The sequence below is a fragment of the Nostoc edaphicum CCNP1411 genome (genome assembly GCF_014023275.1).
GTDB classification, from domain to species: Bacteria; Cyanobacteriota; Cyanobacteriia; order Cyanobacteriales; family Nostocaceae; genus Nostoc; species Nostoc edaphicum_A.
Genome location: NZ_CP054698.1, coordinates 1,326,442 through 1,384,112, shown reverse-complemented (window position 1 = coordinate 1,384,112; position 57,671 = coordinate 1,326,442). Strand labels below are relative to the sequence as shown.

The following is a 57,671-nucleotide window of genomic DNA, read 5'->3' as shown; positions in this document are numbered from 1 at the left end:
ACTGGTTTGGGTTTATCTATTAGCTACCAAATTATTGTTGAAAAACACGGTGGTAATATCAAGTGTGTTTCTGAACCTGGTAACGGCTGTGAGTTCTGGATAGAAGTTCCGATGAAACGGACAGTTAGTTAAAAAGAGCGTAGGTATAACCAGCCACAAGTATCGCTTGGTGTAATACATATCTATTGCTGCTGTTGCAACCAAGCACAGAGAACAGTAAAAGAATCATTTGAGTACGGAGAGATAGACACAGCATTAAATTTTCAACCTCTTACTGAAGCCCAAATGGTTCAGCAGTGTCAATCTGCTCTCGAAGCTTACCATTCCACAGGTTTAGGAATAGCCCACGATCGCGTGCGTGAGGAGACAGTTTGGGAACCGATCAAGAACGCTCATGCAAGTTAGACTGCTCCCGTAAGTTCAGAAACCACTACTGTTGCAATAATAGCTAGAGGGTACATAAACACAGGATGTGGAAAATTTAATTTTATAAACGAAAATTTAATTTTATTTATTTATTTGTTAGGTAACTTTCACTATCTCAAATGTATAATCTATTATTTATTTATATTTAATAAATGTATAATCTATCATTGATTTTTATTTATATTCACCTCTATTACTTGTTTGTCGGTTGAGATTGTGGAACTAAAAGTATCGTCTTTGAAAACATAAGACAGTATCACCTAGTAGTCATTTATTGACAGAGTTATAAAAATTGTAATTATCTAAACTTGTGCTTTAAAAATCATGAGCCATTATATGGATAGTTAGCACGTTTACGGCACTATCCAATGTCTGAAGACTTATTAAACTCCTTTCAAGACGCATACAGCAATCTCGAACTGTTTCCGTTAATGGAACGGAACGAAATGGAAAGATTTAGAGTCGAATATGGTGATGATTTGATTGCAGACCTGAACCAATTAGTGGAAGATAGTCCTAATGGAGATGGCAAAATTGTCTTTACAGGACATCGGGGATGTGGTAAGTCTACTTTGTTAGCTGAATTTAGCCGACAAATTCAAGATAAATATTTTGTAGTTCTCTTTTCTATTGCTGACAAAATTGAAATGTCGGCCGTTAATCATATTAATATACTGTTTGCGATCGCAGTTAATTTAATGACAGAGGCAGAAGCACGCAAAGTTGATATTCCGCAATCTACTAAAGAAGCTCTTTATAAGTGGTTTGCTACCCGCACTCGCACTGAAGAATTAAATTTGCAAGCAGAAGCTAGTATTGGTTTTGACCTTTTAAAGTTGATTAGCTCTAAATTAAAAGCTGATGCTAGCGTTCGAGATGAAATTAAGCAAGAATTTGAACGCAAGTTATCAGATTTAGTTGCCAGAATTAATGAAATTGCTGCTCTAATTCAAGCTGCAACTAAACAAAACGTTTTAGTAATTATTGATGATTTAGATAAACTTGACTTAGGCAGAGTTAACGAAATTTATCGAGATAACATTAAAGCTCTTTGTCAACCTAACTTTCAAATTATTTACACCATCCCGATCGCAGTACTTCGAGAAACATTTATTAGCACAATAATTGCCACTGAAACTAACGATCAAGTTGTGGCGATGCCTGTCTTAAAAATATTTGATAAAGGTAAAAATCGCTTCCCAAATGCCCAACCTCGTCCAGAAGCAACAAAGATTCTCGGTGAAGTTTTACAAAAGCGAATTCCCAGTGAATTAATTGCGGCTGAAACGGCTGAAAAAATTGTGATTTACAGTGGTGGCGTATTGCGAGAGTTAATTCGGATTTCTAAGGAATGTTGTCGCATTTGTTTGCGAACGATTCGGCGTAATCCTTCAGCCAAAGTTATCATTGATGATAAAATTCTCCTGCAAGCAATCAATAAAATTCGCAATGATTTTTCCATACGTTTAGGAAAGGTTGATATCGATATTTTGCAGAGCGTTTATGAACAATTTATGCCCAATGATCCCAAACAAGCAGAATTTTTGGATTTGCTACATGGGCTGTATGTTCTAGAATATCGCACCGATGAAACTTGGTATGATGTTCATCCAATTATTATCGAAAGCTTGAGAAGACAGGGAGCCATTAATGTTAAATGAAGATTTATTAGATGATGAGGAAGAAAATCAGGATGCGTATGATGATTTAATTGTTTCTATTGAAGCTCAAAAGCGGGGCTTAAATTTACTGATTGCAGTTTGTGATGATGCTAGCTTTCGTGATCAGATTATTGCTCAATATGAAGCCGAACTACAACCCGCCTTCGCTGCATATCGAGTAACTTTAGCACGTCAAGAACCTAGTCTCAAAGCTGCTCTTAACCAACTGGTACAACAAGAAGAATATCTCCGTCAGCAGAAACCGGCGGTGATTACTGTGACGGGTGCTGAACAACTTTATTTTCTCAGATTGGGAAATGAGCAATCGGAACAGGAGAAATTTTTTGGCTACTTACAGTGGACAAGGGAAGGATTGCGCGAATTTCCTTTTGCGATCGTGCTTTGGGTAACTAACCAAATTTTAGTCAGCCTGATTAAAAAAGCCCCTGATTTTTGGAGTTGGCGCAATGGTGTATTCCGGTTTGAATCTAAAAAGACGAATGCTATTCCTGGTAAAGAACTAGAAAATATCCGCTTTGTTTTTAGAGACACAGAATTAGCCAGCACAGATACTAATGAAAATAACGCTTTTTTCTTACCCATCCAAGATTTACAAAGGCTAATCGAGAAAGTAGAACAGGAACAGGGAACTAAAGATCCTACCTTGGCTACCTTATATTCAAGATTAGGTGATATTTACCGCAGCAGATTAGAGCGGGGTGAATCTCAAAATTATCAAGAAGAACAGGAATTAGCAATTAAATATTGGCGTCAGGCGAGTGAGCTACAAAATGAACTAGGGTTGCAGGTAGATTTAGCTAATAGCCTCAATAATTTAGCGGGAATATATCGTGCAACGGGACACTATAGCGAAGCCGAACCTTTATATAAACAAGCTTTAGAACTGAGGAAACGCCTATTAGGAGACAACCATCCTTCTTTTGCTACTAGCCTGAATAATTTGGCAGGACTCTACAAATCTACTGGACAATATAGTAAAGCGGAACTCTTATATCAAGAAGCTTTGGAACTGAGAAAGCTTCTGTGGGGAGAAAACCATGCCGATGTTGTCGCCAGTCTGAACAATTTGGCACTACTATATGATGAACAAGGACGTTATAACGAAGCAGAACCTTTGTATCTGCAATCATTAGAACTCGAAAAACGTCTGTTGGGCGAAAATCATCCTTCTTTCGCTCTCATACTGAATAATTTAGCGCTACTTTATTATCATCAAGGACGTTTCAGTGAAGCTGAACCGTTGTCGCAACAAGCAATAGAACTAGATAAGCGATTTTTGGGAGAAGAGAATCCTGATGTTGCAACAGATTTGCACAATTTAGGTTTAATATATCGCGCTCAAGGACGCTACAGTGAAGCGGAATCTTTGTTTTTGCAATCATTAGAACTCAAGGAGCGTGTATTACAAAAAGCGCATCCACTTTTAGCAGATACTATCTATGCTTTGGGTTATATGTATAGAGAACAGGGACGTTACAATGAGGCGGAATCTTTATGTATAAAAGCATTAGAACTAGATAAGCTTTTGTTGGGAGAAAATCATCCTAATGTTGCGGAAAGTCTCAACAATTTGGCAGAAATTTATCGTGCAACAGGGCGTTATGGTGAAGCAGAGCCGCTTTATTTGCAAGCTTTAGATATTTGTGAACGAATTTGGGGTGTAAATCATCTTCGTAGTGTTACTGTTCGTCAAAATCTAGAAAAACTTGCCGCAGTAATGGCGAATCATGGAGAGTGCGATCGCATGACATAGAGCTAAATTTATGCTCCTAAACAGGAGGAGATTCGGCAATGGATAAGATAAAGCAATAAACCTATGACGGATGAGAGAAGTCAGTTAAGAACTACTTTTAATCAGGTAGCGCTCCTGTATGATCAGGTACGCCCAGGATATCCAAAGGCACTTTTTGACGATGTGGTGTCTCTATCAGGAATAACTTCACAAGGAAGGATATTAGAGATTGGTTGTGGTACTGGTCAGGCAACTATAACTTTTGCACGTCGAGGTTATCGTATCCTTTGTATTGAGCTAGGTGAAAATCTCGGCTTAGTTGCCCAACAAAAACTGGCTACTTATCCGCAAGTAGAAGTTCGTATTGGAGCTTTTGAGGATTGGCCAGTAGAAAAGAATGCTTTTAACTTAGTGATTGCGGCGACTGCTTTTCATTGGCTCGATCCCACAATTGCCTACGAAAAAACTGTCCAAGCACTCAGTCCTGGAGGAGCGATCGCGCTATTTTGGAATGAACACGTACACAGTGATGCTAGTAATGGCTTCTTTGAGGAAGTGCAGGAGTTATATCGCCGCTTAGTTCCTGAAATATTTAAGGATGACTTGCTTCTTCGTCCTGAGCATGAAGTACCTACTAAAACGGGCGAAATTGAGCAAACAGGCCTCTTTGGTGAAGTTACATATCGCTCTTATCGATGGGATGCAGAATATGATACTGCGACCTATCTCAACCTCTTAAATACCTATTCTGGGCATCTAAGTTTGGATGGCACTAGAAGGGCGCGTTTTTTCGATGCGATCGCTGAGTTAATTGATACTAAATTCAATGGTCACATTACCAAAGGTTACTTAACTACTTTGTACGTAGCCCAGCGATTGTAGTCTGATTACAGACCAAAACATATTTGCAGACATGAGTAAAATGGGAAATCCTGAAACTTGAATAAAATGGCTGTATTGCAAAAGTCTTACAGAAAAATAAATCATCCTTCTGCAACTATTACTTTTTCAAGCTAGTTTTGAGGGTTCATAGTAAGAACTAAAGTCCTTACTACGAAATTCATCACACGATCGCACTCAACAATAACCAACATCGTCAAATCTACTAGCGAACTCCAACGAAACCAGCTTGCTCAATAGCCCTTTGTCCTTGGTCAGTTAATAAAAGATTGGCATAAGCATCTCCAATCTGCTGCTCCTGACCTTTATTCTGCTTAATAATCACAAACAAATTAGCGATCATCGGATAGCTGCCATTTTTGATCGCCTGACTATTTAGCTGGTTGCGCTGACGTGGACACTGTTCAGGCGACACCATCGGTTCGCGGTAGGGGGGAATTAACTGACCAGAAGTGTTACCCAACGGTAAAGCCTTCACACTACATTGAAAGACTACTGAACGGGCAGAAGCATAATACACACCACCAGGGGTTTTACTGAGTTGGCGCACTGCCTCTGTAGTAGAGTAAACATACTGCACATTAGAGCCAAGTGCTTGCCCCTTTAAGTCGCTGTTAGTAGGGAATATTACTGTATCTGCGTCCTCTGGTCGTTGGGAAAAAGCTGTGATGGGTAGATTTGGCCCACCGACTTGATTCCAGTTAGTAATTTTCCCCAAATAAATCTGCTGTAATTGTTCAACAGTTAAACCAGGTACATTGAGTGATGGGTTGACTACCACTGCTATCCCATCCATACCCACCTGACGTTGCTCAAGGGTGAAGCCTTGCTCTTTTGCGATCGCTTTTTCTTCATCTGTGAGAGGACGGGAAGACTGAGCAAAGTCTAGTTTCCCATCAAGCAACATCCGAATACCGGAGCTAGAACCAGGGCTACCATTGACAGGGTTTACATAGCGTAATTGTAGCTCCGGGCGATCGCTCTGGATCTGAGAATCTACTAATTGCCGGATAGATGCCCAAGCTGTACTGCCTCCGTAGTTGAATGACGCAGGGGGAACATCAGCAACTGTCTGAAAATTTGATGTGTAATTAGATAGACGATTAAAATTTTGAGCAGATGAAGAGTTAACGCTGTTGCGGGTCGATAAATTTGGCTTCAATAACCACCAAAGTAATCCGCCAATAACCATAAGTGTCAGAACTTTACCAATAATCAAACCTCTGAGAAAGAGGGCGATTTCGCTGTTAATTAAAGCTTTTCTTTGATTTGTATTGTCCATATCTTTAAATGTTGTTTATTGTATTTATCTTACAGGAATCTCTAAGTATTTATCCTACAGTAATCTTTAAATATTTATATTCAAAATAAACCTTTTATAGCTAGTTAATAGAAAGTTTTATGATTGATACTAGATGATGAACTCTTTCTAATATAATGAGATTAAATTTACTATTTGGTAGTCTTTGCAATGGTGAAATTGTTTTGAAATACTCCTCTGTTAGCTGCTGATTTGACTACCTGACTATTCCTATTAGTTAACGGGAACTCAACAAATTTTTCGAGAAAGCTCTTTAGTGGAGTAGGTTGGTTTGGAAGCGATGTCCCCGTATTAATGAATGTATAGATTAAAACTATTACTATCAAACTAGTGGTAGCACCAAGACCTATGCCCAGCAGTAAAATAAAGTTTCTATAAGTTAACAAATAGGTATCGTCAGCCTTGTGGTTGATGTCAGCAGATTGTGAGTAATGTGACAACGCCACATCAGAGTTAAGTGCTTGTAAAGCTTCTATGGCAGACTGATAACGTTGGTTGTAGCGATCGCGAACCATTGTATCTAAAATATTTGCCAGAGCGTCACTTACCTCTGCCTTGTCGCGCCAGATAACTTCTCCAGTATTGGGATCTTCTGGTAGTTGCTCAGGTATTAAACCTGTCAAAGCTTGAATGCCAATCATCCCGACTGCATAGATATCGCTGCAAAGTTTTGGCTTTCCCTTAGCCTGTTCGCTTGGCATATAGCCAGGAGTCCCAACAGCAATTGTTAAGCCTGCTCCCAAAGCACCAATTTTCTTAATACTGCCAAAGTCAATTAGCACAATCTTCTGATCTGAATACCGCCGCATTAAGTTTTGAGGCTTAATATCTCGATGAATAATATTGTGTTGGTGAACGAAGGCTAACACTTCCAGGATATTTTTTAATAAATTTAAGACTGTATTCTCACTTAGACGTTGACCTGGTATAATTTCTTGAGTCAAGGCATGACCGTCAATAAATTCCTGGACTAAATAAAAATCTCCATCTTCATCAAAATGGGCAAACAGTCTAGGAATTTGATCGTGGTCGTTGCCTAGCTGGTATAAAACTTCCGCTTCCCGATCAAATAGCTTTTTAGCGATGGGTAGAACAGCAGGATTGGAATCTTTGGGGTGGAAGTGTTTAACGACACAATGGGGTTGTCCTGGTAAATCCAAGTCAATGGCTAAGTAGGTGTCACCAGATCCCCCGCTTCCTAAGTGTTTGACAATCTCAAAGCGATTGCGAAGTGTTTTTCTGGCGAGAGAGTATCGATGTCTGTTACGTATACCTCCTCCTAACAAGTAAGTATTACCATATCCTCCGCTTCCCATCAGTTTGACAGTCTCAAAGCGACTTCGGAGTGTTTTTCTGACTAGAGGGTTCTGGCTCATATGGCGTATACTACTTCTTATATTTACTGACCATTCAGAGCTTGGGTGAGGTTATAAATGCCTGCTGCTAGATTTGCTGATATTTGAGGCAGTCACCTTATCAGGCTTTATATTTATGTGCTTTGGAGCCGTTTCATGGTTAGCAGCTTTATTGGTTCATTTAATACCTTTATAGGCATCTTAATACAAAATTAATTTCTGGAATAGTTCAATAATCTTATCACTTAAGTAAATTTAACACTAATTCACAGTATTTAGAACTGCGGGCACAGGAGAACATTCATGGAGTCAGGAGATTTATTTATTTTAACTTTTGGGTCTGATTACTGATAAAATATTGAGAATACGCAGTTAAAAGCACACATAATATTACAGTATCCACCACAATTTGGTTACCAGATTTTAGTCATTGCTAGCGCGATCGTGTTGTAATATCAACATGAGTTCGACAAAAATAAAAAATAGCAAGTAATTCCTGAAGCTAAATATCTAGTGATGGTTTTTGAGGCAAATAGGTATAACTTGTCAATCACTCATGTTTTATTATCTAAATGAGAAAGTATTTAAGAATTTTGCTTATAGAAAACATCAAAAATAGAAAGTAACAAGTATTTTTGCTTATTAAAAATACAATAACTAATATGTGAACTACTCAAATGAGAAAGCAAAATGGCGAATTACAATGCTTGCGCTCTCTGCAAGAAGTTAAAATTTTAACTTTCATTACTAGAAAAAATGTTAGGACTGCCTTCCCTTCAATTAAATCCGCGTAAATTTGCGAACTTTATTTATTAGTTTACTCTGTCCTTAATATCTCAAGCTACAGCATATTAACTGGTTATTCAAGAGTTTCTATAAAACATCCTACTTTTCCGACTTTTCCCACTTTTTACTCGCTTCTGTATCACTTGCAATAACTCAGTTGCATTTAGAAAAAGTAATAGTGTACATTTTATCGAACAGAATTCAGGAGTCAGAATTCAGTTGGGTATTCTGTATGACTGGCGGATAGCGCAGCTTTAGCGAGTATTCGAGCGTCTTGATTCTGACTCCTGAATTCTGACTTCTGAATTCTTCTTCAATTAACTCTTGTAAAACTGTTTTATAGGAAATTCAAGACAGCCATCTGCAACGGCAGCATTTTGTTAATTAAACAAAAAAGCCCCCTAATGGGGGCCTATTAAGTTGTTCGCGTGGAGTGAACAACTAATAATTAATACTCACAATAGATACAGTAATCCGAACAAAATAATCCAAATCACGTCAACGAAGTGCCAGTAGATTTCGGCTGCTTCAATACCAAAGTGCTTTTCGTTACTATAGTGACCCGGAACGCGCGATCGCCATAACACAGCAACAATTGCCAAAACGCCGATGGTAACGTGCAATCCGTGGAAACCAGTCAAAACGTAAAATGCACTAGCAAATAAATTGGTAGTCAAACCAAATTCCAAATGGGTATATTCATATACTTGACCAATCAAGAAAATAGCACCCATTGCAGCGGTAATTGCTAACCAGATTCGCGCACCCTTTGCATCATTCTTTTTAATAGCAGTGTCGGCATTGTGCATGACAAAACTACTAGAAATTAGATTGATAGTGTTGACTCCAGGTAATAATAGTTCTAACTCTGGAGTACCCGCTGGTGGCCATGCAGGTAAGGTAGCACGGAAAGCCAAGTAGGCTCCGAACAGTCCCATAAAAATCATCCCTTCAGCAATCAGGAAGACATATAGTCCAAACAGGCGATGGTCTGGATGTTCTTCATGATGACCGACAGATGCTTCTGCCGCATGATGATGATTAAGTTCGGTTTTAGCTGGGTCAATAGTTTGACTTTGCATGAATTTTGATAAGTGGGGAATTGGGCATTGGGCATTGGGAATGGGGCATTGGGCATTGGGAAGAGAATTAATTAACCAGTCCCCAGTCCCTAGTCCCCAGTCCCCTGTTTATTTCCGATCTTCTGGATTAGCAGCAACCGCTGGGTCGGGTTCTGCTCTTAATACTGAGTTGGCGCCACCAGACAAAATGGGATTGGGATCAGACAAAGGTACACCTTCGTTAGCATGTTCCAAACCGTAATCGTAGGGGCCTGTAGCCAATACTGGGGTTTGATCGAAATTCTCGATCGCAGGTGGTGAGGTAGTCATCCACTCTAAGGTCAATGCTCTCCAAGGATTATTGCCAGCTTTCTCGCCGTACAACCAACTCCAAATTGCATTGATGATGAAGGGGAATGTCGAAATTGCCAGTATATAAGAACCATACGTGCAGATTTCATTCAGTGTGGTGAATTTGGGGTCATATTGGGCGATACGGCGATTCATGCCCATTAAGCCCAGTTTGTGCATAGGTAAGAAGGTCATGTTTAGACCCACAATTGTCAAGGCAAAGTGAACCTTACCCCAAAATTCGTTTACCATCCGTCCCGTCATTTTCGGGAACCAATGGTAAATGGCTGCAAAAATTCCCAGTACACTACCACCAAATAGAACGTAGTGCAAGTGAGCCACCACAAAATAAGTATCGTGAACGTGAATATCAAAAGGCACTGCTGCCAACATCACGCCACTAATCCCGCCAATTACAAAGGTGCCGACAAAGCCGATGGCAAATAGCATGGCGCTGTTAAGCTGGATTTTTCCACCCCACATCGTTGCTAACCAGCTAAATATTTTAATCCCTGTGGGTACGGCAATGATCATGGTGGTGATCATAAAGAACATCCGCAACCAACCGGGGATACCACTGGTAAACATGTGGTGCGCCCAAACAATTAGCCCCAAAAAGCTAATAGCAAGAGACGAATAAGCGATCGCTTTATAGCCAAAAATTGGCTTGCGGGAATGAATGGGGATAATTTCTGAAATTGCGCCAAAGAAGGGCAAAATCATGATATAAACCGCTGGGTGAGAGTAAAACCAGAACATGTGCTGGTACACTACTGGGTCGCCACCGCCAGTTGGGTTAAAAAATGTTGTCCCGGCAATTAAGTCAAATGCAAGCAGAATCAAACCTGCTGCAAGGACTGGGGTTGATACCAAAACTAGCGCCGAAGTGGCAAACATTGCCCAGCAGAACAAGGGCATTTGATGAACGCCCATGCCAGGGATACGCATCTTCAGCAATGTCACCAGGAAATTTATCGACCCCAAAATTGAGGACGTACCTAGCAGCAGGACACTCATAATCCAAATGCCTTCGCCCACTTGTCCTGTCACCAAACTCAGGGGAGGGTAGGAAGTCCAACCGGCATCTGGTGCATCGCCCACCACTAAACTGGCAATGAGCAACACACCCGCAGGGGGAATCATCCAAAAGGCAACAGCATTCAGCCGAGGAAATGCCATATCTTTTGCCCCAATCATCAGGGGAATTAGATAGTTAGCAAACCCTGCCCCGGCTGGCACGATCCACAAGAAAATCATGATCGTGGCGTGCAGTGTGAACAGACTATTGTAGACTTCCGGGGTGACAAAATCTACCTCTGGAGTTCGCAATTCAGTACGAACCAAGTCAGCCATCACGCCGCCAATGCAGTAGAAAATAAACGAAGTGACTAGGTATTGAATCCCAATCACCTTATGGTCGGTTTGAAAGCCAAAGAAGTCTTGCCATTTTCTGACCCCTGGTTCCTCAAGAAGGGCGGGGATATTCGCAGTTTCTTGCAACTGAGCTTGTGTCATAGTCATTAGTCATTGGTCATTAGTCATTAGTCATTAGTCATTGGATTTTGACTAAATAACGTGTTGACTAATGGTGAACTTGATGAAGGATTTCTGGCTTGATTCCCATGTTCTTGGTGTAAGGAGCAAGAAATTCATTTGGGGATAGATCGGTAGGGTTAACAGCGATCGCTTGATTCAGCGTTTCTTTGCTGGCAACTAGCTGTTCTTGCACCCATTTGTCAAAGGCTTCTTGTGGCTCAACAACTACTGGCGCTCTCATTGCACCGTGGTAGGGGCCACAAAGTTCAGCACAGATCAGGACATAATCTCCTGCTTTTTGGGGGGTGAAGCGAATCTCGCTTTGCCTACCGGGGATCGCATCTTGTTTCAGGCGGAACTCTGGCACCCAGAAAGCATGGATGACATCGTTGGCGGTCATACTGATTTCCACTTCTCGCCCAATAGGAACGTGCATTTCACCTGTAGTTATACCAGTTTCAGGATAGGTGAAAATCCAGGCATATTGTAAACCAGTGACGTTGACTTGTAATTGTGCTGGTTTGCCTGCTTTATCAGGAGTTCCCCCAATTGTCGGAGCTACAATACCTACACCTGGGGCATTCCGCAGTTGGGGAATTTGGTCAGCATTGCGGACTTCTGCCGTAGCTGGATCTTGCATTGCCTCATCAGATTTTTCTTGATTGAGGTTCGGTTCAGTGCCAGGAGGTGTATCGCTTAAAGTTGCGGCTATAGCACTCCCATGTCCTGGCATTTTCATTGACTCCTGATTCATCGGTGCTTCATGAATAGAATGGGGATCAAAGCCACCCATTTCGTTGTAGACATCAAAGCTGTAAACAGAAATACCGATAACGATAATTGCTGGGATCGCTGTCCAGAGAATTTCTAGAGGTACATTGCCCTCAACTGGTGGGCCGTCTTCATTGTCACCTGCACGCCGACGATACTTAAATGCAGAGTAAATTAAAATACCTTCAACAAGCAGAAATATCCCTGTGGAAACGATCATCATCGTGTTGAATAGACCATCCACCAAGACGGCTTCATCAGTAGCGGCTGCTGGCAACAGACCGTGATTTTGACCGTACCAAAGGCTGGCTAGCGTTAGCACGATGCCAATGAGTAATGTCCAGATTGAACTTGGAATCTTCACGGCTCACTTAATTGAATTTACTACGTTATCTTAAAGCTGCTCACTTACTAAGGTAGTCTAGGCTGTCAGACATGGGGGACAAAGGTCTGAAATTTTTATTAATTTTTTTGGCTATTTTAGTAATTTTGAGTATGAGTTTACTATCATACAACGCCAAAAATAGATGCAAACCAGTGAAAAAATTTAAGGAAAAATTTAGAATGCTTAAATTAATTATGATTAATCAATTTCTGACATCTTGAAAAATACCTAAAGCTTCAGGCAAAACCTTTCTGGAGTGATTCAAAGTATAAGTGAGTGCTAATCTATAAACCCTTAGCCTATACGCTAGGGTGGAGATAGGACACTAAAAGAAAATTGAAAATTTTAAGAGATCCACCAAGAGCGGGCAGAAGGTATCGTTCATGAGCGAATTTGTCCTACAACAACAAAATGAAGCGGCTCTTGGGCAGCAAAAGCCCAAGGAAATGATTCGGCGCTTGGTGTGGAAAATGTGCATAGCCACCTTAATTTTGATGGCCATAGGCAGTGCCACCCGCGTCATGAATGCTGGGCTTGCTTGCCCAGACTGGCCCTTATGCTATGGCGAACTCGTGCCAGCCAAGCAAATGAATCTCCAAGTATTTTTGGAGTGGTTTCACAGATTGGATGCGGCTTTAATTGGTTTAAGCGCGATCGCACTTTTTGGTTTGTCCTGGTGGCGTCGTCGCTTCTTACCCTCTTGGCTGCCTTGGGCATCCACATTCGCCCTGTTTCTAATCGTCTTCCAAGGTATCTTAGGGGGACTCACCGTTACCGAATTGTTGCGGTTTGATATCGTTACCGCTCATTTAGGAACGGCGCTGTTGTTTTTTACCACCCTGCTGATTATCGGCACAGCACTCACACCCTATCAGGGAAATGGAACCGTTGGTAAGTTGCCTTGGGTTGCTTTAACTGCCGCTGTTCTGGTTTACCTGCAAAGTATTCTAGGTGCTTTGGTAGGCTCTCGCTGGGCGTTACACCAATGCCTCGGCGGTTCTCAACTTTGTACTGTAATGTACAGTCATATTGCTGGTTTGGTGCCGCCAACAGTGGCAACCTTGGCAATGGTATTTATCTGTTGGCGGACACCAGCACTACATCCAGCCTTACGGCGACTGGCAAATATGGCTGGTGGGTTGTTGACCTTACAAATATTGTTGGGATTCGCCACCTTCAAATTACATCTCCAAGTCGAGCCTCTCACCGTCTCTCACCAAGCTATAGGAGCTACTTTGCTAGGTACTTTGGTGGCTTTCACAGTTTTATCACTACGCGACTCGGTGAGTGCCGAGTCACGAGTGCTGTTAGCGGTAGCGGGGCGTTTAGCCCGTGCTGAGTAGGGAGTGGAGGAGATGAGGGAGCAGGAAAAGAATTCCTAACTCTTGTACAGGCGCGATTAATCGCGTCTCTACTCTTAACTCAGCCCTCTGTTTTCATTTGTCTGAAAGAGCCAGCTTGAGCGGGGGCTGCATATACAGCGGATTTCAAGGAAAGTGAAGTACACAATGCTTGCGTCTCAAAGCCAGGTATAAAGCCTGTTTGTTTTACTTCTGAATTCTGACTCCTGAATTCTGAATTCTGCTGTAAGTTGTTGAAAAATAAGGAACCAGAGCCAAAATGATTGAGACTAATGTCTCTCGCCACCACGAAACATTTTTACAGGTAGTTCAAAGCTACTACCAGCTAACCAAGCCTCGGATTATTCCGTTGCTTTTGATTACCACGGCTGGGAGTATGTGGATTGCTGCTAAGGGAGAAGTAGACCCATTGCTGTTGCTAGTAACTCTCACTGGTGGCACTTTGGCTGCTGCAAGCGCCCAGACGATTAACTGTGTCTATGACCGGGATATTGATTATGACATGGAGCGGACGCGCCATCGTCCGATACCTTCGGGTAAAGTGCAGCCGCGCGATGCTCTAATTTTTGCGATCGCACTGGCGACGATTTCCTTTACACTTCTAGCAGTATTTGCCAACCTGTTAGCCGCGCTGCTAGCTTTCTCTGGCATCGTCTTTTATATTTTGGTTTATACCCACTGGCTAAAACGCCACACCCCTCAGAATATCGTTGTTGGTGGTGCGGCTGGGGCAATTCCGGCTTTAGTGGGTTGGGCTGCTGTTACAGGCACATTAAGCTGGTCAGCATGGCTGATTTTTGCCATCGTCTTTTTATGGACACCACCCCATTTCTGGGCGCTAGCTCTGATGATTAAAGATGACTACGCAAAAGTTGGGATACCAATGTTACCTGTGATTGAAGGTACTACGGTAACTGTAAAGCAGATTTGGTATTACACGCTGGTGACAGTATTTGCAACCGTGTTGTTGTTTTATCCTTTGGGCGCAAGTGGAATTCTTTATGCTGCGATCGCTGGAATTCTGGGAGGATTATTTATCCACAAATCTTGGCGTTTGTTGCAGAATCCAGAGGATCGCGCTGTAGCTAAAGAGTTGTTTCTCTTTTCCATCTCCTACATGATGCTGTTGTGTCTGGGGATGGTAGTTGATAGTCTTCCCGTTACCCATAATCTAATTAATGCGGTGAGTAATCATCTGCATTTTATAGCTTAGGGGATGGAAAATTTAGCGATCGCGTTTGGTAAAGTGGCGCGATCGCATTTTCAGAAATTAAAAAATATACTTAATAATTAGAGTTTGGCGGATTTGTGATGTCTACGATGGGCATTAATTACACTTACCTATTTATCCATTTTTAATAGCTATGGAAAAAGCAACGCAAGTAATTCGTCACGACTGAAACCAGCATGAGCAGCAACATCTCTCAGTATGGCGTTAAGTGTGCCAATTTTAATTGGGTCATGGGCGGGAACTGTGATATGATGCTCACCATTCTGTTGAGTAGTTAACCGAATGTGACTGCCCTTTTGATGACTGACCTCGTATCCTAGAAGAGCAAGAGCATTAACTAATTCTGAACCAGATAAGTCTCGTGGGAGCTTCAAGAAGCTATTACCTCATCACGAACTATATGTAACCGAATAATTTTGGGACGGCTTTGTTCATTAGGAAAATGACAGTGAACCGCATCACGAAGCATTTCGCGTAGTGTTTCTATATCGTCAGCCTGAGTAAAAATTGACTCGGTTAAAGCTCTAGCTGTGTAACCACCATCTGGATCATCTTCAACGAGAAATACAATTTCAGTCATAACTCTTCCCTTAACTACTAAATTTTACGATCGCTCATGAGACAATAATCTCTCGTGCGATCGCACCAGGGGCTAACTCAATTGATTCCGGCTGTAAATACAATTGAATTGCTTCTTTAATATTTTCCAAAGCTTCTTCTTCAGTTTCTCCTGCTGAAGTACACCCAGGTAATTCTGGACACCATACAGCCCAATCACCTGTTTCTAGGTCTGATTCAAGAATTACACGCCATTTCATAGCTAATCCTTTGGTTTGTCTTTGAACACTAAAGCCAAAACACCCGTTGCTATACTTTAGCCAAAGTTCATTAATCTTGCTGATATCTTGGCAATGTTGACAAATTACATTCGTACAGCAATGCACAAACCAACTTATGAGTTGCTTGAAGATGGGACTTTCTATGGCGAAATTCCAGAGTGTCAAGGAGTGTGGGCAAATGCTGCAACACTAGAAGCTTGCCGGGAAGATTTGCAAGATGCTCTTGAAGGATGGATTATTTTAGGATTGCGTTTGGGTCAAACTCTACCTTTACTTGATGGCGAAGTTACCTAATCCTTGTAAAGGTATCAAAAATAAATGTCCTCGTTCTCGCAGTGCAACCCAATTTAAACTTAAAAGCTAAAGTTTTCAAGGAATCTGTCTTCCTCGCTGCTCAAAGATTGATACAATTTACCATCAGGCATGGTTGCTCCGTTCAAGCTAGCACCGTCCAAATTAGCATTGGTTAGATCAGCAATCCGTAAACTGACACCAGTCAAGTTAGCACCAGTCAAGTTAGCACCAGTCAAGTTAGCACCAGTCAAGTTAGCACCAGTCAAGTCAGCATCAGTCAAGTCAGCATCAGTCAAGTCAGCATCAGTCAAGTCAGCATCAGTCAAGTTGATACATCTCAGGTTACTAGTACTCAGATCAGCTTTTCTTAGTCTGGCTTTACTGAAGTTAGCATTACTCAGATCAGCCCTAACTAAACAAGCTGCTTCTAAGTTGGCGTCAGCGATATCGGTATCAATCAGTTTTGTCTCACGCAGGTCTGCAAACTTGAGATTCGCTTTTCTGACTTTGGCATTTGTCAAGTTTGCTCCTCTCAAGTTGACTCTAACCATTTCTGCATGATCTAAATTTGCTTCTTTTAAAACAGTCCTACTTAGGTTTGCCCACCCAAGCTCTGCATTTTGGAGAGAAGCTTGGCTGAGGTCTGCTTCAGTCAGTTCCGCACAAAATAGATTCGCAGACACTAGTTTTGCAAAAAGGAGCTTTGCCTCTCTGAGTGTTGCTTTTTTTAAGTTTACTCCTTCAAGATCAGCTCTTCTTAGGTCAGTCTGATCTAAGTTGGTTTTGCTCAAGTCTGACTGACACAAGTATGCTCCTGTCAGGTTTGCTCCTGTTAGATTTACTCCTGTCAAGTTTACCTGACTTAGAATAGCCCCGCCTAAGTCTACACCAGAAAAATCCCTTTTTCCTGCATCATATTGCTTTATAAGCTCATCCTCTTTCATTCCTTCAGCTTGCATAATAAACAAATCACCCAAGTCACAGCCAAAGTAATTACACAAAACTTCGGCAGTGTTGCAGTCAATTCGATCAAACTCTTCTTTGTAAAGTCTCCCAATAGCATTGACGCTAATACCAGTATTTTTAGCTAATTGGTACTGGGATAAATGCCGTTTTTCCATAAAGTCTTTTAACTTACAGCTAATCTTTCTCATAAACACTCTTTAAGACTTAATTACGAGGTATGCATTAGCTTACACTAGTGAATATTAATTTCGCTATCGTATATTATGCTAAAAATAATATACCCGCTAGTGTTGACAAAGCAATACGGGCAAAGTAACGTGTATATATTCGGCAACAAAATTGCCAAAAAAAATGCCCTCAAGCTTTCAACTTGGTAGGCATGTTTTCAATTATTTATTTCTACTTCTATTATGACCCAAAATTCTTTCGTTTCATCCAATGCTCAGTTTCCTATACCCGATGAGGTTCTAATCCTTGATACAGAAACCACAGGGTTAGACGTTAAGACAGGACAGGTTATAGAGCTAGGAGCTATTCTGTATTCGGTGAGGCACCAAACCACTATCAAACAATATTCAACTCTTCTCCCAGCACAGAATAATCCGGCAGAGCATATAAACCGGATTAAGCCAGCACCGTTAATGGAAATAACAGAAGAACAAGTGGCTGAAAGTGTGTGGATGATAACTGAGATGGCAAAGAAGGCGCAAGTTATTGTGGCACACAATGCTGAGTTTGATCAGAAGTGGTTTGGTTCTTCAAATAATGGGAAGAGTCTGCTACCTGTTTTATTGAACTCTAAAAATGAACCACTTCGTTGGGTTTGTACCTGTACTGAATTTGAATGGCCTCGTCAAATCCGATCTGGTCAATCTCTTATTGAATTAGCAGCAGCGCATGATATTGGTATTTTTGGAAATCATAGGGCATTAACAGATTGTCAATTGATCGCATATCTTTTTGATCGGATGGAGAACCTGAATGCCATGTTTCAAATGGCGTTAAGACCCAAAGCTTGGTTTAAAGCTCTGGTAACCTATGACAATAGGGAACTTGCAAAAAAGGCAGGTTTTAAATGGATTCCTGAACTTAAAAGTTGGGTGAGGAAAATGGCTGTGGATGATATCAAAGAACTTCCTTTTATGGTAAACCAAATTGAATTTTGTCAGTAATCTAGACGAAGTTCATTTATTAATCGGCTAATACTGCGTTGAAGAACAAAAATCAAAGCCTCTCTCCTTTTAGGAGAGAGGTTTGGAGAGAGGTCAAAATATTAAGTCGCACATCGCGTTGTTTATGTAAAGTTGACTATAGGTAAGGCAATATGTACCGTTGTTTCCTGTTGATAAATACTGGAAATTGAGAACTGCCCACCACAAAGTTCGGCGATTTTTTTGACAAGCTTTAAGCCCATACCTATACCCTGCTGTTCATAAAATTTGCGTTCAAACTGCATGAAAGCACCAATTTTAGATATCTGTTCTGCTGTCATGCCCCGTCCCATATCATGAATATAGACATTTAGCATTCCTGCCACCACCTGACTACTGATTTTGATCGCTGTCCCAGTTTGGGAGAATTTGAGCGCATTATCAACTAATTCATGGAGGATAATCGCTAAATATCGATCTGATATTGAAACCTTAGCTTCTTCAATTGCAAATATTAGATCGTCGCTACGATTAACACCTTGAGCATGAGATTCCAAAGCTGCTGCGATCGCTGTTATTGAAAAATAAGTAGACTGAGATTCGTTTTTTTTCTGCTGGTGTGTTGATAGCTCTAGTTCTAAATAGATCAATAATTGTTTGGTTAATTTTTCTAGTCTACGGGCGGATTGATCTGCCAAATCTAAAAGTTCAAGGATTTCGGCAATATCCATGTCGTCAATATCTTCCATGAGTAGGCTGATAATTCCGACAATGCCATTTAGTGGTGTATTGAGTTCATGGGGTAAAGCAGAAGCCAAATTGCCGCGCAGTTCATTAAGTGTGCTTTCCAAGACTTTAATACTACTTGCTTGGATCTCTGATAAATTTTGGATTTTGTCGTACTGTTGCTTAATCCTCAGCATTGAATGAATGCGTGCCCGCAGTTCAATAGCATTGACGGGTTTACTAATGAAATCCTCGGCACCTGATTTTAGGCAGCGAGCGAGGTCTTCTTTAGCGGTGAGAGCCGTCACCATAATAATCGGAACAGGTTGCCATTTTGGTATGGCTTTGATTTGCTGACACACTTCTATGCCATCGGTTCCTGGCATCATCACATCTAGTAGAATTACATCTGGCTGAAATAGGTTGAGAGATGCGATCGCCTCTTCACCACTGGCAGCATAGTGCAGCAGATAATTTTGCTCACTTAAAATTGTTTCAATCACATCAAAGTTATCGGGTTGATCGTCAACGACTAAAATAGAGGGCTGATTCATTTGTCATCCTTGGTTGCATTCAAAAGTTGTTGAATGGTAATGGCCAGTTGCTTGAGCTTTATGGGTTTACTCAGATAGTCGCTGGCTCCTGCTTTTAAAGAGCGATCGCGATCGCCCGTCATCGCCAACGCTGTGAGCGCCACAATCGGAATATCAACCAAGTTAGAATCGAGGCGAATCTTTCTCATCGCCTCTAAACCATCCATTCCCGGCATTTGAATATCCATCAAAATTAAGTCAGGGTGGTAAGTTTTAGCGACATCGATGGCTTCTTGGCCATTCTGTGCCAACACAATGCGATAGCCCTTGGCTTTGAGGTAGCTAGAAACTGTACTGATATTGGCTTCGTTATCTTCTGCTAGCAAGATTAGGGGTGTAAAGGTTGCTGCTTCCTCGGTGCTTGGAGAGTCCCGTTCTGAAGTAACAGCTAGTTGATCGTCTGCTGTCATTTCTGGTGAAATGCCAAAACTGGGAGTATAAGGGAGATCGATGGTGAAGCAACTGCCCACACCCAGTTCACTGGTTAGCCCTACGCTACCGCCGTGAAGTTCGACAATTCGCTTCACTAATGCCAGTCCCAAGCCTGTACCTGCATATTGACGATTTAAGGCGCTATCAATTTGCACAAAGGGCTGAAATAGGTTCTTGATATTCTCTGGCGAGATGCCAATGCCCGTATCGGTGACAGCAAAGTGCAAGAAATGTTGCTCTGTTAAATCGGTAGTTGAGATTCGGAAAAGTTGGGTAACTTCTAAGGTAACGCGCCCCCTCTCTGGAGTGAATTTGACTGCATTGTTGAGCAGGTTAATTAACACTTGACGAATACGGCGTTCATCCACAAGCAAGTCAGGTAGATTTGTCTGAAGTTTGATTTCAAGCTGAATCCGTTTTTGCAATGCCTGCTGTTTGATAAACACCAAACTGGATTGGCACAGACGAGCCACTGGGGTTAAGGCATAGTCCAGTTCGATTTGTCCAGCTTCAATTTTTGCCACATCAAGGATGTCGGTGATCAACTCCAGCAAATGAGAGCCGCTACGCTCAATGGTTCGCAAAGCTTTGAGTTGTTGCTCGGTGACAACACCAAAGACTTCCTCTTGTAGCCCTTCGGTCATGCCTAGAATAGCGTTAAGGGGGGTGCGGAGTTCGTGGCTCATGTTGGCTAGGAATTCGTCTTTGAGGCGAGTGGCACGAGCGAGTTCTTGGTTAGAAATTGCCAGCTGTTGATTGCTATCGGTGAGCTTTGCTTCCGCCTGTTGTCGTTCAGCGAGTTCTTGTTGTAATTGCTCAAACAGACCCGCTTGCTGAATAGCGATCGCCAACTGGTTGGCAATTTGTTGCAAAAGTTGCGCTTCAGAGTCTTTCCAGACTCGTTTTTCTTGACAAGCATGGACAACCAAAACCCCCCAAAGCTTGTTAGTTACCCAAGGGGCAACCCAGCGATGATTTTCGCTACCTCGCACGTCTTGTAAGATTGGTGCGACAATTTTGGACTGAATTTGACCTTCGCGGGAAAATTCCACCAGGCACTTTGCCCAGATATCATTAGTTACATCAGGAACGATGCGGGGCTTACCCTGCCAGTAGCAATCGAGGATTTCTTGAGACCACACTTCATTGTCCCAGTGTCGGTCTTTGAGGGCGGGGAACTCACCAGATACGGCTTCTTGAACAATTTGACTTCTACCGTCAGCAAACAGCCGGAAGACGATGACACGATCGCTGTGCAGTACATCTTTAACCTGCTGAGTCACTGTTGCCAGGATCTCGTTAATATCTAACGACTCCCGAATTTTTTGGACGATTGCCCCTAACGTTTGCTGTCGCCGCAGTTGCAGGGCAATCCTCGCTTCGGCTTTCTGCCGTACCAACAGTTCAGACTGGATTTGCTCGTAGAGATTCGCTTGTTGAATGGCGATCGCCAACTGGTTAGATAACTGTTGGGTAAAGTCAATCTCAAACTGTTGCCAGTGGCGAGTTGTTGCACATTGATGGATGCACAGTAAACCCCACAAATTATCACCACAAAGCAATGGCACTACCAGAGTGGCTCGCACCTGAAACTGAGCTAGGATCTCGATGTGGCAGGGAGTCATCCCACCGTTATAAATATCATCGACGACATGAAATCTGCCTAAAGCATAGAAGGATGAATAATTTTCACCAAAGCAGTGGTCATGTATCCGAATTGCCACTACTGAAGCAAAACCTTCTACAACCGATTCAGCCACAAATTCACCGTCATTAAAGTTGGATTCAGGATAGAACTTGAAAATACCCACCCGATCAGCCTGAATTACTTGGCGGATTTCCTGGCAAGCGGTGTCAAAAATGGTCTGGATGTCTAGGGATTGACGAATTCGCTGGGTGATTTCTCGCAGCAGTTGTTCTCGTTCAACCTGTTGGTGAATAGTTTCCTCAGCCTGTTTGCGTTCGCGAAGTGCAGCTTGCTGTTCGCTAATATCCACTACTATACAAATGGTTTGATTGTCTGAGCCTGGAAGAATTGCCGCTCCAATCAGTACAGGAATCTTGCTACCATCTTTGCGGTAATATTCCTTTTCTCTGGGATTGATCGCGCTATGTTGCATCAGATGCTTGATCGCGGCAAAATCAGAAAGAACATGTTCGGGTGGGGTCATTCCCAGCCAATCAATTGTTCCGGCATCTAAGTCATCCCTGGTGTAGCCCAACATTTGTAAGAAGCGATCGTTGGCATCGAGAATTTTTCCCTGAAAATCGGCAAAGAGCATACCGACTACATTAGAATCAAATATTCGCCGGAAGCGCATTTCACTACTTTGCAGGGCAAGTTCTGCTCGTTTGCGATCGCTAATATCAAAGTGAACTCCAATCATTTTCTGGGCATTACCCTGAGCATCTCGCACTACCATCCCATAGGCTTTGATGAAGTGGATGCTGTCATCAGAATGTACTATCCGAAACTCAGTATCGTATTCTGCCTGCCCTAAAACGGCTTGCTGGAGCAATATTTCGGTTGAGTTACGGTCATCTGGATGTAGCCCGTTTGCCCAAATGTCGTAGTTCACATAGGAATCAGATGTTTTCGTGATACCATACAGCGCGTACATCCGCTCATCCCAGAGGATGGTGTTGTCTTCAATGTCCCACTCCCAACATCCGATCGCCGCAGAGTTGAGGGACAAAGCCAAGCGCTCCGATATTCTCTGGAGTTGCACCTCTCGTTCTTGAAGTTTAGTTGTGCGTTCTGCGACTTTGGCTTCTAGTTCTTGATTGAGAATAATATAACGCTGTTCGCTCTGCCGCAGTCGATTTTCCGCTTGCTGGCGCTCGATTAGTTGCTCTTGCAATTTTTTGTGGGTGGTGGCTTGCTGAAGGGCAACTGCCAATTGCACTGATAAAGCTTGCAGCAGTTCGACTTCTTCCGGTTCCCAATCGCGGGGGTGCTGACTTTCGGTGACATTGAGCAAACCCCATAGTTCATCACCGCAGAAGAGCGGTACTAAAATTTTGGCTCGTGTCTGGAGGCGAATTAGCATATCTCGGTGACAGTCTGAGATTTTGGCCTTGTAGATATCCGACACGATGCGAATCCGCCCCTGGCGGTAAATTTCAGTGTAGCCTTGTTTTAAACAGCTATCACTAACACGCTGACCCACCAGTGACACTGAAGAATCAGTGGACTCGGCGACGGCGATAGTTTGCCAATCTGCTTCAAACTGCCAAATACTGACGCGATCGCAGCCCAACAATTGCCGCACCTCTGTGACGGTACTATCCAAAATAGTTTGTAAACTCAGGGATGAGCGGATTTGTAAGGCGATCGCTAGCACCAATCTCTCCCGTTCAGCTTTTGCTATTAGGAGCATCATTCGGGCTTCAACTTGTTGTTCGAGTTCAACGTTGCGGGTTTCTAAGAGTTCGATTTTCTCTGTCTCTAACCGCACAGACTTTTTTTCCAACACCTCCGCCAACTTGTATAGCTCTAACGGGTTGAGGGCTTGTAGCAAATTAGCCTTAGTGACAATTCCCAATAGTTCACCCTGTTTCCCCGTCACCGCCAACCTGCGGATTAAGCGTTGTTCCATAATCTGCTGCACCACCCACAGCGAATCGTCAGGTTTCACGGCAAAAATCGGCGTACTCATTACCGCCTCTGCTAGACAAGTTTTTAAGTTCAAACCCAATGCCTGAAATTGCACAATGTCGCGCTCGGTGATAATTCCCACAGGAATTTGCAGAGGTTCAGTTTCGCTACCACCTGGCTGTACAATCATGATGGAACTAACCCGGTGTTTTGCCATCAGTTGAGCGATCGCCAGCATGGAACTATTTGGCGTAGCACAAATCACATCACTCGTCATTACTTCAAACACCAGTCGCAACCGCAAGAGATCCACGGGGCGAGAAGATTGCCGTAGACTTTCATTAGTTACCAGCCCCACTACTCGCTCCTGATCATCCAGAATTGGTAAGTGGCGAATGCGATACTGTTGGAGCAAATTAACAGCAAAAAATAAATCGTTAAAATCAGACTCGTGAAGGGTGACGGCTGGATGAGTCATCACCTCCCGAATTGCCAAATTCTCAAAGCAACACTGCTGGGCAGATAGACGCACCACATCCCGTTCCGTGAAGATACCTAGCAATTTCCCTTCTTCTACTACTAATACGCAGCTTGATCGTGCTTCCAAATAAAGCTCATCCAGTTGCCCATCCACAGTTTTAGTAGTCTCACAAAGAGTTCGCACGCCACTCATTTGAGCGATCGCGTCCATCACCGTTGTATCCGGTTTAACTATCAGGGGATGACGGACGATCGCAGATTTCAGTTCTGATGAGGTGAGACGGTTAAACATTGATCTATTGGCAAAGGGATTTATTCTTGATTGTTCCCATTAGCAACAGACAAGTTATACCAATTCTCTAAAATCCGGCAATAGTTAAAGGAGGTAAGAGGCTCATTTGGAGCAGGATTCGACCAATCCTGAATTGAAGCCACCGAACCCGGATTTCTCGCTTCTAAGAAAAAATCAGCCGATTTACTTCTAGTACAACATGGCGGAAATTAACCAATGATTCCAAATCAACGAAATCCTTATGCTGTATTCATTTTTAATTTTTAATTTTTAATTTTTAATTCCGCCTTGTGGCATCTGCAATCTAAAATCACTTTTGCTAGCGTAGTGATATAAGGTTTATCGCTCCTCAGTAAGCGCCTGGAAGCAAAAGGATTAATATGGCTCATTTAAATCAGCGTCGCTCTCAAAATGTCAACGGCGATTTTTATGTAGATACTACCTGTATTGATTGTGATACCTGTCGCTGGATGGCTCCTGAAGTATTTTATGATGTAGATGATCAATCGGCTGTTTATCATCAACCAACGAATGAGGCGGAAAGATTAACTGCGCTTGAAGCACTTTTAGCTTGTCCTACTAGTTCCATTGGCACAGTTGAGAAACCAAAAGATATCAAAGTTGCTCAACAACAGTTTCCAATATTAGTAGCAGAAAATGTTTACCATTGCGGCTATCATTCTGAAAAATCTTACGGTGCTGCTAGCTATTTAATTCAACTTCCAGAAGGTAACATTTTGGTGGATTCTCCCCGGTTTACGCCGCCTTTAGTGAAGCGTTTAGAAGAACTGGGGCCAATTCGTTATATGTACCTAACTCATAAGGATGATGTGGCAGATCATCAAAAGTTTGCCGAGCATTTTCAGTGCGATCGCATCCTCCACGTTGATGATATTACTGCCGATACTCGCAATGTTGAAATACAGCTAACTGGTTCCGAACCATTTACTTTGACTCCAGATTTATTAATTATCCCAGTTCCCGGTCACACCAAAGGACAAACAGTCCTACTTTATAAAAATAAATTTCTGTTCACTGGCGATCATCTCGCTTGGTCAGAAAGCTTGCAGCAACTGGCTGCATTCCACGGTTTCTGCTGGTATTCTTGGTCAGAACAAACTAAATCAATGCGTAACTTGGCTAATTACTCTTTTGAATGGGTACTACCAGGTCATGGGCGAAGGTTTCATGCTGATAAGGAAACCATGCGCCAGCAGATGCACAAGTGTATTGAGTGGATGGAATCTTTGAATTGACATTAAATAACTGACTTTTCACGTCATCTAAAAAAACCTAACCACCTTCCCCACGCGAACAGCGAGAAAAGTCAAAGTCTCTCTCTTAGATTTAGAGAGAAGTCAAACTGTATTGCATACAAACCAGAAGCGCTATAACCTGGGTTTTAGCACCCTTTGAACCAAACACGGATTATGAAAAAGCTGATCAACAAGCCAGAAGACTTTGTGCGTGAAAGTCTAGAAGGTATGGCGGCGGCTCATTCCGATTTAATTAAACTGAACTATGACCCTGCTTTTGTCTATCGAGCCGATGCACCTATACAGGGTAAAGTAGCAATTATTTCTGGTGGTGGCAGTGGACATGAACCAATGCACGCTGGCTTCGTAGGCAGAGGAATGCTTGATGCAGCTTGTCCTGGTGAGGTTTTTACTTCACCTACTCCTGACCAAATGCTAGAAGCAGCAAAGCTTGTAGATGGAGGTTCTGGTATCCTTTATATCGTCAAAAATTATAGTGGCGATGTCATGAACTTTGAAATGGCAACGGAGTTAGCCCGTGCTGAGGGTATTCGAGTTCTAAATATTTTGATTGATGACGATGTTGCAGTGAAAGATAGCCTCTATACCCAAGGGCGCCGTGGTGTGGGAACAACAATACTGGCGGAAAAAATTTGTGGCGCGGCAGCTGAAGCAGGGTATGATTTGCCACAAATAGCAAATTTATGTCGTCGGGTAAATCTAAATGGGCGAAGTATGGGAATCGCTCTAACATCTTGTACAGTGCCAACCAATGGAACACCAACATTTGAATTGAGCGATCGCGAAATCGAATTAGGTATCGGTATTCACGGTGAGCCTGGAACAGAACGTACAGCTATTAAATCAGTAGATGAGATTACCGAAATTTTGACGCGATCGCTCATTGAAGATGCAGCATACAGCCGCACACTGCGCGAGTGGGATGAAGACAAAGGAGAATGGTTAGATGTAGAACTAACAAATCTACCATTTACAAAAGGCGATCGCCTGTTAGCTTTCGTCAATAGTATGGGTGGAACTCCGGTTTCCGAACTGTATATTGTTTATCGCAAACTTACCCAAATTTGCGAACAGGAAGGATTGCAAATTGTGCGAAACTTGATAGGCCCTTACATAACATCTCTAGAAATGCAAGGTTGCTCCATTACCCTGCTGAAATTAGATGATGAGATGATCCGACTGTGGGATTCACCAGTAAAAACGCCGAGTTGGCGTTGGAGAATTTAACTAATTGCTAACATTGTAATTTTAAGGCTTAAGTACCTTTGACGTATACTAATGTAGAGGTTCTCAGGAAAAACAAAAGCCCCAAGCAATTATGATTGCTTGGGGCTTTTTGTTTGAAAAATAGAACCTGGCATCGAGCTATTTTTGCGTAGGGCTACCCCTAAACTATCGTGGCCGCAGCAGCGTTTCACCTCTGAGTTCGGGAAGGGTTCAGTGTGGTTCCACCGCGCAATAGACACCAGGAAAACCTGATGGGAATTAAAAATTAAAAATGTAAAATTAAAAATGACTTTTGAAATTTTACATTTCTAATACTTCAGAAACCCTGAAGACTGCAAGTAACGCGAATTATTAATAAGTAGAGCAAATGAGTTGTGAGGTCAAGCCCTCGGTCTGTTAGCACGGCTCGGCTACATACATTGCTGCACTTCCACCTACCGCCTAAGAACGGGTGTTCTGCCCGTGACCTTACCCACTTATTGTGGTGAGAGCACTCATCTTGAGGTGGGCTTCCCACTTAGATGCTTTCAGCGGTTATCCGCTCCGCACTTGGCTACCCAGCGTTTACCGTTGGCACGATAACTGGTACACCAGCGGTGCGTTCCTCCCGGTCCTCTCGTACTAAGGAGGACTCCTCTCAATGCTCTTACGCCTGCACCGGATATGGACCGAACTGTCTCACGACGTTCTGAACCCAGCTCACGTACCGCTTTAATGGGCGAACAGCCCAACCCTTGGGACGTACTTCCGCCCCAGGTTGCGATGAGCCGACATCGAGGTGCCAAACCTCCCCGTCGATGTGGACTCTTGGGGGAGATCAGCCTGTTATCCCTAGAGTAACTTTTATCCGTTGAGCGACGGCCATTCCACTCTGCGCCGTCGGATCACTAAGGCCTACTTTCGTACCTGCTCGACTTGTCAGTCTTGCAGTCAAGCTCCCTTTATGCCTTTACACTCGTCGCACGGTTTCCAAGCGTGCTGAGGGAACCTTTGCGCGCCTCCGTTACCTTTTAGGAGGCGACCGCCCCAGTCAAACTGCCCACCTGAAACTGTTCCCTGACCAGATAATGGTCATGGGTTAGAATTCTAGCTTCGCCAGAGTGGTATCTCACCGTTGGCTCCATACTCCCCACAAGGAATACTTCATCGCCTCCCACCTATCCTGCGCAAGCCAAGCCCGAACACAATTCCAGGCTACAGTAAAGCTTCATAGGGTCTTTCTGTCCAGGTGCAGGCAGTCCGTATCTTCACAGACATTCCTATTTCGCCGAGTCTCTCTCTGAGACACCATCCAGATCGTTACGCCTTTCGTGCGGGTCGGAACTTACCCGACAAGGAATTTCGCTACCTTAGGACCGTTATAGTTACGGCCGCCGTTCACCGGGGCTTCGGTCGCTAGCTTCAAGGTTTCCCCCTGACCAACTTCCTTAACCTTCCGGCACTGGGCAGGCGTCAGCCCCCATACTGCGTCGATTTGACTTTGCGGAGACCTGTGTTTTTGGTAAACAGTCGCCTGGATCTCTTCACTGCGACCCACGTCTTAGGTGGGCACCCCTTCTTCCGAAGTTACGGGGCCATTTTGCCGAGTTCCTTAGAGAGAGTTATCTCGCGCCCCTTGGTATTCTCAACCTCCCTACCTGTGTCGGTTTCGGGTACAGGTAACTGTAAGTTAACGTGTTTAGAGCTTTTCTTGGAAGCTAGACTATGCCACTTCCCCACCGTAGTGGGTCGTACTCACGCCTCAACTCGAAACGTTTTCGCCGTCTCTCAACATCTTGACGCTTGAACCGAGTAACCAACATCCGGCTGACAATTATCTTCTCCGTCCCTCTGCACAACCTACAATCAGTACGGGAATTTTAACCCGTTGTCCATCGACTACGCCGTTCGGCCTCGCCTTAGGTCCTGACTAACCCTCCGGGGACGAACCTGGCGGAGGAAACCTTAGGGTTTCGGGGTATTGGATTCTCACCAATATTTGCGCTACTCAAGCCGACATTCTCACTTCCGTTTCGTCCACAGCTGCTTGCCGCTACTGCTTCTACCTACGACGGAACGCTCCCCTACCGATTAACATAAGTTAATCCCACAGCTTCGGTACATCGCTTAGCCCCGTTCATTTTCGGCGCGAGAGCGCTTGACTAGTGAGCTATTACGCACTCTTTCAAGGGTGGCTGCTTCTAGGCAAACCTCCTAGTTGTCTGTGCACTCTCACCTCCTTTATCACTTAGCGATGATTTGGGGGATCTTAGCTGGTGGTCTGGGCTGTTTCCCTCTTGACAATGAAGCTTATCCCCCACTGTCTCACTGGCAATGTGTGCTCTGGGTATTCAGAGTTTGTCTCGATTTGGTACCGGTCTCCCAGCCCGCACCGAAACAGTGCTTTACCCCCCAGATATAATCATTACCGCTGCGCCTAAACACATTTCGGGGAGAACCAGCTAGCTCCTGGTTCGATTGGCATTTCACCCCTAACCACAACTCATCCGCTGATTTTTCAACATCAGTCGGTGCGGACCTCCACTTGGTGTTACCCAAGCTTCATCCTGGCCATGGTTAGATCACCAGGGTTCGGGTCTATAAACACTGATTATCGCCCTTTTCAGACTCGGTTTCCCTTTGGCTCCAGCATTCTCGCTTTAACCTACCAGTGCCTATAAGTCGCCGGCTCATTCTTCAACAGGCACGCGGTCAGACTTTAAATAGTCCTCCCACTGCTTGTAAGCTAACGGTTTCATGTTCTATTTCACTCCCCTTCCGGGGTTCTTTTCACCTTTCCCTCGCGGTACTGGTTCACTATCGGTCACACAGTAGTATTTAGCCTTACGAGGTGGTCCTCGCTGATTCACATGGGATTCCTCGTGCCCCATGCTACTCGGGATTCAGCTACTATCCTTTAACTTTCGACTACAGGACTTTCACCTTCTTTGGTGCAGTATTTAGCTGCTTCGTCTAGCCTCCAGATTCGATATCGCTGTCCCACTACCCCAATCGGTAAACCAATTGGTTTAGGCTCTTCCCCTTTCGCTCACCACTACTGAGGGAATCTCTGTTTTGATTTCTCTTCCTCCAGCTACTAAGATGTTTCAATTCGCTGGGTTGGCTCTCTCCTGCCTATATATTCAGCAGGTAGTATTAAGGGTTGCCCCATTCGGAAATCTCCGGATCTCTGTTTGCTTCCAACTCCCCGGAGCATATCGTCGGTAACCACGTCCTTCATCGCCTCTGTGTGCCTAGGTATCCACCGTTAGCCCTTATTAACTTGACCACTCAAACATTTGCTGTTCTACAATTTTGCATTCACAAATAGTTAGTTCTGCTTACTTCATCACTTCGCACTGATTTCACTCAGCACTCAGCACTCAGTACTCAGCACTAATGATGTCTGTGTCTGCCTGCTAATTTCGCGTTACTATGCAGTTTTCAAGGTTCTGGCTGAGAACTTACTCAGCAGTCTGACTTACATTCAGTCATGTTGCTGATTTCTCTCGATTTATTTGAAGTACTTTGATTTACCGAACCACTAAATACTTTGAAAGCTATTTCCAAACCTCGACCGACCTAGGTTAGACCAACTTACTATCTATATAGCTGTATGCTTTTCGATCTGTAAGGGGTGTAGGTCTCCCTAAAAAGGAGGTGATCCAGCCACACCTTCCGGTACGGCTACCTTGTTACGACTTCACCCCAGTCACCAGTCCTGCCTTAGGCATCCTCCCCCCCGAAAGGTTGGAGTAATGACTTCGGGCACTACCAGCTTCCATGGTGTGACGGGCGGTGTGTACAAGGCCCGGGAACGAATTCACTGCAGTATGCTGACCTGCAATTACTAGCGATTCCTCCTTCACGCAGGCGAGTTGCAGCCTGCGATCTGAACTGAGCTCCGGTTTACGGGATTTGCTTGCATTCGCATGCTTGCTGCCCTCTGTCCGGAGCATTGTAGTACGTGTGTAGCCCAAGGCGTAAGGGGCATGCTGACTTGACGTCATCCCCACCTTCCTCCGGTTTGTCACCGGCAGTCTCTCTAGAGTGCCCAACTTAATGCTGGCAACTAAAAACGAGGGTTGCGCTCGTTGCGGGACTTAACCCAACATCTCACGACACGAGCTGACGACAGCCATGCACCACCTGTGTTCGCGCTCCCGAAGGCACTCCCAGCTTTCACCAGGATTCGCGACATGTCAAGCCTTGGTAAGGTTCTTCGCGTTGCATCGAATTAAACCACATACTCCACCGCTTGTGCGGGCCCCCGTCAATTCCTTTGAGTTTCACCGTTGCCGGCGTACTCCCCAGGCGGGATACTTAACGCGTTAGCTACGGCACGGCTCGGGTCGATACAAGCCACGCCTAGTATCCATCGTTTACGGCTAGGACTACTGGGGTATCTAATCCCATTCGCTCCCCTAGCTTTCGTCCCTCAGTGTCAGTTGCGGCCTAGCAGAGCGCCTTCGCCACCGGTGTTCTTCCTGATCTCTACGCATTTCACCGCTACACCAGGAATTCCCTCTGCCCCGAACGCACTCTAGCCATGTAGTTTCCACTGCTCTTATCTAGTTGAGCTAGACTCTTTAACAGCAGACTTACATAGCCACCTGCGGACGCTTTACGCCCAATCATTCCGGATAACGCTTGCATCCTCCGTATTACCGCGGCTGCTGGCACGGAGTTAGCCGATGCTTATTCCTCAGGTACCGTCATTGTGTTCTTCCCTGAGAAAAGAGGTTTACGACCCAAGAGCCTTCCTCCCTCACGCGGTATTGCTCCGTCAGGCTTTCGCCCATTGCGGAAAATTCCCCACTGCTGCCTCCCGTAGGAGTCTGGGCCGTGTCTCAGTCCCAGTGTGGCTGATCGTCCTCTCAGACCAGCTACTGATCGTCGCCTAGGTAGTCCTTTACACTACCTACTAGCTAATCAGACGCGAGCTCATCTTCAGGCAGTTAACCTTTCACCTTTCGGCACATCCGGTATTAGCCACCGTTTCCAGTGGTTGTCCCAGACCTGAAGGCAGATTCTCACGCGTTACTCACCCGTCCGCCACTAAATCCCGAAAGATTTCGTTCGACTTGCATGTGTTAAGCATACCGCCAGCGTTCATCCTGAGCCAGGATCAAACTCTCCGTTTTGTTGTGTTTCGAGTTTGTGGCTCCGAAAAAAATATTTCCCGGAATCCTATCTATAATTTTGATTGTCTTTTTGGGAAATCCCAAAAACAAAATCTTTTGACGAGGATTGGTTTTTTCTTAAGCTTTCAAAGTATTATGTTTTTCAGGTTCAGCGGTCGTTGGCGTCTTTCGCCTTCCGACTTAACTAGAGTAACTATTCATCCCCTAGTTTGTCAAGGGGTAAATTTATTTTTTTTTCTAAATGGTCAAATCGCTTGACTGGCATTACTTTCAGGAGAATGGCTTAAGCGGCGAGAGGGAGGCGAGAACGAAGTGGCTAAACCTAGCTGTGTAAATAATGCACGTTGCTTGTCTCTAAGATGGGATCTGATGCAGGTGGAGTGATTAATGATTATGGAAAAAGGCAGGAGGAAATCTTTCTGGAGGGATTTATCCTGAATCCCTACGCCTGAACTAACTATATATAAGAGCATAATTGTTGCGGAGCTTGCGATTTAAGACTCCCATCCTACAGGTAAGGCTTGTATCGGCATTTACGCGATCGCCATTACTATGATCGCGGAGCGTTTGGAGTAGAAGATTGGCGCTACAGTGAGTCTAGCGCTGTAAAGGGGCTTCAAAATTTATAATGAGTTTTTGAGAAAAAGCTAAAAACTAGACTAGGCAAGAAATACAGATGATCCGACCGCGTAAGGTCTTTGCTCAACATTGGCTCAAAAGTGAAAAGGCGCTTGACGCAATTATTCAAGCAGCAGAGTGTACAGAAAGCGATCGCTCCGTCAAAGGCGATCGCGTCCTGGAAATTGGGCCTGGAACCGGGATTCTCACTCGTCGTTTATTACGCTTAGTGCAATCTCTGATTGCAGTTGAAATAGACCGTGACTTATGCCAACTGTTGTCCAAGCAGCTTGGTAAGACTGAAAATTTTTTACTACTGCAAGGCGATTTTCTCACTCTAGATTTACCATCTTATCTGGCAGCCTTTCCCAATTTCCAAAAGCCAAATAAGGTAGTAGCCAATATTCCCTACAACATTACAGGGCCAATCATTGAGAAACTACTGGGTACGATCGCTAACCCTAACCCCGAACCATTTGACTCAATAGTGTTGCTGGTACAAAAAGAAGTAGCAGAAAGGTTATATGCTAAATCAGGCTCAAAAGCTTTTGGGGCGTTGAGTGTGCGGGTACAGTATTTGGCTGAGTGTGAGTTAATCTGCACAGTTCCAGCAGCCGCATTCCATCCACCGCCAAAAGTCGATTCAGCAGTGGTGCGATTACGTCCCCGAAAAATAGAAATACCAGCGCTTAATCCCCGACAGTTAGAGAATTTCTTAAAGTTGGGGTTTGGTGCCAAGCGCAAAATGTTACGAAATAATTTGCAATCTGTGACAGAACGCGATCGCTTGAGCCACTTACTGGAACAATTAAAAATAAATCCCCAAGCCAGAGCCGAAGACCTCAGCGTTCAGCAATGGGTAATTCTAGCAAATGAATTGGCAGTGGAGAGTAGGGAGTAGGGAACAAGGCAGATTTTTTCCCATTCCCCATTCCCCATTGCCCATTCTCCATTCCCCATTCTCAGAAAATGCATTCCTACAGTCTAATTGCCCCTGCTAAAATCAACTTGTATCTGGAAATCATTGGTAATCGCACCGATGGCTATCACGAGTTAGCCATGATACTTCAGAGTATCGGACTTGCAGACCAAATTGATGTGCGTTCTATTAGCACTGACAATATCCGTGTTCACTGCAACCACCCACAAGTACCGACAGATAAAAGCAATCTGGCATACCGTGCAGCAGAATTAATGGCAAGGCAATTTCCCGAAGCCTTTGCTAAATATGGAGGCGTGGAGATTACCATCAATAAGCAGATTCCTGTCGCGGCTGGGTTGGCTGGGGGTTCGACGAATGCAGCAGCTGTTTTGGTGGGGATAGATTTACTGTGGAAATTGGGATTAACTCAGTCAGAATTAGAGGAGTTAGGAAGCACGCTTGGTTCAGATGTACCGTTTTGTGTGGCGGGTGGAACTGCGATCGCAACAGGTAGAGGTGAGCAACTTTCCCCTCTTCCAAGTTTGGATAGTATACATATAGTGTTGGCAAAATACCGCAGCCTGGAAGTCTCCACCGCTTGGGCGTACAAAACCTATCGACAGCAGTTTGGTCACTCTTATATTAGAGATAGCGAAAACCTGGTAGCTCGTGCTAACGCTGTTCATTCGGGAGCAATAGTAAAAGCTATCCTGGATAAAGATGCGGAAGAAATTGCCCAAAAGTTGCACAATGATTTAGAGCGCGTAGTATTGCCAGCCTATCCCCAAGTCTTGCAGTTGCGAGAAGTGTTTGCAAATCAAGAAGGTGTTTTAGGAACAATGATGTCTGGTTCTGGGCCAACAGTATTTGCTCTTTTTGAGTCTCAACAGCAAGCAGAACAAGTGAAGCTGTATGTGAGGGAAGCAATTCTTGATGAAGACTTAGAATTGTTTGTGACTCGGACAATTACACATGGGATTCAAGTGGTATCTTCAGTTTAAATAAATATTTATCGTTAATGGAGCATAAGAAATAAGCTGATAAGCTTTTAAATAGCATAATTCAAATCGCTAGAAAGATGCAAAGAGGTAATTTTAATCACGATTAGCTGAGGACAAGAATTATTCCTAATGCTCCAATCCAAAATCTAAAATCTAAAATTTTATGAATGACCAAAACCTAACACCACAAACAGATACTAAAGAACAGATGCCAACGAGTCCGTTACGCTGTTTTACTGGGGCTGTGGTTTCGGGAGGAATGGGATTTGCAGCGTATTCTCTGATGATTGCGATCGCTACCAATTTTGCTAGTAAACCGATCCATTCAATTAATCCCTTGGTGGTGAAGATTTCTTCTGCTGTTCGGACTTTGGTTGTTGGTGTAGTTGCTTTAGGAAGCGGGATATTTGGTATAGTAGCAATTGGATTGTTGGCTTTGGGAGTGCAATTATTAGTGCAGCAATTGACTAAGCAAAAAAGTAGTGAAAACTAGTAATTTGCTTTTAATCAGCAACCTAAAGGCACAAGTTTTTCTAACGCACCACGATTTTTGATGAATTGTAATGTCGCACTTTTAGAAGGCTGAAGAACTTGTTGCTGTTTTCTCCAAGTTTTGGGAGAAAGCCCGTGGTGTTGACGAAATTGCCGAGAAAAATGACAGGTATTTTGATAACCGAGTGCAATAGCAATCTGGTCGATTGTCTGATTAGTATTTTTGAGTAAAGGACGTGCTGCTGCCATCCGACGCTTGACAATCCAACCGTTCACAGTTTCCCCTGTTTGTTTTGCTACTCGGTTAGTCAAGTAAGCAGGCGAATAACCAACCGCAAGAGCCACATCAGATAAAGTAATTCCTTGGCGATAATTAGCTTCAATAAAGTCGAAAACTGCTTTTAGTTGGGGAACAGATGGAAAAATGGACTCAGAGTTAAACGATGCAGGTATTGGTTGGGCGACTTGATTAGAGTTAGTAGCGTACCAGTACCTTAATAAAGCTTGCTTTTCTAATCTAACAGCGATCGCTCTGAGCAAATCCTCTATAGTAGAGGGTTTAGTAAGATAATCATCTGCACCCAACTCCATACCTTTGCGAACATCTGTTTGTGTGTTACTACCAGTCAAAAAAATAAAAGGAATAATTGCGGTGTCAGGATCTTGACGGAGCGTAGTCAAAACACTGTAACCGTCCATATCTGGCATTTGAATATCGCAAATAACCAAGTCGGGTAAATGCTTTTGTGCTTGCTCGATACCAGCTAGTCCATCTTCAGCACCTATGGTGTCAAAACCTTGAGCTTCAAGAACCTCTAAGAAGAGATTGCGGGTAATAGCATCATCTTCAATTATGAGAATTTTCTTCGACGATTCGTGTATCATTTTTCCATCACTAGGATTTTTGTGGCAGGGAATGATGATCAACTTTTGTGCCGAGTGCTCTGTAAAAAACCTATGGCAAATTCTCAACTCAACTTCTGGCTGTAGTACCAGTTGAGAGTTAGATTGAACTAACTTAAATAGTCACCAGAATCGATATCTCTTGTCACTCGCGTAAATAAGTCGGCACTATAGCCGTTAATAAGTTGCTAATCACAACTTCCTAAAATTCTGATGGCACTCTTGGCTAGTTCTAAATAATTGGAATTAAAAAGGATCAGAAATTATTTATGATTTTAAATATAATTTTAGCAATAAAAGGTGATTTTTTTTATATTGATAATATAAAGAAATTATTTGTAAGTAGTTAAGCATAGATGATATATAAATATTTTTTATCACATTTATCTAGAAAAACGGAGTACGAAAATTACTGCCTATAATAAATATATTGTTGGACTACATTGATATAAAATTATTAATTATTGTCATTTCAATAACTATTATAATTAATAAAATTTAATTATTTAATATAGTCAATAACCATAATATTAAAAGATACATTTTCTTGATTTTTTTAACTAGATATAACAGTAAGACTTAGTGGTTAACGACTTTGACTTATGCATAGCAGTATACATAACTGATTTAAACTCAGCGATCAGCCTTATATACTTTTGAGACATGTTTAGCTCCGAGGAATATTTGGCATATCTATATAACCATTTCTCAAAGTTATGTGCCAAAACGTAATAAATAAGGCAAAAATCCATACTAATTTTGATTTTAGCTAATCATTTGCAACTATTAGGACATCAAGATAAAATTCATAAGTGAAATTTTTGTTACACAATAAAATTATTTTGTCAATTCTAATTTAGATGCATTTTCCTAAGAGTTATAGATTTAATAAGTAAATTATTGTTCATCAATGTAACTGCTCTTAAATTTGCTCTCTTAGGCATCTAACAACATCATAATATAGCTTGTCATCTGTCACAAGGAATACATTTTTTTGATTAATTATATGCGTATGGCTTATAAATATTCCAAAAGGAATAGAAAACACCAAGTAATTCTGTATTAATTAATACGATTTACGTAGGATTAAGGGTACTTTTACTTTGTGAAAGGTCTAATTGGAGCACACCACAGGAAATATCCAATAAAGCACGTTTCATTACCAATGTTCCTTTTCCAAAGTTCAAGTTGGTTTTACACTAATAAAAATAAATAAGATTTCAAAAGCGAAAAAATAGACATATCTATCAAAAAATCGTTCATATACTCCTTTGCCAAAGATTGAGTAAGCTTAACGAAGAAGCTGCTTCTGCAATACGGTTCATTTGTAAGAGCGGGTTTAACAAGATATTTTTGATGCTGGTTAGACCCGCCCCTACTTTTAATATGAATTTACAATAGTTCTTAACTTTATCTAAGTTTACCAATCACAATCTTGTTTTTAATAGATCCAATTTAGCAAACTAGGGAAACCCTGTCAGATACAAACCAGTTTTAATTTACATAAAAGAGCGCATGTTATGACTCAAAACATCACTGGTTATCCAACACAAATGGGTAGAAAAATCAATAATGAACAAATTGAGCAAATCCTCAAAGCGATTATTGCTGGCAAATATTCCTGGGCATGTGTTTTAATTCTACGGTTTGCTGGTTACAATCCCATAGATTACATACCATACCGCACCTACATTCGACTACTCAAAAATAACTGCTTAGTTGAAAGTTCAAAACCAAACCAAATTGATAGTGAGCATGTAGAAGGGTTAAACCTAAAATCAACCTGGCTTAATCTCTGAAAATAGGTATAAATGAATGTCAGCAATTGAGGCTATTTAAAAGAAATTGATTACAAAATTCCATTAGGAAAGGATGAAGGTTTAAAGCTTTAAACATCCCGTTATTCACGGCTTCCTATTTGTTAAAGGCGTTTTCATATAGGCCTATTGAAAGGAATGTCTGTAGGGTAGCTTGAAATTTTATAATCCATACTTTTTTGGTCACCCATCCTTAGCATATGACTTACCCAGTTACTACTCCTAATACTCATTTGCAACCCACTCTTAAAGAGATTGTATGGCAGAAAAAGCATGAAGTCGCACAAATCCAGCAAGAGATGTCTTTGGCTTCTTTACAACGTCAGTTAACTGCTGCACCAACCGTCCGAGATTTTCTCTCCGCTTTGCAACAGAGTCATTACCGACCTTGCATCATTGCAGAGGTAAAGAAAGCATCTTTAATTGACGGAATTATTAAAGCAGACTTTGACCCAGTAGCGATCGCTAAAGCTTATGAGCGTGGTGGTGCAACTTGTATCTCTGTCTTCACAGATCATAAGTTCTTTCATGGCAGCTTTGAGAGTTTACGCACCATTCGCTACCGGGTAGCATTGCCCCTACTGTGCAAAGAGTTCATTTTAGACCCCTGCCAAATTTATTTAGCACGAGCAGCAGGCGCAGATGCAGTGTTACTGATTGCTGCAATTCTCTCAGATAAGGAACTGCAAAACTTTTTACGAGTGATTCACTATTTGGGAATGAATGCTTTGGTAGAAGTCCATAATTTAGCAGAACTAGATCGGGTGCTAAAACTTGATGATGTGCGCTTAATTGGAATCAACAACCAAAGTCTCGAAAATTTTAGCGTCAATATTGGCACAACTGGGCAACTACTGGCGGCTAGGCGATCGCAACTACAAAGTCTGGGCATTATCGTCGTCAGTGAGTCTGGCTTATATACACCTACTGATTTATCTCTTGTCGCTCAAGCTGGTACACATGCCGTTATACTTGGCGAGTCTTTAGTTAAACAAGAAGATGTGCAGCAGAGTGTGCGTAATCTGCTCAAACCTACAGCTATTTTCAGATAAATAGACCACATTGATTAAATCAAGGGTCGGTATATCTTCGTTTGCCTCACCCTTGTTTCTTTTGGTCAAGCTTTTTGGGATGGGCGTAGACGCAGAGTGGCTTGTTGTCAGAACATTGCTTCTTGAATAGCAGATGTTGTAATTTCGGTGTATAGTGTAACCCTCGACTTTAACAGATTTTGGGTTGACACTTTATAGACTGGCTCAAAATTCACAAATTTATGCGGAATTAATACCAGCGACACTGAAATTGATAGCAGCAACATCATTCTATAAGCAAAATTTATGACCACAGCCAAGAGATATTTTTTACCCCTTATTTTTGTGACAATGGTTGTCAGCCTCAGCAGTTGTAATTCTAATCCCACTGCTCGTAATATTGACAGCGAAACACCATCCCCTACCACAACACCGACGAATAACGCATCGGCTCCGACTCCCAGCCAAATTCCTAGCGTAGCTCAGTTGAGAGAAAAATCTCCTAATCAAGAATCTTCTAAGGAAAATACGCCTTCTTCATCAGCACCTAAGGCTGTCACTAGTAAAACTACTAACGTCACACTGTACACTAGCGATACTCAATGCCAAGAATTTATTTCAGAAAAAGTTTCAGTACCAGCCGAAGAACCAGTGACAAATGTAGTGAGTAAAATCTTAGAAAAACGAGATACAAGCGACTTTAGCTTGTCTGGATATCGTGTCAACATCAAAAATGGCATTGCTACAGTTGATTTGCGAATATCTCCTGATTCAAAACGGCAAATAGCTTCTCTTTCTAGTTGTGAACAGTTTGCTCTGTTTGGCAGTCTCCGCAAAACCCTAACGAGTAATGCCCAATGGAATATTAAAGAGGTTCGTTTCACCGAGCGAGGTGAGAACATTGTTCTTTAGTTAAATATGGTAAGTGTCGTCATTAACTAGCTAAAAAGATTTCCCAATTTGAACAACCACATGATTTATGCATCAGCAGTTATTAAAACAGTGCATTTTCTAGGCAATTGAAAACATCTGTAAATAGTGGTAGGATTCATTTTAGCTGCAAGTTTGATGACAGCAATTCGCGGGTGTAATTCAGTGGTAGAATGTCACCTTCCCATGGTGAACGTCGTGGGTTCGAGTCCCATCGCCCGCTTTTGTACTGTAGAGTTCTAAGCCCTCGCTAATAAATGACGGCTAATGGTAAAAAACAATTAGCGATTCGCAATTAGCACTATGGCAAATTTTCTCCAACCGCCAAGATTACGTATTGGTGAAGACACCGAAGAAGAACGACGCGCTACTTGGCTAGAACTTTTTTATGATTTGGTTTTTGTAGTTGCAGTTTCTCAACTGGCCCACAATCTCAACGAGGATATCTCTCTATCAGGATGGTTTGGGTTTATAGTTCTATTTATACCAGTTTGGTGGTCATGGATTGGCACTACATTCTATGCCAATCGCTTTGATAGCGATGATGTGGGACATCGGCTGCTGATTGGTATACAAATGCTGACAGCAGCAGCAATGGCTATTAATATCCACCACGGTTTGAGTGAGAGTTCCCCCGGTTTTGCCATTTCCTATGCTCTCGGTCGAGTGGTGCTGGTAATCGAATACGTTCGTGCTGGAAGACATATCTCTTCAGCGCGTCCTTTGACCACTCGCTACGCTATTGGTTTTGCGATCGCAGCTTTCTTTTGGTTAATATCAGCATTAGTACCCATTCCTTGGCGATTCGGATTTTGGACACTGGGAATCATTATTGACTTTGCTACACTGTTAACAGGACGTAAGTTTCAGATCGGGTTACTTCCCCACGCCTCTCACTTACCAGAACGTTTCGGGCTATTTACCATTATTGTTTTGGGTGAAGCAATCATTGCAGTGGTCAATGGTGTTTCTGAGCAAAAATGGGATGTTTTAACCGCGATTTCTGCTATATTCGGTCTAATTATCGCCTTTAGCTGGTGGTGGGTATATTTTGATAACCTGGGTGGTAAACCTATTGAGATGGCGCGAACACATGGAAAAGTTGGTGTTGTCAATCTCTGGCTCTACACCCATTTACCGCTGGTGATTGGGATTGCTGCTGCTGGAGTCGGTGTAGAACAAATCTTGTTGAGTAAGCCAGCTTTAGCACTACCCGATTCTCAGCGATGGCTCATGTGTGGTTCCGTAGCATTATGCTCTCTAGCTGTCAGTATTCTTCACAGATTTGGAGTGATCCGTTATTGCAAAATTCGTTCCCAGTATAGACTTGGGGGTGCAGTTGTGCTGCTAGCGATCGCTATTTTTGGCAGAGGTTTGTTACCTGTTGCAGTCATTGCCCTTGTAGCTATAGTTTCTGCGGTTCAAGTCGTTCAAGATTTATATCAGAGTCGTCCCACTACCCGCTTGGTTGACCCAGAAATCTAACTCCTGGCGTAATTTATTTCATACCCTCTTTTGGGTCTAGGGGCGCACAGCTAGCTGTGCGCCCCTAAAAAGTATCTACACAATTAAAATCTGAAGCATTCCTGGAAACACATCTATCCTATGGAGTACTTTTTAACAAAATAAATAAATATTTATATAGTTATTTAAAGATTATGTAATCTCAGTATTCAAACCCGGCGCTGTAAAGCTGAGAACTCAACGCATTATCGTCTATCGGATGTAGCAGAACCAAAGGAGGAATGTCAGGGTTATGAGATGTACCTTTGGGTAGTGAAGTCAAGCAGGTGAAATATTTATTAATATTATTAATAGTAAGTGTAAATTCAGCGTCAGGAGTCCAAAAAAATTCCTAATGACAGGTATTTTGCATCAATCACCAGATTCTTCACTAACGGAGCAGAAGATCATGAACGACCAAGAACCATCAGACTCTAAAGAGTTCGTCGGAAATCTCAAGAATGGGATTTGGCTATTTGGCCTGTCATCCTGGGTATTTGGCATTACCGATCGCAGTATTGCTTCATTTGCAGATGGTTATCTATCTGCTTTGGACTTGACGCAACTCTTCACAGCGGCTACGTTCTTTGTGGCGTGGCTATTTTTGAAACCGACATCCAGAGTTTAGAATCGGCGACTGGTTGAGCATCCAGTCATTCTTCACGCTAGTCTTGTAAAGATTCAGAAAGTTATCTATTTGATCGCTGTAAGGGGTGTGCCACAGAATGCATAGATTCTTTTGTCTTAATCACAATCAGGGTAATTCGTAAAATCTCCGAATTACCTCGATTTCTAGGCTTTTTCCTTTCCCTTTAACCCTTAACCGACAAGTATTGAGTCGTGTATCTAGAAAAATTTTTCTAATTTTCCGGAATTGATTATGGTCAGATGGTAGTCTCTATCAGACTACCGATTTATACTGAAACTCTATAACGAAACCTTCGGGGTATATAACCCCATTTATGATTAAAAGCCCGGTCTTCATGGCCGGGCTTTTGACAAGGAATAAAAAAAATTGGGGTAACTCTGGAAAATCTCAGAATTACCCCGAATTTCAAAAGTTAGGAGTTAGAAATTGTTTTTAACTCATCACTTCTCATTAAATTAGGCAAACGCAGCGGTTGTCACATCGTTATTAGACAGAATTTCTTGCAACTCTTCAGCGTCTACTGTTTCTTTGTCAACCAGCATTTGTGCTATCTGATCTAAAATGTGGCGGTTACCCACTAACACTTCTTTAGCGCGTGTATAGGCAACATCTACAAGTTTACGAACTTCTTCATCAATAGCGGCGGCGGTTTCTTCAGAAAAATCGCGCTCTGACATGATATCTCTTCCGAGGAACATGTTACCTTGTTGACGACCAAGGGCGACAGGGCCCAAGCGATCGCTCATTCCAAACCGGGTAATCATCTGACGGGCAACCCGTGCTACTTGTTGTAAGTCGTTGGAAGCACCAGTGGTAACTTCTTCTTCACCAAAGATTAATTCTTCAGCAATCCGACCACCCAAAGCTACAGCCATCTGATTTTCTAGATAAGCGCGGCTGTATAAACCAGTGTCCATCCGGTCTTCGCTGGGGGTAAACCAAGTTAAACCACCTGCGCGACCGCGAGGGATAATGCTAATTTTTTGTACTGGGTCATAGTCGGGCATTAAAGCACCAACCAAGGCGTGACCAGCTTCGTGATAAGCAACCAAGGTTTTGCGCTTTTCGCTCATTACCCGGTCTTTCTTCTCTGGCCCAGCTAATACGCGATCAATTGCGTCGTTGATTTCATCCATCGAAATCTCAGTCAAATTCCGGCGTGCTGCCAGAATTGCGGCTTCATTCAACAGGTTGGATAAATCTGCGCCAGTAAATCCAGGTGTACGACGGGCAATTTTATCCAAGTCCACATCTTTCGCCAAGGTTTTGCCACGGGCGTGAACCTTGAGAATTTCGCTGCGTCCGGCATAGTCGGGACGGTCTACTACAACTTGACGGTCAAAGCGACCAGGACGTAATAGGGCTGCATCTAGGACATCAGGACGGTTGGTAGCGGCAATAATGATGATGCCAGTATTACCTTCAAAGCCATCCATTTCTGTAAGCAACTGGTTGAGGGTTTGTTCCCGCTCATCGTTACCACCACCTAAACCTGCACCCCGTTGACGACCTACGGCGTCAATTTCATCGATGAAGACGATACAAGGAGCATTAGTCTTAGCTTGTTCAAATAAATCGCGGACGCGGGATGCACCCACACCTACGAACATTTCCACAAATTCCGAACCGGAGATCGAGAAGAACGGTACACCTGCTTCACCAGCTACGGCACGAGCTAGGAGGGTTTTACCTGTACCAGGAGGGCCAACTAACAGCACACCTTTAGGAATTTTTGCACCAACAGCGGTAAAGCGATCGGCGTTTTTCAAAAAGTCTACGACTTCGTTTAATTCCAACTTGGCTTGGTCAATACCAGCGACATCACTAAATGTCACCTGAGTTTGTGGTTCCATTTGCACTCTGGCTTTGGATTTGCCAAAGTTCATCGCTTGGCTGCCTGGGCCACTTTGAGCGCGACGTAGCAAGAAGAATAAGCCAACCAAAAGTAATACAGGGAAAAATAAGCTGCTTAGTGCCTTAAACCAAAATCCTTCATCGGTTTGGGGCAAAACAGAAATATCAACGCCTTTAGAAGTCAGAGTATTAATCAGGTCTGGATCGTTGACTAAGGTAACAATCCGTTTCGCTGGGTCATATTTGGGTGTAACCAGTGCTGTAGAGCGATCTGCACTCAAACTGACTTTTTCTACTCTGCCTTGCTGAACTTCTTGAATAAAGCGACTGTATCGCCATGTCTCTCTGCTTTGGGGTTGTTTGTCAAAAAATGCTGTTCCCAGCGCAATTACGACAATAAACAGCAGCGCGTACAGCCCTGCATTTCTCCATCTTTTATTCACTAAGGTCTATCCTCCGGTATTTTTCGCGCGATCGCCTTGCGTCTCTGATCGCAAAGGTGATTATTAAGAATTATGTTAACTTATCTTAAGATATAACAAATTTGGCGTGAGTGTCATACTTAAAAAAGCCCCTTTATTAGCTGAAAACTCTGATGGTAGGGATTATATTGTAGCGACCCTGAAGGCTGATTAACGGTATGAATGGGAATAATTTCTACCACACTATTAGTGTAGGCGATCGCTTCAAATCTCTGGACTAACTCTACGCTCCAAGTTTCTTCCCGTACCTGCTGCTGCTGGTTTTGCAGCCAGTTTACAAGTTGCGATCGCATAATTCCCGGCAAAATTCCTGCCTTTATTGGCGGCGTGTACCAACTGCGATCGCACCATCCCCAAAGGTTGCCTGTACTGGTTTCTAGCCAATTTCCTTGGGCATCGACTAGTATTGCTTCTTGACCATCTAAGCTAGTTTTTGCTAACCAAGCACTCAAATAGTTTCCAGTTTTATGAGAGGGGAGAGAGCGAGAAAATTCTGAACTAGCAACGGCGCAGATAACACCATTTTTTTGTTTTTCTGTCAAATTTTGTGGTAGGAATCTGCCAGTTATCCATTCCCGTCCATCGGGAAAAAGGGTAATTCTGAGAACGGGGAAGTGTGCAAGGAGGATTTCGGCACCTTGACGCACACGGTTCCAGTCTGGTTGATGCCACCCAAAAGTTTGTAGTGAGAAAAGTAAGCGATCGCAATGTGCTTGCCAATTAGTTAAATGATTATCCAGCGAGTTCTGATAAACCCGCAATGTTGTAAAAACAGTTGCCCCATAAAGTAAACCTGGATCGTTAATGTTTAATTCTAGGGTTTGAGAGTGAATTAATTGACCGTTATACCAAAAAATGTTTTTCGTCACAATTAGATTACTTGTCGCTACAATTCCATTGAAAAGTGATGACTTGTAATACTCATACGCTGCGTGAGATAAAATCTATGAGCGGCAAATCGCTGAACACCAGAATCAAGACTCAGGTGTTTACAGTCATGATTTCTTGCATATTCAATGAGCCACTGAAATAACTGTTGACCATAGCTGTGTGATCGTTTAAACTCATCAACAACTAAATCATCAATGTATAAGAACTTGCCCGATGCTAAACACGTAGAAATGCGAAATCCTGTCACTGCAACAGCTTGCTTTTCAACTTCCAAGAATGCAAGTTTATATCCTTCTTTCATTTGATATTGAACTTGTTCTACAAACTTAACCTGATCAAGGTGAGGGCGCAACTGCGAAATAACAGGAAAACACCCTAATATTTGAAAGTTAGATTCTGCCAATTGTATTGACATTAGTATTACCTAATCAATCATGCGGGAGAAATTTTGAATTGATTGCGTTATGACTAATAATTTAATCTTTTGGTGGGAATACAATTTTATTAGTACCTTCAGGAGTTGTAATTACTTTTCCTCCCAAAGCTTCGATTTCTTTAATTGCTCGTTTCTGAGTTCTCTCATCAACTTGATTATTTAAGACCATTGACCAAGTAGAAATTTGGGCATATTTACTGTTAGGATTTCGACTCAAAAATTCCGCAGTTTTTTGGGAAGTAGTAGCTATAAGCTGACTCTCTTCATCAGAAAATTTACTAGCCCAGTGTGCCGCCATTGCAAAAGATTGTTGGGCAGCTTGAGCATTGCCTAAAAATAATAACTCATCAATTCCTTTGTAACGCCAGATGTAATAAGACTTTTCGGGAACTGAGGGAGATAGTGATTTTAAGCCTTTCTCTGATATTGCGATCGCACGTTCTGGCATGGCAGCATATAATGAAGTACTGATAGAAAGACTCCGATAGGCTGCTAAAAATCGCGGATCACGTTCTAGAATCACTTCAAAATATTCTGGACTTAAACTGTAACCTGTTTTATCCCGAACTTCATCGTCCCCGAAATATTGTAAAAAATTGAGATACACCAAATCTGCAACGAAGTTATCATAACCAAAACTAGGCATTTTTTGGAGAAAATTAAGACGGATATTTTCAGATTTTATTTCTTTCTCTAGAGTTTCTAAAGAGGCAGATTGTTTGCTACTTATTAGTTTTTGCAATTGGGGAAATTGAATCAATCCCACTCCTAATATACATACACAAGCTATTAAAGGTGTAGTAAAAAATTGACGATATAGCAACATATTTTTCTGTCTTTATCAGCATAGTCATAATTATTATATACACAGAGCTATGGGAAAGTTTTGTTAGCACTTGCGCCTCTAAGCTTTGATAGGCAAAATATCGAACAGGTTGACTAAAATAAATTCATGGCAATGGTAGTATTAAATTATACTTTAAGTTTGTCTCGACTCGATATATACCCTAGATTCATTTGTCTAAAAATTGTAATGAGACGCTCAAGAGCTAGTTAAATAATTTTTTCAGAATCACGTCACTAGTAGGACAACGGTAAAACCTCTTTCACAGTGCTGAACTCACTGCAAAGCAGTGGCTCCAAAATCTGAAAATGGTATTATTCTTTTTCTAAAATAAATTTGGCTTTAGGAAAGCATAACTTTTTTTAGGAAAAAGCTCTTAAAATATTAAGTTTTTTTGACTTTAGTTACTTTTTTTTAGTAAAATCCTTGAAAGTTTTGACATAGCCTAAAATTGTATTTTGTTTATATTTAAATCTGTAACCTCTAGAATATCATGCTGAATAATACTGTTGATGAAAACACAGAAAGTAATGGTCAAGCTAGCGAGAATGGGGAAAGAAATAGTCAATGGAGCAAACCAAGTAGTGAATTTAAAAGAAAAGTTAAAAAACTGAATACTAAAGGAGAAGGATTCAATATTGATGACATTATTGATGCCATTCAAACAGCAATAGTTGAAGTTGTTGAGCTAGAAATTACCACTTGGGTTCCAGAGTCATCTACTCAAATTGAAGAAATACAAGGGCAACAAATTGCTCAACCAGGGAATCGAATGCACACCATAATAAACCTAATTGATGGTGATATTAATAATGAAGTTGGTAGTCAATTTGTTGGTAGTGGTTCATATACAGAACTTCGCGAATTTCATTTAAGTCAAATAAAAGAAAGTCGAGAAATTATGCAAAAAAATATAGAAAGTTTGCAAAAGTTGTATGGATTTTTTATAGAAATTATGAAATCTCGTAAAACTTCACAACAATCGCCATCCCGACCATAGTAAACGTTATTTATTAATAAATAATCACCCTAAAATACCTACAGCATCGGAACTTGTCCAAATCTGTAGGTTAATTTGCTTTAGAAAAATCAAGGAAATTGTTATTATGTCCAACCAAATTCAAGAACAAGCCAGAGATCTTTTAGGGAAAATAGTTTCATCTGTACATGGATTAGTCGATGATATTACAGCTTTAGAAGTCAATACAATGGTTGTCGAGCAAATTACTGGCGCAAAGTTTAATGCTTGGCAAGCCTATGAAGAGATTTATTCAATAAAAGATAAAGACTACTTTCATGTTAAAGGAATTCCAAATCCAGAGATTTTACCAGAACCAGAAAAAACTCAAGCCTATGAATTACAAAAACTTTATAAAAGTCTATTTTCGCAGCTAGAAAAAGAATATTTTTACATTCTCCTTGAAAAAAGTACTGAGACTAGTGATCCAGATCCTAGGATAGTACGATATCAGGAGCGTCTTAAATATGAATTGGAAAATGATCCAAATATTCTTCCAGAAGATCCGGTGTACATAAAGCTAGCTCGACCAATATTGCCTGCTCCAACTCCTGTTGCAGATGAAGAAGATCATCAAAACAATTTGCGGCAAAGGTGGAAAGAGATTGAACAGCTTTTGAATAATGGTAAATTCATTCGTACTCTACGGAAAATGTCTGAACTTAAAGCTGCACTCGATGGTGGTCATATTAACAGCGTAGATATTGATATTATTTATGCTCAAACTGTTATGCAGTTAGATGGAGATATTATCAGCCGTTACCATAAAAAGCTATTTCAATTACCTGAAGGGGATAGAGATTTAATCTTAAAAATACATAATGAAGGGATAGTTGCTGGAGAAAAACAGTGGCGTGGAACGCTAGAGTTTCTGATTGGTATTATACAAAATATCGCAAAATTATCCCAACAATGAACGCTTATAAAACACACATAAATAATGAAGATGATGTTCAACTCTCTGTCTTTGTGCAAATACCTCAAGGCGCTCCTATTGAACTTGAAATTAAGGTTGAGCCAGGACAGTATACTTTTTATCTAAATAGGGCAGTTTTAAAACAAATTGAGGAAGCGCGAAAAATAGGTTGCTCTCTGTACATTCCACCAAAATTATTAGCTTACATTTGGTACTACAACTGCTTTAGCGATAATATTTGCTTTAGCAAAAATACTGTGCAATCCAAGAAATTAGTTATTAATAAAAAAATCTTTAAAATTTTTGACGATACTTTTATAGTAAGTTTTATCAAATTATTCTGGAATAAATCATTACAAAATAAATCGGCGTTACAGTACGGAGTTACTTTTAATTTTTATTATCAAGAAGACACATCAGACCTATATTTTTGGAAAGAGCAAGATATTGTTTTACAAAGTAATGTCTTGTTTTATGGCGATATAATTCACAAAATCAAGAGTGACTTTATCCAAAATCCTGAGTGTTTAAATATTGTTTATGTATATTATTGGCTTATTGAACAAATACTAAGCTATCTTCGGACTAAATTAAATCTATTTGCTTGGGAGCTAGCTTCAGTGTTCCCTGCTGCTTTTTTCGCTTGGAAATTACACTTAGCACAATCACTTACACTTTCATTATCAATACTTGCTGGACTAGTAACATCTTTTGTATTTGCGACTATTCGCTATTGGCTTGTTAATCAACTTCCGAGATGGACTTCTATCAGTTCCCAATCTCGAAATTGGCTGGCGTGGGGACTAACTTGTATAACTTCTAGTATTTTTCTTTTTACTCCCACTGATTTCTTATTTTTGCTATTTTTGTCACTAATCGGGCCGCTTTTAAAATGGGTTTTTAGTATTATAGTGGGGCAAATCGGTAAAGGTTTTATGCGTTGGTTACTAGGTTGAAAATCGGGTATGGGGCATTTAAAAAGAGATTCTTTCGTGAAAAAATCAGGGGTATAGGGTAACTGGATATTCAAAAATGTTACCCAGATTAATCAGACTTGCTAATTACGAATTACATATCACGAACTTTTTTCAAAAGTTGCCAACACTGTTGAGCGATCGCCCAATCCTCTTGAGTATGAATAACCAATACCCGTACAGCTGAATCGGATGTAGCAATATCTTCATCCACAGGCTGCTGTTGATTTTTCTCAAGGTCAAGTTTTAATCCCAAAAATCCAAAGGCTTCACAGGCGGCTTGGCGAATTTCCGCAGAGTGTTCACCCACACCGGCTGTAAACACTAAAGCATCTAATCCGCCCAAACTGGTAAGCATTGCACCGATACCAGAACGCAAGCGATGTACGTAGATATCCCAAGCCAGTTGAGCGCGGGAGTTACCTTGAGCGATCGCTTCTCTCACTTCACGCATATCGCTAGAGACACCCGAAATTCCCTTTAACCCAGAGGTTTTATTTAAGATATCATCCAATTTTTCGATGGAGTAATTACCGTACCGTAACAGGTAAATTAAAATCCCCGGATCAACTGAACCAGAACGACTACCCATCATTAATCCTTCTACGGGTGTGAATCCCATAGTGGTATCAATACTGCGACCATTTTTAATCGCCGCTAAAGAACAACCGTTGCCCAGATGGCAGGTAATTAACCGCTCAGGTGGAACATCTTGACCAAGAATTTGGGCAGCACGTTGAGAACAGTATTGGTGACTGATACCATGAAACCCATAGCGACGAATACCTTGCTCTACCCACTGATATGGGCCGGGATAGATTGCGGCTGCATCGGGTAGAGTGGCATGAAATCCGGTATCAAACACTGCTATTTGAGTGACATTTCCTAAGATGTTTTCAATTGCTTCTATTCCTTCCACCGCGACTGGATTATGTGCTGGTGCAAGGTTAGACAAACCAGCGATCGCCTTTTTAATATCCTCCGTAATTACCACACTATCTTGATAATCCTGTCCACCATGTACTACCCGATGCCCCACCACATTGATTTCTGATAACTGATCAATTACCTTGGTAGCACCATGACTAAGTGTATTGAGCATATAGGTGAGGTCTGCCTGTCGGGAGTCACCAGAGATTGATTCTTGCAGCTTTGCACCCGTAGCAGTTTTCACCTCAATTTCTGCCACACTCTGATCTTGAGTCCAGTTGATTTGCCCTTCCCAAAGGGGTTGAAGTGCTTGGGTGGGGAAAGCTTTATCTGCAATTTCATACAGACAACTCTTTTCGCTGCTCGATCCGGCATTCAGCACCAATATTTTCATATAACAACATAAAAACATGATCTTTTTTGATCATGTCACTAAGTTTGGCCCCATGCTTAGTTTTCTTAACCAGGACTTACGCAAACAATAGCCGAAAAAAATGATTTTCAGGTAGGGGCAATTCATGAATTGCCCCTACGGCGTATAGTTTTACATAAGTTTTATTAAAGATGGATAAAGGTTTTAAGAGTGTGCAAGAAAAGAAACACCCTAGTTAAATCGTTATACTAACTGTGGGAGGCTGTTTATTTATCCAGCCAAATTCCATAGTTGTGTTTTTTATAGCTTGCTGCACTATGTCATTCTTCAAAACCCCGCTGATTGGTTTAAAAGCTGACTCATTTCGTCATCCATTAGACCTGGAAGCTACCAGAGCGCTCAAGCAGATACCAGGCATAGATATGTTGGTGCGAAATTGGCTTGGGCCAATGGCAGAGCAGGTTTTCTATGTGGAAAATATTGCCTCCAGTGTTTTGGTGGGTGAAAAGCAACTGCCCGATTTACATAAGTTGTTGTTAGACGCTTGTAAAATCCTGGATATAGATCCTCCCCAGTTGTATGTCAGGCAACATCCGGCTCCCAACGCCTATACTTTTGCTGTGCGGGGTAAGCAGCCCTTTGTTGTGCTACACACTTCCCTGATTGATATGCTTACACCAGAAGAAATACAGGCAGTAATTGCCCACGAGTTGGGGCATCTCAAGTGTGATCATAGTGTTTACTTGACTCCTGTAAATTTACTGATATTAGCTGCGGCGATTGTGCCCAATGTTGGAACCTTTGTTGCCCAAGCCATACAGGCGCAACTTTTAGAATGGGTACGCTGTGCTGAGTTTACCTGCGATCGCGCCGCATTACTAGCAACCCAAGATCCCAAAGTTGTTATGTCTGTGTTAATGAAGTTGGCAGGGGGTTCTCCAACCTTAGCACCGCAACTGAATCTTGATGCCTTTGTTGCCCAAGCCCGCGCTTACGATGATATTAGCAAGACAGAACTGGGGGAAATGGTCAAAGCTGCTCGTACAGCCCAATTAACACATCCAGTGCCAGTGCTACGGGCGCGAGAAATTGATCGCTGGGCTAGCAGCACAGAATATCAAACTCTGTTGCAAAGTCACGGACTGAAGTCTACTAATAATGAAGTTGCACCCAAAGGTGGGTGGCGCAATTGGTAGAGTTAATAATCACGATCCTCCTCACACCATAGGATTACAAGTCTAGCCATTAGAAATCGCAGCTGATAAATTATTTTGCCGCAATACACTAATTATGATTGTGAAAAATTAATCATTGAATTTGAAGGAAAGCGATGTCTACGACGGCTACGCCTACGCACCATCATCTGCCAGATACAACGAACAAGCAAAGCTTGATCACGAAAATCATGATTTTGTTGACGGCAGCTTATATAGTTACCTGTGATCGCCTGTATGATTTTATGATCGTAGTCCGTCGCTTAAGAGTCTGCGGTAGTGTAGGCGTAGCCCGTCATAGACATCACTCAATCATCACCAATACTATAAATACTTCTGCAACAATAACCCTAACTTTTCCTTAGTCGCCGCTGGTGCTTTATCCAACTGAGTCAAAATCGCATACTGCAACGCCGAATGCGCCTCACTAGTTGGTGGATTTTCACTCAAGCGCCGCACAGTTTCTTGAATCACCTTTTGAGCATTCACAGCATTCCGCAGCAAATTACCAATCACCAATTCCACCGTCACACTGTCATGGTCTGGATGCCAACAATCATAATCTGTCACCAGCGCTAAAGTTGCATAAGCAATTTCCGCTTCCCTTGCCAACTTCGCCTCTGGTAAATTCGTCATGCCAATGATTGTTGCATCCCAACTGCGGTAAAGATTCGATTCTGCCTTAGTGGAAAAAGCCGGCCCTTCCATGCACACATAAGTACCGCCGCGATGGAGAGTAACTTCTGGTAAATTGAGAGATGCGATCGCATCTGCCAACACAACAGCTAAATTCTTACAAATCGGATCACCAAAGGCAATGTGAGCAACAATTCCCTCACCAAAAAAAGTTGAAATTCGATTTTTCGTCCGATCAATAAACTGATCTGGCACCACCATATCCAGTGGTTTCGCCTCTGCTTTCAAGGAACCCACAGCACTAGCTGAGATTAAATACTTCACACCCAATTGCTTCATCGCATAGATATTAGCGCGAAATGGTAACTCGGAAGGTAAAAGCGTGTGATTGCGACCATGACGCGCTAAAAAAGCTACTCGTGTACCATCCAAAGTCCCTAGAATCAAAGCATCAGATGGTGAACCAAAAGGAGTCTCGACTCGCACCTCTTCGACATCTTTGAGGGCATCCATTTTGTAAAGACCGCTACCACCAATAATCCCAATACTAGCTTGAGCCATGATTCTGAACCTGTTTCTTGCTAATCTGCTAAGTTATTTTATCGAAAAGGGGAGTAGTATAAAAGGCATTCAGGAGTGCTGAGTTATGTTAGCGGTAGCGGGGCATTGAGCCAGTACTGAGTCCTGATTAAGAAGTAGTACTTATGAATCTTTCCACTCAGCAATCCTGAACATAGTGTATAGTCAATGCTTAATGTATAGAAATGTTAAGTAGACGCACTCCTACGCAGATAAACAAAGCAAGCGTTATACTTTTGGGAAAAGGCTTGTTTTAACCCCTGCTTTTAACATTTTTATAAATCAATGACTCTCAATTTTCGCTTTGCGGTAGTCAGCGACTTACACCTGGCACTTCCTCACACAATCTGGGATCATCCCAGTAGATTTCATCTGGTGGAAGTAAGTATCTCAGCATTTAAAAGTGTACTAGAACATTTAACACAACTCGATTTAGATTTCTTATTGTTGCCAGGAGATTTAACTCAGCACGGCGAACCAGAGAACCACGCCTGGTTGCAACAATGTTTAGCCCAGCTACCTTTTCCCGTCTATGTTGTTCCTGGTAATCATGACGTTCCGGTGCTATCGGCTGATCAGCAATCAATTGCTTTTACGGATTTTCCCTACTATTACACGAAGTTTGGCTATGACGATCCACGACAGATTTACTACATTCGTCAATTGTTACCTGGAGTTAAGCTGATTGGACTGAATTCTAACTTATTTAATGACCAGGGTGAACAGGTGGGGTGTTTGGATGCCAAACAGCTACGGTGGTTAGAAGAGGTGCTGGCGGCATCTGGTGATGACTTAGTTTTGGTAATGGTGCATCATAATGTGGTAGAGCATTTGCCCAATCAATCGAGCCATCCACTAGCAAATCGCTACATGTTAGCAAATTCAGCAGAACTATTGCAGTTGCTAAGACGCTACGGAGTCAAGCTAGTGTTTACCGGACATTTGCATGTTCAGGATATTGCTTACTCAGATGGAGTATATGATATTACCACTGGTTCTTTAGTTAGCTATCCTCACCCTTACCGAGTGCTAGAGTTCCATCGAGATCAGCAAGGCAAAGAATGGCTGCAAATTTTATCCCATCGGGTAGAGTCTGTACCTGAATTCCCCGACTTGCAACAGTCATCGCGGCAATGGATGGGCGATCGCTCTTTCCCCTTTCTAATCAAGCTACTAACTCACTCTCCATTAAACTTACCGTTATCACAAGCAAAAGAATTAGCTCCTAGTTTACGCGACTTCTGGGCAACTATTGCCGATGGAGATGCAGTATTAGATTACCCTCATTTTCCCCCAGAAGTGCGGCGCTACATTCAAACATATAGTGCATCACAATCTAACTCAGCGATCGCTAGTGGTGGAACTTTAACTCTGATTGATAATAACACCACACTTTTGCTAGATAAGAGTTAGGAGTTAGAAGATGATTGAACACTCAGCACTCAGTACTCATCACTCAGCACTCAGCACTCAGCACTCAGCATTGTTTTGGCGACAAATTCCAAATGCTGAAGTGTAGGCGTGTAAGAAGGTTCTGCCACCAACAGGGCCAATTTCACCCCCACAGAAAAAGCCACCAACAGGAATATCGTTAAGATAGCGCCGAAATAGTTCAGAATCGAAGTTGGGTTTACCATACAGTCCTTCACCTCGCCCCAGACAGGAAAACATCAAAGCAGCCACAGCAGAGGGTTCAGATTCTCGTTGGTCTTGATAACTTTTGAGGAGTAATTCCAGGTCTTCAGCGGAGGCTTCAGCATCGCGTAGGTGGAATTGCAGCCTTTGACCGGGACGGACGCGATCGCCAATAGCGATCGCCCCAGCTGTTGGATCGACCCCAAGAATACCACGAATTAAAAAGTCTCCTTGCTGCAAAGCCAGCTTAAATTCATCCATCGCCACACCCACAAACAAAGAGTGCTGTGCTAATATCCGTTCTTGTTCGCTGAGACTCGCAATCAAATCTCGCAACACCACTAAAGGTACTTTTTCATCTAACTCCAGAATAATATTGCGATCGGCCTTTGTGACTTGCAACGGCTTGCCAATCGGTCGGCATCCTTGGGCTACAATCGTTTCCAAAACAATATTGCCAGTCAAAGCTATACCAACAGTGCCCTCACGATACAGGTTTTGGTGTTCCTCACCGCCAGTATCGTTACAAAATAGAGCAGCACGACCGCCCATACCCCCACCACTAGCCTGTCCCCCCACTATCACTGATCCTGGATAAGCGAAATCCAGCCCCTGCAACAAATCGTTTATTCCAGAGGCGAAAGAACTAGACAGCAAGATGAACTGGGGTGTCGGTGATGGTGGCACACCGATCAAATCAAGCCAAGCATTTGGTGAACTGTCTAAGTCAGGTAATTCTTCCGCAACAACATGAAAGACTTGAATATTCACTCCTGGAAGGTGTGCTAAAGTCAAGCTAATAGCTGGTTCAGCTTCCAACTCTTGGGTTTCTCCGTTAACTGTAGTCCCAATCACACCTCCACCACTACAGCCAATTAATATTGGCACAGAAAGTTTTTCCGCTAACAAAGGTAACAGTCGGGAATACTCACTCGTAAAAGCAGACGAAATGAATACCAGTCCTAGATCAGCTGGTGCTGTTAACGATGAGACAGCTCGTTCCACCACATCTGTAACAGCGGCTTCCAAAGAATGACGGGTTGATAGGGCATTTGCCCACTGCATTTGGTCTGCCATGAGTTTTGAGCTTCTTTCTCTTTTTAGGCTAGTAGGTTTTGATTTTTTATTTTGGGAAGAATTACATCTTACAAGAATTGACGCCAGCCCTTTGTCTCCTCTATCCCAAGAAGCTGGGGTTATTATTCCCTAATATAGGCATCTAAATATATTGTATGATTATTTATCTATGCTACTGATTCCACAAAATCTTAAAAAATAAAGGTAAATGCATCACAAGTGCAACATTTTGCTGTATTGGTTATAAATCAATGGGCTAAAGCACTAACTGATGATCAGCTAAATGGTTAGAATAGTTAGTAATGAAGCTAAATACTGCCATTTCTGAACTTTTTCTATACTAGTATTAACAACACACAACGAGACTAAAGCAATGACCAACATCCAAGAAACAGCAAAAGGCGACATCCAAGAGAAAATCCAAGAAGAAGTGGAACAAGCGCGTACTGTCTGTGATATTAACGGTAGCAACTCACCAGAGTGTGCTGCTGCTTGGGATGCAGTAGAAGAATTGCAAGCCGAAGCTTCCCACAAACGCCAAAGCAAGCCAAAAAATTCTCTAGAACAGTATTGTGATGACAACCCAGATGCAATTGAATGCCGGGTTTACGACGACTAGAAATTGAGGCAAGTGAATTTTGTTCCTTTGGTCAGCAAGCAACCAAGATTGACCAAAAAAGACGCGAAGAGTGGGGGATGGGGCAACGCGGAGAGTCGCCCCATCCCCCTTAATTATTTCTTGATAAAAAATTCCTTACTTTAGCTTGTAATATATTTTCTCAAAATGAAACAACAAATGAATTGCTTGTAGAGACGTACAAATGTACGCCCCGATAAACTCGCTTGTAAGTAAGTCGGTGCTAATATTTACAGCGATGTTATCCCTCTTCTGTCACTTTCCGGGAAAGTGATCGCTAGAAGCCTCATGAGGCAATCAATACAAGCTATACTATTAGAAAAAAATAGGACTTGTATTTGTTATTAGAAAATAATCGCGCAATCGCTTGTTATACAAAAGCTCTAGATTTTAGAAAAGGCAAATGTTTTCGGAGAGTGACAGAAGAGGGTTATCCCTCTTCTGTCACTTTCCGGGAAAGTGATCGCTAGAAGCCTCATGAGGCAATCAATACAAGCTATACTATTAGAAAAAAATAGGACTTGTATTTGTTATTAGAAAATAATCGCGCAATCGCTTGTTATACAAAAGCTCTAGATTTTAGAAAAGGCAAATGTTTTCGGAGAGTGACAGAAGAGGGTTATAGCGGTTCCCGACCTAGTGAGGTACGTTTTTAAAGCTATTAACCTTGGTGAGCAAGATTTGGGTGTACCTCAGTTGCCTGGGAAACGCTATAAGGAATTTAAATGTAGGATGTGTTGTTGCACAGCGCAACGCAACGTCAACAATTTAAGGTGCTTTAGTTTATGGAATAACACACCTACGGCTAATTTATATTTCTTCGTATACATTAAATTTTTCTCGCCTACTTACTTCGGATAAATTTTGTGAAATCGTAAATGACTATGGGAATCATAACTAATTAGTACAGTATTGAAGTTAACTACTGAGCTTTATGCTTTGATTAAACTATTATCAAGAAGAATTCATGCTGAATTCAAGAGTCATAATTCAGCATGAATTGGAGTCCGACTGACTCCTGAATCAAAGGGTTTTATACCCCTAACTTATTAAGCACTCTACAATCAGGTAATGGTATAAAAACCCACTTGATTAAGTCTGACTCCTGATGTCTGAATTCCTTTTATCTATTGTTTGAGAAAAACTATGGACTATAATATTTGGTTTCGCCCTTTCGTCTGGATTGATTACCGACTGGCAGTACTATTCCTGGTAATTATTCCGCTAATTCTTCTAATTTGGGCATTTGTGCAAAAAGCAGAAGGCATACAACGCTTATTGACTATATACTGGCGAGTAGCAAGCCTGGTAGCAATCACGATTTACTTAATGATTGCCCAGTATCCAGTTGGTTTTATCTCTGGCTTAATGGCTCGGATTTTGATTCCAATTTCGCTCTGGTTCTGGGTGGAT

General features: G+C 42.2%; 45 protein-coding genes, 1 tRNA gene, 3 rRNA genes and 1 pseudogene (2 of these 50 only partly in view). 27 read left to right on the top strand and 23 right to left on the bottom strand.

Annotated elements, in window-relative coordinates; translation table 11 throughout:
- From HUN01_RS08465 to HUN01_RS08445, 4 genes are all read left to right on the top strand, one after another.
- Positions 1 to 132 carry the end of a GAF domain-containing protein gene (locus HUN01_RS08465; protein ID WP_181930896.1) on the top strand. Its footprint begins 3,021 nt before the window's first position, so only the last 132 of its 3,153 coding nucleotides appear in the window; its start codon lies beyond the left edge, outside the window; the stop codon is at positions 130 to 132.
- Positions 133 to 794: 662 nt separating this feature from the next.
- Positions 795 to 2,087: an ATP-binding protein gene (locus HUN01_RS08455; protein ID WP_181930895.1), complete on the top strand. Its 1,293-nt coding sequence runs from the start codon at positions 795 to 797 to the stop codon at positions 2,085 to 2,087.
- Complete coding sequence (locus HUN01_RS08450) at positions 2,077 to 3,861, top strand: tetratricopeptide repeat protein (RefSeq protein ID WP_181930894.1); 1,785 nt, start codon at positions 2,077 to 2,079, stop codon at positions 3,859 to 3,861. Before HUN01_RS08455 ends, HUN01_RS08450 begins: the two co-directional genes overlap by 11 nt.
- Positions 3,862 to 3,924: 63 nt before the next feature.
- Positions 3,925 to 4,722: a class I SAM-dependent methyltransferase gene (locus tag HUN01_RS08445; protein WP_181930893.1), complete on the top strand. Its 798-nt coding sequence runs from the start codon at positions 3,925 to 3,927 to the stop codon at positions 4,720 to 4,722.
- Positions 4,723 to 4,945: 223 nt separating this feature from the next.
- Here HUN01_RS08445 and HUN01_RS08440 read toward each other — a convergent pair whose 3' ends face one another.
- From HUN01_RS08440 to HUN01_RS08420, 5 genes are all read right to left on the bottom strand, one after another.
- A complete protein-coding gene (locus HUN01_RS08440; protein ID WP_181930892.1) occupies positions 4,946 to 6,022 on the bottom strand; it encodes a PstS family phosphate ABC transporter substrate-binding protein in 1,077 nt (358 codons plus the stop codon).
- 170 nt (positions 6,023 to 6,192) lie between these two features.
- The gene (locus HUN01_RS08435) at positions 6,193 to 7,437 is read right to left on the bottom strand and encodes a serine/threonine-protein kinase (RefSeq protein ID WP_181930891.1); all 1,245 of its coding nucleotides are present in this window, start codon (positions 7,435 to 7,437) and stop codon (positions 6,193 to 6,195) included.
- A 1,220-nt stretch (positions 7,438 to 8,657) separates the two neighbouring features.
- The gene (locus HUN01_RS08430; protein ID WP_181930890.1) at positions 8,658 to 9,284 is read right to left on the bottom strand and encodes a cytochrome c oxidase subunit 3; all 627 of its coding nucleotides are present in this window, start codon (positions 9,282 to 9,284) and stop codon (positions 8,658 to 8,660) included.
- A gap of 108 nt (positions 9,285 to 9,392) precedes the next feature.
- Complete coding sequence (gene ctaD / locus HUN01_RS08425) at positions 9,393 to 11,129, bottom strand: cytochrome c oxidase subunit I (protein ID WP_181932614.1); 1,737 nt, start codon at positions 11,127 to 11,129, stop codon at positions 9,393 to 9,395.
- A gap of 67 nt (positions 11,130 to 11,196) precedes the next feature.
- Complete coding sequence (locus HUN01_RS08420; RefSeq protein WP_181930889.1) at positions 11,197 to 12,285, bottom strand: cytochrome c oxidase subunit II; 1,089 nt, start codon at positions 12,283 to 12,285, stop codon at positions 11,197 to 11,199.
- A gap of 404 nt (positions 12,286 to 12,689) precedes the next feature.
- Here HUN01_RS08420 and HUN01_RS08415 point away from each other — a divergent pair, with 404 nt between their 5' ends.
- Together HUN01_RS08415 and HUN01_RS08410 are read left to right on the top strand one after the other, a co-directional pair.
- Entirely contained in the window at positions 12,690 to 13,649 is a 960-nt protein-coding gene (locus HUN01_RS08415; protein WP_181930888.1) for a COX15/CtaA family protein, read from the top strand.
- 277 nt (positions 13,650 to 13,926) lie between these two features.
- Positions 13,927 to 14,880, top strand: a complete 954-nt coding sequence (locus HUN01_RS08410; protein WP_181930887.1) for a heme o synthase — start codon at positions 13,927 to 13,929, stop codon at positions 14,878 to 14,880.
- A gap of 149 nt (positions 14,881 to 15,029) precedes the next feature.
- Here HUN01_RS08410 and HUN01_RS08405 read toward each other — a convergent pair whose 3' ends face one another.
- From HUN01_RS08405 to HUN01_RS36525, 4 genes and pseudogenes are all read right to left on the bottom strand, one after another.
- Entirely contained in the window at positions 15,030 to 15,272 is a 243-nt protein-coding gene (locus HUN01_RS08405; protein ID WP_181930886.1) for a type II toxin-antitoxin system HicA family toxin, read from the bottom strand.
- Entirely contained in the window at positions 15,269 to 15,478 is a 210-nt protein-coding gene (locus HUN01_RS08400; protein ID WP_181930885.1) for a 2-oxoisovalerate dehydrogenase E1 subunit beta, read from the bottom strand. Before HUN01_RS08400 ends, HUN01_RS08405 begins: the two co-directional genes overlap by 4 nt.
- Before the next feature lie 34 nt (positions 15,479 to 15,512).
- Positions 15,513 to 15,716, bottom strand: a complete 204-nt coding sequence (locus HUN01_RS35240; protein ID WP_229485462.1) for a type II toxin-antitoxin system HicB family antitoxin — start codon at positions 15,714 to 15,716, stop codon at positions 15,513 to 15,515.
- Positions 15,717 to 15,770: 54 nt separating this feature from the next.
- Positions 15,771 to 15,842 (bottom strand): annotated as a pseudogene (locus HUN01_RS36525) (hypothetical protein); the annotation flags it as partial.
- Between HUN01_RS36525 and HUN01_RS08390 the strand changes: the two are divergent.
- Positions 15,810 to 16,031: a type II toxin-antitoxin system HicB family antitoxin gene (locus HUN01_RS08390; protein WP_203219579.1), complete on the top strand. Its 222-nt coding sequence runs from the start codon at positions 15,810 to 15,812 to the stop codon at positions 16,029 to 16,031. The pseudogene HUN01_RS36525 and the gene HUN01_RS08390 overlap by 33 nt on opposite strands.
- A 59-nt stretch (positions 16,032 to 16,090) precedes the next feature.
- Here HUN01_RS08390 and HUN01_RS08385 read toward each other — a convergent pair whose 3' ends face one another.
- The gene (locus HUN01_RS08385) at positions 16,091 to 17,185 is read right to left on the bottom strand and encodes a pentapeptide repeat-containing protein (protein WP_181930882.1); all 1,095 of its coding nucleotides are present in this window, start codon (positions 17,183 to 17,185) and stop codon (positions 16,091 to 16,093) included.
- A gap of 222 nt (positions 17,186 to 17,407) precedes the next feature.
- Here HUN01_RS08385 and HUN01_RS08380 point away from each other — a divergent pair, with 222 nt between their 5' ends.
- Positions 17,408 to 18,169: a 3'-5' exonuclease gene (locus HUN01_RS08380; RefSeq protein WP_181930881.1), complete on the top strand. Its 762-nt coding sequence runs from the start codon at positions 17,408 to 17,410 to the stop codon at positions 18,167 to 18,169.
- A 122-nt stretch (positions 18,170 to 18,291) separates the two neighbouring features.
- On the opposite strand, the gene HUN01_RS08375 is transcribed toward HUN01_RS08380, so the two are convergent.
- Together HUN01_RS08375 and HUN01_RS08370 are read right to left on the bottom strand one after the other, a co-directional pair.
- Complete coding sequence (locus HUN01_RS08375) at positions 18,292 to 19,428, bottom strand: hybrid sensor histidine kinase/response regulator (RefSeq protein ID WP_181930880.1); 1,137 nt, start codon at positions 19,426 to 19,428, stop codon at positions 18,292 to 18,294.
- A complete protein-coding gene (locus HUN01_RS08370; protein ID WP_181930879.1) occupies positions 19,425 to 24,269 on the bottom strand; it encodes a GAF domain-containing protein in 4,845 nt (1,614 codons plus the stop codon). The genes HUN01_RS08375 and HUN01_RS08370 overlap by 4 nt, the downstream gene beginning before the upstream one ends.
- A gap of 380 nt (positions 24,270 to 24,649) precedes the next feature.
- Between HUN01_RS08370 and HUN01_RS08365 the strand changes: the two genes are divergently transcribed.
- Together HUN01_RS08365 and dhaK are read left to right on the top strand one after the other, a co-directional pair.
- A complete protein-coding gene (locus HUN01_RS08365; RefSeq protein ID WP_181930878.1) occupies positions 24,650 to 25,525 on the top strand; it encodes an MBL fold metallo-hydrolase in 876 nt (291 codons plus the stop codon).
- Between the two features lie 174 nt (positions 25,526 to 25,699).
- The gene (dhaK, locus tag HUN01_RS08360) at positions 25,700 to 26,773 is read left to right on the top strand and encodes a dihydroxyacetone kinase subunit DhaK (RefSeq protein ID WP_181930877.1); all 1,074 of its coding nucleotides are present in this window, start codon (positions 25,700 to 25,702) and stop codon (positions 26,771 to 26,773) included.
- Positions 26,774 to 26,898: 125 nt separating this feature from the next.
- Here the strand turns inward: dhaK and rrf are convergent.
- From rrf to HUN01_RS08345, 3 genes are all read right to left on the bottom strand, one after another.
- Positions 26,899 to 27,016 (bottom strand): 5S ribosomal RNA (rrf, locus tag HUN01_RS08355).
- A 133-nt stretch (positions 27,017 to 27,149) separates the two neighbouring features.
- Positions 27,150 to 30,041: ribosomal RNA gene (locus HUN01_RS08350) — 23S ribosomal RNA — on the bottom strand.
- Between the two features lie 364 nt (positions 30,042 to 30,405).
- Positions 30,406 to 31,896, bottom strand: a 16S ribosomal RNA gene (locus tag HUN01_RS08345).
- Together the 16S, 23S and 5S rRNA genes form the textbook arrangement of a ribosomal RNA operon.
- A gap of 676 nt (positions 31,897 to 32,572) precedes the next feature.
- Between HUN01_RS08345 and rsmA the strand changes: the two genes are divergently transcribed.
- From rsmA to HUN01_RS08330, 3 genes are all read left to right on the top strand, one after another.
- Positions 32,573 to 33,415, top strand: coding sequence for a 16S rRNA (adenine(1518)-N(6)/adenine(1519)-N(6))-dimethyltransferase RsmA (gene rsmA, locus HUN01_RS08340; protein ID WP_181930876.1), 843 nt, complete (start codon positions 32,573 to 32,575; stop codon positions 33,413 to 33,415).
- A 68-nt stretch (positions 33,416 to 33,483) separates the two neighbouring features.
- Positions 33,484 to 34,437, top strand: coding sequence for a 4-(cytidine 5'-diphospho)-2-C-methyl-D-erythritol kinase (ispE, locus tag HUN01_RS08335; protein WP_181930875.1), 954 nt, complete (start codon positions 33,484 to 33,486; stop codon positions 34,435 to 34,437).
- Positions 34,438 to 34,600: 163 nt separating this feature from the next.
- Positions 34,601 to 34,930: a DUF3082 domain-containing protein gene (locus tag HUN01_RS08330; protein WP_181930874.1), complete on the top strand. Its 330-nt coding sequence runs from the start codon at positions 34,601 to 34,603 to the stop codon at positions 34,928 to 34,930.
- Between the two features lie 14 nt (positions 34,931 to 34,944).
- On the opposite strand, the gene HUN01_RS08325 is transcribed toward HUN01_RS08330, so the two are convergent.
- A complete protein-coding gene (locus tag HUN01_RS08325; protein WP_181930873.1) occupies positions 34,945 to 35,814 on the bottom strand; it encodes a response regulator in 870 nt (289 codons plus the stop codon).
- Between the two features lie 1,538 nt (positions 35,815 to 37,352).
- Between HUN01_RS08325 and HUN01_RS08320 the strand changes: the two genes are divergently transcribed.
- From HUN01_RS08320 to HUN01_RS08295, 6 genes are all read left to right on the top strand, one after another.
- Positions 37,353 to 37,631 (top strand): HetP family heterocyst commitment protein, encoded by a 279-nt coding sequence (locus HUN01_RS08320; protein WP_181930872.1) that lies wholly within the window; start codon positions 37,353 to 37,355, stop codon positions 37,629 to 37,631.
- A 218-nt stretch (positions 37,632 to 37,849) separates the two neighbouring features.
- The gene (gene trpC, locus HUN01_RS08315) at positions 37,850 to 38,701 is read left to right on the top strand and encodes an indole-3-glycerol phosphate synthase TrpC (protein WP_181930871.1); all 852 of its coding nucleotides are present in this window, start codon (positions 37,850 to 37,852) and stop codon (positions 38,699 to 38,701) included.
- A gap of 285 nt (positions 38,702 to 38,986) precedes the next feature.
- Entirely contained in the window at positions 38,987 to 39,592 is a 606-nt protein-coding gene (locus HUN01_RS08310) for a GerMN domain-containing protein (protein WP_181930870.1), read from the top strand.
- A 169-nt stretch (positions 39,593 to 39,761) separates the two neighbouring features.
- A tRNA-Gly gene (locus tag HUN01_RS08305) sits at positions 39,762 to 39,833 on the top strand.
- Positions 39,834 to 39,913: 80 nt separating this feature from the next.
- Positions 39,914 to 41,095: a low temperature requirement protein A gene (locus tag HUN01_RS08300; protein WP_181930869.1), complete on the top strand. Its 1,182-nt coding sequence runs from the start codon at positions 39,914 to 39,916 to the stop codon at positions 41,093 to 41,095.
- A gap of 427 nt (positions 41,096 to 41,522) precedes the next feature.
- Positions 41,523 to 41,741, top strand: coding sequence for a hypothetical protein (locus HUN01_RS08295; RefSeq protein ID WP_181930868.1), 219 nt, complete (start codon positions 41,523 to 41,525; stop codon positions 41,739 to 41,741).
- 476 nt (positions 41,742 to 42,217) lie between these two features.
- Here HUN01_RS08295 and ftsH3 read toward each other — a convergent pair whose 3' ends face one another.
- From ftsH3 to HUN01_RS08275, 4 genes are all read right to left on the bottom strand, one after another.
- Entirely contained in the window at positions 42,218 to 44,059 is a 1,842-nt protein-coding gene (gene ftsH3, locus HUN01_RS08290) for an ATP-dependent zinc metalloprotease FtsH3 (RefSeq protein ID WP_069074409.1), read from the bottom strand.
- A gap of 119 nt (positions 44,060 to 44,178) precedes the next feature.
- Positions 44,179 to 44,967, bottom strand: a complete 789-nt coding sequence (locus HUN01_RS08285) for an aminotransferase class IV (RefSeq protein ID WP_238846091.1) — start codon at positions 44,965 to 44,967, stop codon at positions 44,179 to 44,181.
- 17 nt (positions 44,968 to 44,984) lie between these two features.
- Entirely contained in the window at positions 44,985 to 45,404 is a 420-nt protein-coding gene (locus HUN01_RS08280; protein ID WP_181930867.1) for a GNAT family N-acetyltransferase, read from the bottom strand.
- A 61-nt stretch (positions 45,405 to 45,465) separates the two neighbouring features.
- Positions 45,466 to 46,251, bottom strand: coding sequence for a hypothetical protein (locus HUN01_RS08275; protein ID WP_181930866.1), 786 nt, complete (start codon positions 46,249 to 46,251; stop codon positions 45,466 to 45,468).
- A gap of 511 nt (positions 46,252 to 46,762) precedes the next feature.
- On the opposite strand from HUN01_RS08275, the gene HUN01_RS08270 reads away from it, so the two are divergent.
- From HUN01_RS08270 to HUN01_RS08260, 3 genes are all read left to right on the top strand, one after another.
- Positions 46,763 to 47,269: a hypothetical protein gene (locus HUN01_RS08270; RefSeq protein WP_181930865.1), complete on the top strand. Its 507-nt coding sequence runs from the start codon at positions 46,763 to 46,765 to the stop codon at positions 47,267 to 47,269.
- A 106-nt stretch (positions 47,270 to 47,375) separates the two neighbouring features.
- Positions 47,376 to 48,203, top strand: coding sequence for a hypothetical protein (locus tag HUN01_RS08265; RefSeq protein WP_181930864.1), 828 nt, complete (start codon positions 47,376 to 47,378; stop codon positions 48,201 to 48,203).
- Entirely contained in the window at positions 48,200 to 49,159 is a 960-nt protein-coding gene (locus HUN01_RS08260) for a hypothetical protein (RefSeq protein WP_181930863.1), read from the top strand. The genes HUN01_RS08265 and HUN01_RS08260 overlap by 4 nt, the downstream gene beginning before the upstream one ends.
- A gap of 112 nt (positions 49,160 to 49,271) precedes the next feature.
- Here HUN01_RS08260 and HUN01_RS08255 read toward each other — a convergent pair whose 3' ends face one another.
- Positions 49,272 to 50,501: an acetate kinase gene (locus tag HUN01_RS08255; RefSeq protein WP_181932612.1), complete on the bottom strand. Its 1,230-nt coding sequence runs from the start codon at positions 50,499 to 50,501 to the stop codon at positions 49,272 to 49,274.
- 296 nt (positions 50,502 to 50,797) lie between these two features.
- On the opposite strand from HUN01_RS08255, the gene HUN01_RS08250 reads away from it, so the two are divergent.
- Complete coding sequence (locus tag HUN01_RS08250) at positions 50,798 to 51,676, top strand: M48 family metallopeptidase (protein WP_181930862.1); 879 nt, start codon at positions 50,798 to 50,800, stop codon at positions 51,674 to 51,676.
- A 115-nt stretch (positions 51,677 to 51,791) separates the two neighbouring features.
- On the top strand, positions 51,792 to 51,923 hold the full coding sequence (locus HUN01_RS36000) for a hypothetical protein (protein WP_257798112.1): 132 nt from the start codon (positions 51,792 to 51,794) through the stop codon (positions 51,921 to 51,923).
- A gap of 95 nt (positions 51,924 to 52,018) precedes the next feature.
- Here the strand turns inward: HUN01_RS36000 and HUN01_RS08245 are convergent, their stop codons facing one another.
- The gene (locus HUN01_RS08245) at positions 52,019 to 52,891 is read right to left on the bottom strand and encodes an S-methyl-5'-thioadenosine phosphorylase (protein WP_181930861.1); all 873 of its coding nucleotides are present in this window, start codon (positions 52,889 to 52,891) and stop codon (positions 52,019 to 52,021) included.
- A gap of 303 nt (positions 52,892 to 53,194) precedes the next feature.
- Here HUN01_RS08245 and HUN01_RS08240 point away from each other — a divergent pair, with 303 nt between their 5' ends.
- Complete coding sequence (locus HUN01_RS08240; RefSeq protein WP_181930860.1) at positions 53,195 to 54,322, top strand: metallophosphoesterase family protein; 1,128 nt, start codon at positions 53,195 to 53,197, stop codon at positions 54,320 to 54,322.
- Between the two features lie 57 nt (positions 54,323 to 54,379).
- Here the strand turns inward: HUN01_RS08240 and HUN01_RS08235 are convergent, their stop codons facing one another.
- Positions 54,380 to 55,621: an FIST signal transduction protein gene (locus HUN01_RS08235; protein ID WP_181930859.1), complete on the bottom strand. Its 1,242-nt coding sequence runs from the start codon at positions 55,619 to 55,621 to the stop codon at positions 54,380 to 54,382.
- A 373-nt stretch (positions 55,622 to 55,994) separates the two neighbouring features.
- Between HUN01_RS08235 and HUN01_RS08230 the strand changes: the two genes are divergently transcribed.
- Together HUN01_RS08230 and HUN01_RS08225 are read left to right on the top strand one after the other, a co-directional pair.
- Positions 55,995 to 56,240: a Calvin cycle protein CP12 gene (locus tag HUN01_RS08230; RefSeq protein ID WP_069074399.1), complete on the top strand. Its 246-nt coding sequence runs from the start codon at positions 55,995 to 55,997 to the stop codon at positions 56,238 to 56,240.
- A gap of 1,164 nt (positions 56,241 to 57,404) precedes the next feature.
- A protein-coding gene (locus HUN01_RS08225) for a DUF3177 family protein (RefSeq protein ID WP_181930858.1) crosses the window boundary here: on the top strand, positions 57,405 to 57,671 show its start. It continues 330 nt past the right edge of the window; only the first 267 of its 597 coding nucleotides appear in the window; its start codon is at positions 57,405 to 57,407; its stop codon lies beyond the right edge, outside the window.

Bases quoted from the DNA above. Each gene is read 5' to 3' on its own strand.
- rsmA (WP_181930876.1), top strand. From the start codon at position 32,573: ATGATCCGACCGCGTAAGGTCTTTGCTCAACATTGGCTCAAAAGTGAA.
- HUN01_RS08440 (WP_181930892.1), bottom strand. From the start codon at position 6,022: ATGGACAATACAAATCAAAGAAAAGCTTTAATTAACAGCGAAATCGCC.
- HUN01_RS08415 (WP_181930888.1), top strand. From the start codon at position 12,690: ATGAGCGAATTTGTCCTACAACAACAAAATGAAGCGGCTCTTGGGCAG.
- HUN01_RS08330 (WP_181930874.1), top strand. From the start codon at position 34,601: ATGAATGACCAAAACCTAACACCACAAACAGATACTAAAGAACAGATG.
- HUN01_RS08450 (WP_181930894.1), top strand. From the start codon at position 2,077: ATGTTAAATGAAGATTTATTAGATGATGAGGAAGAAAATCAGGATGCG.
- HUN01_RS08375 (WP_181930880.1), bottom strand. From the start codon at position 19,428: ATGAATCAGCCCTCTATTTTAGTCGTTGACGATCAACCCGATAACTTT.
- ispE (WP_181930875.1), top strand. From the start codon at position 33,484: ATGCATTCCTACAGTCTAATTGCCCCTGCTAAAATCAACTTGTATCTG.
- HUN01_RS08400 (WP_181930885.1), bottom strand. From the start codon at position 15,478: ATGACTGAAATTGTATTTCTCGTTGAAGATGATCCAGATGGTGGTTAC.
- HUN01_RS08430 (WP_181930890.1), bottom strand. From the start codon at position 9,284: ATGCAAAGTCAAACTATTGACCCAGCTAAAACCGAACTTAATCATCAT.
- HUN01_RS08370 (WP_181930879.1), bottom strand. From the start codon at position 24,269: ATGTTTAACCGTCTCACCTCATCAGAACTGAAATCTGCGATCGTCCGT.
- HUN01_RS08240 (WP_181930860.1), top strand. From the start codon at position 53,195: ATGACTCTCAATTTTCGCTTTGCGGTAGTCAGCGACTTACACCTGGCA.
- HUN01_RS08270 (WP_181930865.1), top strand. From the start codon at position 46,763: ATGCTGAATAATACTGTTGATGAAAACACAGAAAGTAATGGTCAAGCT.
- HUN01_RS08445 (WP_181930893.1), top strand. From the start codon at position 3,925: ATGACGGATGAGAGAAGTCAGTTAAGAACTACTTTTAATCAGGTAGCG.
- HUN01_RS08295 (WP_181930868.1), top strand. From the start codon at position 41,523: ATGAACGACCAAGAACCATCAGACTCTAAAGAGTTCGTCGGAAATCTC.
- HUN01_RS08380 (WP_181930881.1), top strand. From the start codon at position 17,408: ATGACCCAAAATTCTTTCGTTTCATCCAATGCTCAGTTTCCTATACCC.
- HUN01_RS08300 (WP_181930869.1), top strand. From the start codon at position 39,914: ATGGCAAATTTTCTCCAACCGCCAAGATTACGTATTGGTGAAGACACC.
- HUN01_RS08275 (WP_181930866.1), bottom strand. From the start codon at position 46,251: ATGTTGCTATATCGTCAATTTTTTACTACACCTTTAATAGCTTGTGTA.
- HUN01_RS08265 (WP_181930864.1), top strand. From the start codon at position 47,376: ATGTCCAACCAAATTCAAGAACAAGCCAGAGATCTTTTAGGGAAAATA.
- HUN01_RS08310 (WP_181930870.1), top strand. From the start codon at position 38,987: ATGACCACAGCCAAGAGATATTTTTTACCCCTTATTTTTGTGACAATG.
- HUN01_RS08435 (WP_181930891.1), bottom strand. From the start codon at position 7,437: ATGAGCCAGAACCCTCTAGTCAGAAAAACACTCCGAAGTCGCTTTGAG.
- HUN01_RS08255 (WP_181932612.1), bottom strand. From the start codon at position 50,501: ATGAAAATATTGGTGCTGAATGCCGGATCGAGCAGCGAAAAGAGTTGT.
- HUN01_RS08260 (WP_181930863.1), top strand. From the start codon at position 48,200: ATGAACGCTTATAAAACACACATAAATAATGAAGATGATGTTCAACTC.
- HUN01_RS08410 (WP_181930887.1), top strand. From the start codon at position 13,927: ATGATTGAGACTAATGTCTCTCGCCACCACGAAACATTTTTACAGGTA.
- HUN01_RS08250 (WP_181930862.1), top strand. From the start codon at position 50,798: ATGTCATTCTTCAAAACCCCGCTGATTGGTTTAAAAGCTGACTCATTT.
- HUN01_RS35240 (WP_229485462.1), bottom strand. From the start codon at position 15,716: ATGAAATGGCGTGTAATTCTTGAATCAGACCTAGAAACAGGTGATTGG.
- HUN01_RS08455 (WP_181930895.1), top strand. From the start codon at position 795: ATGTCTGAAGACTTATTAAACTCCTTTCAAGACGCATACAGCAATCTC.
- HUN01_RS08365 (WP_181930878.1), top strand. From the start codon at position 24,650: ATGGCTCATTTAAATCAGCGTCGCTCTCAAAATGTCAACGGCGATTTT.
- HUN01_RS08230 (WP_069074399.1), top strand. From the start codon at position 55,995: ATGACCAACATCCAAGAAACAGCAAAAGGCGACATCCAAGAGAAAATC.
- HUN01_RS08390 (WP_203219579.1), top strand. From the start codon at position 15,810: ATGTTGACAAATTACATTCGTACAGCAATGCACAAACCAACTTATGAG.
- HUN01_RS08320 (WP_181930872.1), top strand. From the start codon at position 37,353: ATGACTCAAAACATCACTGGTTATCCAACACAAATGGGTAGAAAAATC.
- ctaD (WP_181932614.1), bottom strand. From the start codon at position 11,129: ATGACACAAGCTCAGTTGCAAGAAACTGCGAATATCCCCGCCCTTCTT.
- HUN01_RS08280 (WP_181930867.1), bottom strand. From the start codon at position 45,404: ATGTCAATACAATTGGCAGAATCTAACTTTCAAATATTAGGGTGTTTT.
- dhaK (WP_181930877.1), top strand. From the start codon at position 25,700: ATGAAAAAGCTGATCAACAAGCCAGAAGACTTTGTGCGTGAAAGTCTA.
- HUN01_RS08235 (WP_181930859.1), bottom strand. From the start codon at position 55,621: ATGGCAGACCAAATGCAGTGGGCAAATGCCCTATCAACCCGTCATTCT.
- HUN01_RS08385 (WP_181930882.1), bottom strand. From the start codon at position 17,185: ATGAGAAAGATTAGCTGTAAGTTAAAAGACTTTATGGAAAAACGGCAT.
- HUN01_RS08245 (WP_181930861.1), bottom strand. From the start codon at position 52,891: ATGGCTCAAGCTAGTATTGGGATTATTGGTGGTAGCGGTCTTTACAAA.
- HUN01_RS08325 (WP_181930873.1), bottom strand. From the start codon at position 35,814: ATGATACACGAATCGTCGAAGAAAATTCTCATAATTGAAGATGATGCT.
- trpC (WP_181930871.1), top strand. From the start codon at position 37,850: ATGACTTACCCAGTTACTACTCCTAATACTCATTTGCAACCCACTCTT.